The sequence below is a fragment of the Enterobacter sp. B79-1 genome (genome assembly GCF_057444735.1).
On the sequence record NZ_JBYAZJ010000001.1, the window covers coordinates 1,542,163 to 1,599,833 of the forward strand.

The window sequence follows — 57,671 nt, forward strand, 5'->3', positions numbered from 1 at the left end:
GCATCAAAAAAGAACTCTTCGCCAAAATCCGTATTCGATACAACAACTCTTCCTTTTTTTAAATTATCATTTGCTATAGTATTTTGATATACTATATCTCCACCTACCGCCTCATCAAAAGGCAGGCAGTAAATACTATAAATTTCCTCACCACAGATATCTCCGCCACCATAATTGTTTAAAAACCACTTATAGCCAGCAGGCAAAGTCACTGATAATGCTTTTTCGGCAGCATCGATCCAGTCACTTCCTGGAGAATCTTCAGACGTTCCCATGTTGATTAAATCAGAATGTTTATCAAAAAGCTCTACTAATTCTTCTCTGCTCATAGGAAATCACTCGCTCTGTTTGTCCAATATTGTTTACGCCATGTATCAAATACAGATCTATCTATACCAGATGGGATTGTGTTTGGATTTATGTGTATTATTCCATGGTTAGTTTTATGGAATGTTTGACTCATCTCCGCAATTGGGCCATCTTGAGTTTGTAACATATGATGTAAATTAACTGCATTTCCATCATATCCAACAGGTGCACGGCCTGTAGCCATTCGCTCTACGTTCGTTCCTCTGAAAACTTTTCCTTTTTCACGCCAAGTTGTCATCAATTCAGGATCAAATAAATCATCCCGCTGATAAACTTTATTTCCGTTAAATTCTATTGGTTCATTTTTCCAAAACTTTCTGTTTTGCCCGGAAGAATTACAAGCAGCAAGACCCAGCGGATCAATCCACCCCAACGGATTCGGCGCATACTGATAAAGGTTCCACCCGCCATTCAACCCAATCGGGTCCTGCACAATAAACCGCCCGACCTGCGGGTCGTAGTAGCGGAACAGGTTATAGTGCAGCCCCGTTTCACCATCCGCATACTGCCCGGCGTAGCGAAGCGGCTGGTGTGCCATCGCCGAGCGATTCACAAGCCTTGAGAACCCTTCGCTCTGGTGGCGTACCTCGCCAAAGCTGCCGTACTGGCCGCTCCAGCGCACCGCGCCGCGCTCGTCGGTCACTTCCAGCGGCGCGCCGTTCAGGTCGGTATTGAACCAGTAAATCTCACCGCTGCTCTGGTCACGAAGGTGATCCACCCGCGCCAGCGGGCTCCAGGCTTCATTGGGGTCGTATACATAGGTGCTGCACAGCCCGCTCTCCTGCTGCTCCTGCAGCAGGCGGTAGCCCTGCCACAGGAAGCGGGTGTTAGTAGTGCCGTGCGTCGTAGTGACGATTTTGCGCGTGCGGCGGCCCAGCGCGTCGTAGTGATAGCGCGCCTCAAAGCGCCCTTCCGGCCCGGTTCCCCGGGCTGATACCAGCCGGTTCTCGGCGTCATACGCGTAATGCTGTTCATACAGCCCGTTGCGGCGGCTGACCAGGTTACCCCAGTGGTCGTATTTCATAAACAGCGCCTGCCAGTGCTGCAGGCGGTTATCCGTGACCGGTGCCGGATCGTCATTTGCGGCGAGATTATCCGCGGCGTCGTAGCTGAACTGCGCGCGGCTGTGCCCCTGGCGGGCCTCGTAGTGCTTCAGCAGACGCCCTTCGGCGTCGTAGCCGTAGTCCACCTCACCGCGCAGGGTATCGCTGACGCCGGAAAGCTCGCCGCGCGCGGTGTAGCGATACAGGCGTTCCAGTAGCGCCTGCTCCGGCAGGGTCACGTCCGTGCTCACTTCGCTGCGCTGCAGGGTGCGTCTGCCGAGGCTGTCATACTGGCGGAGCTGCGCGCGCGCGCCCTGAGTGCGGCGCACCTCGCGGTGCAGGCGGTCGCGGGTGAACTCGGTCACCAGCTGCTGCCCGAAACGGATGGCGCTGACGTGGCCGGAGCCGTAGTGCAGCCAGGCCAGCTTTTGCTCGCCGGGCAGCGTCAGGCCGGTCAGGTTGCTCAGGGCATCCCATTCGTAGCCCACCTCGCCGTTAATGCCGGACTCGCTCAGCACGCGTCCGGCGGCATCGTGGCGGTAAGCGATCTCATCGCTTTCGATACCCAGGGCAACGCCTTCGGCCGTCGGCGTGCGGCGGATGCGGGTAATCTGGCCGCTCAGATCGCGGAAGTAGCGGTACTCCGCGTGGCGCTGAGTGCGCCCGATCAGCAGCCCGCTGTCGTCATAGCTGAACTGCTGGACGCGACGGGCGATACCGCCGTCGGCGGCAGGCCGGCCGTTTTCTTCGAGCGCGCAAAGGAATCCTCGCGCGTCCCATTCCATATGGCGCACGGTCTCGTCCGGGCGCATTTCGCTGAGCGGTCGACCCACGGCGTCGTAGGTGAAGCGGTATTCCGCCCCGTTGCCGTTATCGAGTCGCAGCAGGTTACCGCGCGGGTCGTAGCGCCACTGGCGCACGCGGCCAATACGGTCGGTGAGGTTAACCGGTAGGCCGAGCGCGTTATAGGCCCAGGTCACCTCGCTTTCCAGCGGGTCGCGCCAGCCCGTGAGCTGGCCGCGTTCGTTCCACACCAGCGACTCGCGGCTGCCGTCCGGATGGATGACGGCGCTCAGCAGCCCGGCACGGCTCCACTCCCGGCGCGTGATATTCCCTTCCGCACCCTCGCTGGCAATCAGCTGCCCGAAGCGGTCGTAGGTGAAGCGGGTGACGCTGCCGGAGCAGTCGGTGCGCTGCGTCAGCAGCCCCTGGTGATTCCAGACCAGACGCACCACGCCGCCGATGGCGTCGGTGATGCTCTCCGGCAGGTTTTCTTCATCGTCGGGATAGCGATACGCGGTGGTGCTACCGGCCGGATCCGTTTCCGACAGCAGGCGACCGCGAAGGTCGTACATGGCCTGCGCAGAGGTGCCGTCCGGGTAAACTGTACGGGTGATGCGGTCGGTCAGGCGATGCCAGTGATACTCGGTGCGGCGGCCCGCCGGGTCCGTCTCGCTGGTCATGCGGCCGTATTTGTCCCACGTGCTGCGGCGCATTGCGCCGCCCGGCAGGATGACGTCGCAGAGCTCGCCGTCGCGGTAAACAAACGTCGTCTGGCGGCCGTCGTAATCCGTGAAGCGCGCGACGTTGTCGTCGTCATCCACCAGCCAGTGCGCCTGCGCGCCGTCTTCGCGGGTCGCGCGGCGGGTGCCGTTATCAAAATCGTATTCGAACGTCAGCTGTTCGCCGCCGCTGTGGCGGAAACCGACCACGCGCGGCAGGCCGTCAATCTCCCGCCAGCGGTATTCGCTCAGCAGGCCGTTAGCGTCCTCGTGGGCGCTCATCAGCCCGTCCTGCCAGCTGAAGCGTCGGCGCACGCTACCGCCCCGGCCGGTCACGGAGACCAGCTGGCGCTGTTCATCATAAGCGTAACTGACCAGGCAGATCTCGTCATCCAGCCAGGCACCGACGAGCCTGTCACGGTCGTAGCGGCAGACCACGCGCTGGCCCGCGCTGTCGGTCAGGGCATGCAGGGTATTATCCGCATTCCACTCGAAGAGGATATCGTTGCCGCAGGGTTCAGAGATGCGCTGGAGCAGCGACGGGGCATCATCCTTAAGCGGCGCATAGTGCCAGCGCTCGCCGCTGACGTCATACACCGACCAGCTGTCGTCCTGGTGATGTTCAAGCCAGTTTTTTTCGCTTTCGCAGTAGGTGCGCAGCCCTTTCGGGACCTTCGGGAAGGCGACGTAATCGCCAGACGGCGCGCGCCACACCAGGCCGTCCTGATACGTCTCCAGGCGGCTTTCCCAGAACAGGCTCCAGCCGCGGCCCAGCACGCTGTCGCCGGGGTTGCCGCTGCGCCAGTAGCGCTGCCAGCGCACCGGAAGACGGGAAGGCAGGACGAAGTCCAGCTCATCATCCCCGCTGAGAAACTTCTGTCCGCTGACGATATCCACCGGGCGGGCGATGATCCCCGCTGCCGCCACGCCGGTCATCAGCGTGCCGGCGCGACAGGCGATACGGGCCAGCTTGTTGATGCCGGGGATTTTGCCCAGCAGCTTAGAGAGCGCCCCGACTTTGCCAGCGGCACCGCCCCACCCGCCGAGCAGGCCGGCGAACAGCAGGGTAAGATCGGAGACCTTGTAGAGCCACTCGGGCACTTCAGACTGAATGGGCAGGGTTTGCTGCGGGTCGCCGCCGATAATGACGTTGTCCGAACCGGTCATCACCTTCGCGTCGCAGGTGGTGCGATCCCCGATGCGGGAGGCAGGCTGGCTGTTAATGGAGACGCGCTTAGAGCCTTCGGCCATCTGCTGCGAGCCGTCGTCAGAACAGTCGACGGTGCTATCGGTGGCAAGCGCGGCGGGTTTACCGTTGATAAACACGTTGGGCGAGCCGGAGGTGATGACGCCTTTCTTCGTCATGCTGGATGCCCCGGCGTCCGCGATGCTGTCCCGGGCGGCGGTTGCCAGCTCCCCGGTGTAATACCCCACGGCCAGGCTGGCGCCGACGAGCAGGACGCCCACACCAAGACAGGATGCGCCGAGGCCCGCTATAAACATGGCCCCCGCCAGAATGCCCCCGGCGGCGGCAATCAGGCCACCGACAATCGTTCCGGCAATCATCCCGGCCAGCGCACCGGAGTGGCCGATATCATCACCAACGCGTGCTGCTTCAAACATAACAACGGTCCCTGAAGTTAATGGTGGAAGCGGAAGCTCCTGAGAAGATCGCCAAACAGCGCGCCGTCGGCATCGCCCAGCGCGCGGGTGCAGGTCATGGTGAACACCAGAATGTTATCGCCGTCGACGTTAAACACGGCCTGATGCTGCCAGATGCGTTTCCCGTCGCGCAGGTAGCTGGCATGGACGGTTTCACCCTGTGAAAGGCCGTCGCCCAGCGTCGCGGCGCTGCGCTCACCCTGCTTCCAGCCCTTGATGTGCTTTGCCATCAGGGCGAGCTGGCGATCGATATACGCGGCAAGCGCTTCGCCGGGGTTGAGGGCATCGCGGGAAATGTTGAACGCCGGCGCATCCGCCGCGGGCGGTGCGAATACGTTGACGGTACGATCCTGATAACCCTCAGGAACGTTGATCTGTCCTTCACTGAACAGGCACTGCGAATGTTGTTCTGACATTGAGCGGGTCCCACCACATATTTTCAGAAGCGGTAAGTTTCGCATATGTGTTTAAGGCTGACTATCCCCAGATTATTGCCCCACCGCCACGCTCGCCGACAGGCCCGCCACCAGCTCAATCCCCTGCGGCAGCGTGTCGATATGAATGCGCACCGGCACGCGCTGCGCCAGCCGTACCCAGCTGAAGGTAGGCTCGACATCGGGCAGCCCCAGCCCGCCCGTCTCGTCGTTGCTGTCCCCAATCCCATGCCCAATGCTCTCCACGTGACCCGTGATGACAGGCTCGTACCCCATCAGCACCACCTGCGCGGCATCCCCAACGCGAATATGGCGCAACTTAGTCTCCTCAAAGTATCCCACCACCCAGAAGCTGTGGGCATCGACGATGGCAACCTTTGTCTCCCCCGCCGTCGCGTAGTCTCCGGGGCGAAGCCGCAGGTGCGTGACGTACCCCGACACCGGCGCACGGACGGTGGCGTGCGCCAGATTAAGCTCTGCCAGATCCAGCGCGGCCAGCGCGCCGTGATAGTTGGCCGCCGCGACGTTAGCCGCGCTGCCGGTTTGCTGCAAATCCTCGCTGGAGATGGCGTTTTTAATCAGCGTGCGTCGCCGGGCCGCATCCTGGCGCATCAGCATTTCATGGCGTTTCGACTCGACGTCCGCCTGCGCGCTGACCACCGCCAGCTTAAGCCAGCGCGGATCGATGGTGTAGAGCACATCGCCCCGGTTCACCCACTGATTGTCCCGCACGGCCACGCTGATGACCGGCCCGGAGACGTCCGGCGCAATCTGTACCACGTCCGCCCGCACGCGGCCGTCGCGGGTCCACGGCGTTTGCGCATAGTGTTTCCACATTATAAACGCCAGAAGCGTGGCAGCTGCAGCCGCGCTTAACGTCAGCGCATAGCGAGCCAGTAAAGAGAGCAGTGATTTCATGACAATAACCCCAACGCGGTCAGGCCCTGCATCAGCAGGAAAAAGGTGACAATCCAGGTGGAAACGTCCAGCAGCGGGCGAAACGGCAGGTGCCGGTAGAGCCTGCTGAGAGAGAAAAGCGCCACGAGGCTCAGCGTGCAGACCAGCGCCGCAAGGGCGACCATCAGCAGCCCCGGAATAAAAACGCCGCAGATATTGAGATCGTTAACCATGGTCTGGCTCCCGTAATGCACAGTGCAGATCCACCAGCCTGAAGACAAACTGGCGCGTATGTTCATCTGCCGCAGGCAGATGGTGCGCGATAAGTGTGGCGATCCGCTCGCGTAAAGCGTGGCGGTCTGCGGCGTTTATCTGATGAAAAAGCGCGTCAACCTCCCTGCCGGACGGTGTGTCACCACGGCGTAAATGCATAACCGAAAGCCCCAGACGCAGCGCATGCAGCAGCCGATTGAGCGCCTGCTCTGGCGCATGTTCACTCCGCTGCAAACGCGGCAGCAGCAGGGCGGTGCGGTCCATCATCAGGTTGATCCAGTGCGTTTCATCAACCCGCAGCGTACCCTTCACGCTGCGGCGAATGTCGCGCTGGCACAGGCTCAGCAGACGCGCGATGGCGGCGTCCGCCTGCACGGTTTGCAGCAGGCTCATGCTGACGACGGCGAAGCCAGTGGCGGCAAAGAGCGCAATGGCGGTGTTGGCCGCTACAGCGAAGTCTCCGCTGTAGCGCGCACCCAGCTCGCACAGAATGGGCAGCGTCAGGGTGATCCCCATCGCCATAAACGTGGTAGGCGGGCGCGCCTGAAGCGACCCGGCCAGCAGATACGCCGGGGCAAGCACCGCCACCAGCACCGGGAAATCGCTCACCTGCGGCAGCAGCGCAAAGCTGTAGAGCAGGCTTATCAGCACGCCCCAGAACGAGCCAACGATGTACTTCACAATGTGCGGTGCCGGGGTGTCGAAGCTGCCAAACAGCGTACAGCAGACGCCGAGTATCGAAACCGCCGTTCCGCCGTCCGGCCATGCTGAGAAGATCCAGACCAGGCAGCCGCTCAGGATAATGACGAAAGCCCCCAGCGCCGTGCGGGCGGCGGTAAGAGGATCGCGGTGGAAAACGTAGCCTTTTGCCGCGCGGGTTTGTACCTCCCCGAAGACCGGCTTCGCGTGGCGAATGGCCCCGGAAAGGCGCTCGCACTGTTGCAGAAGGGTGACGGCCTCGGAGAGGTAGCGGATAAAACTGACCTGCAGCGCGTCGTCAAACGTCTGCGCCTGCGCGGCATAACGATCGATGAGAAGCGTACAGCGGAGCCGCAGCGACTCTGCCGTACTGCTGGCACCCGCGCCTTCAGCGGCCAGCCAGGCTTGAACGTCGCCCAGCAGCGTTTGCACGTCGGCGGGCAGGGTTCCGATCGCCAGCAGGCGGTCGTGTAACTCACAGTTGACAATAACCAGCCGCGCCAGCCGATCGTGAATCCCTTTTCTCGCCTGCCGCACCGGGGCTGAAAGGGCAAAATCGTACGGAATATGGTGGCTGATGCCCTGCAGGAACTGCAGCGCCAGGGCCAGATGCAGCGGGCCGGAAGCCGCAGCGGGTTTACCCGCTAAGGTATCCGCCACCCGCCCGCGCGCGGCCTGTAACGTCTGGGATAGCTTAGCGTTGAACTGACCTGATACCCGCGCGGGCAGCACGTAGCGGTGGATCAGCGCCGCGCAGAAAATCCCAATCGCGATCTCCTGCACACGGACAATGGCGACGTTGAAGATGCCGCCGGGATCGGACACCGCCGGAAAGCCAATCAGGCTCGCGGTGTAGCCCGCCAGCACGAAGGCGTACGCCCGGGGCGTGCGTTCCAGCAGGGAGAGCCACAGGCAAAACGCGATCCAGCCCGTCATCACCACGCTGCACAGGATCGGCGTATTCGCGAAGGTGGGCACAATCAGAACGGTCGCGCAGGCCCCGACAACCGTACCGGCCAGCCGGTAGAGGCTTCTGCTGAGCGATGCCCCCACCGACGTCTGCGATACGATGTAAACCGTAATAATCGCCCATGAAGGACGCTCGAGGCCGATAGACAGGGCGAGGTAATACGCGAGCATCGCTGCGGCAAAACTCTTCGCGGCGTAGATCAGCGCCCCCGCGTCGTTTCGCAGCGCGGAATGAGAGAAAATGTTTTTCATGCCGGGATTATTACCGGCTTGCAGACCCGCCTAAATACTCTATTCTGTCAAAAAATACCTAAAAGTTGCCAGAATCGTGAAACCTCAACTCGCTCATACGCTGTATGATCCTGACTCTAGCGCCTCTCCTGCCGTGGCGCGTCATCTGGACTTCGTGGACTACGCCGCGGAAGTGCCGGTACACACCCACCGCAAGGGGCAGCTGATTATTGCCCGCTACGGCGCGGTCAGCTGTTATGCGGAAAACGATATCTGGATCGTGCCGCCGGACTGCGCCGTCTGGATCCCGGGCGGGATCCCGCACAGCGCGAAAGCGACATGGAACGCGCACCTGAACTATCTGTTTATTGAGCCCGGCGCGGCGGCGCTGCCGGAGAAGTGTTGCACGCTGGCGATCTCGCCGTTAATTAAGGAGCTGGTCGATCGTCTGACGCATGAAGGCGTTGATTATCCCCCCGACGGCCACGTCGCCAGGCTGACCCGGGTGACGCTGGACGAGCTCGCCAGCATGCCGCAGCAGAAGCTGAGCCTGCCGGTCTCAGCCGACCCGAAAATTCGCGCCATGGCCGACGCGCTGGTCAGCCGCCCGGAGGACAGAAGCACCCTGAAGGCGTGGGCGAAGCGGCTGGCCCTCAGCGAGCGCTCGTTTGCCCGCCTGATGCAGCGCGAAACCGGACTGAGCTTCGGGCGATGGCGCCAGCAGCTGCATTTGATTATTGCCCTGCGGGAGCTGGCAAGCGGCGTGCCCGTCCAGAACGTGGCGACAACGCTCGGGTACGAATCGGTGAATGCGTTTATCACCATGTTCAGAAAAGCGATGGGCAGCACGCCCGCCCACTACTTTGCCGAACGGAAAAACAGCGGCCGTTAGCCCGGCGGGGTACGATCTGAGCCAGGATTCCTTCGCGCATATTGCGGCATTTAAACGCAGGAAAAGGATTTCTGCTCTCCCGCTTTAACCCTTTTCAAACCTGTCGCTACTTGCTGGCGGGTATTCTGACGAGCTATCAGGAGCTATTAATTAACTCATAAATCGTCAAATTCATGTAGCGCTAATAACAGATCCACTATTTATTACACTTGCAATCATTTATTCACTTAATCAAATTTTAAGTTAAACCACGATATTAATCATTAACCCTTTATCCAGATCCAAACTGTAAGATCCCATCATTTCTTAATTTTCATCAACGAAACCGCAGATCGTTTTATATCCATACCGTACAAAAATTGACGGGCCACTTTGAAAACGCTAGCGTTGCAATAGTTACATAACCAACTAAACCAAAAGGATTTTTCAGGATTTCCTTAAATGGAGTTTATACAAATGGCTATTCCCGCTTATTTATGGCTTAAAGATGATGGCGGTGCCGATATAAAAGGCTCTGTCGATATATATGGTCGTGAAGGAAGTATCGAGATAATCGGACTGAATCACGGCGTGGCGCAACCAACCGACAAGCATAACGGCAAGGCAACCAGTCTACGCGTCCATTCTCCCTATTCTTTCGATAAAGAGATAGACGCCTCCAGCCCCTATTTGTACAAGGCTGTCAGCACAGGTCAGAAGCTAAAATCCGCAGAGGTAAAGTTTTACCGTATCAACGATGCCGGTCAGGAAGTTGAGTATTTTTCCACCCTTATGGAAGGCGTGACGATCGTCAGCGTCTGTCCAATGATGCTTGACGTCAAAGATCCTGACTATGAGAAACATAACCATCTTGAGCTGGTAGAGCTGCTCTATGAAAAAATTACCTGGCGCTATGTCGACGGTAACATCATACATTCAGATAGCTGGAACGACCGCAAGACGGCATAAGGAGAACGTTATGGGATGGAAGTATGAGCAGTCGACCGGCAAGATGTATAAAGACGGTAAATTAATTGAGACCGGGTATTCCGGTGCTCTGACAAATAAAAACAACCCGGACCGTCAGCATGTGAAAGGACTGGGGCCACTGCCTCGCGGGACGTATAAAATCGCGGGTCATTCGAATTCTAAAGGACCGATAACCATCATTCTTGAGCAAACCTCGGGAGAAAGTTTTGGTCGCTCAGAATTTCGCATTCATGGTGACCACAAGTATGGTCCCGCCGGTTTTGCATCTGAGGGATGCATCATTCTCTCACCGTCAACGAGGCGTAAGATCCTCCGCGACGGCGGCGAGCTTGAGGTTGTACGATGAAATACCCGATCGTACTGCTGCTATCTGCTTTTATAGCCCCGGCATTCGCTGGCGTAACTGACTGGTCTTCTGCACTTAAGGGAATCGCCTCGGGTGATGCACACTGGATTGAGCAAGCCCCAGCGCTGGCTGCCGTGGCTGATGGGAATCAGGCGCAGCGGCTAGAGGATGCCCTGGCCGCTGCGCTCACAACAAACACGGACGCCACGCTGAAAGCGCTCCGCTCCATTGACGCCGGAAAATGGCCGCACATGGTAGGCAGCGATATTGTCTGTACTCCGCCTTTAGAGAAATCACCCGCCGAAATCGACGCGTTTTATCAGCGTACCCGCAGGGCGCTGCTGGAAACCGTAGACGGTGCTCAATGCCTCTGGATTCTGGAGGCCACCATGGAAGAGTTGAAAGCAGAGAAAGCCCGTCAGGCTAAGTAAGAGTCACCCGGCGCACAATGGCCGGGTCTTTACCGTATCTCACCCCGGTCCCTCGCTCCCCGCCGCCATCAGCGGCACCACCACGTCGCTGATGGGCACCGCAATACCGTGTTTGCGGCCGTAGCGCTGGATCACGCCGTTGCGGATATCCCACTCCATCGGGCGATCGGCCTGACGGTCGGCAAGGATCGACGTGCCCAGGTCCTCGGGCGCACGCTGGAAGTTCGCCAGGATCTCCTGCGCCACCGCATCGTCCAGCTTCGCCCCCTCGGCGCGGGCAACGGCCAGCCCCTCGCGCAGGTAGGCCAGCGCAAGCTCGCTGATATCCTCGCGCCTGAACATCCCGGCGCGGCGGTTGGCGAGCACCATCAGCCCGGCGACCGCGTTTTGCAGCAGCTTGCGCCAGGCGACAGTGGCGAAATCTGCCGAGAGCTCAACCGCGCAGCGCGTATCGTGAAGCGCCTCCACCACCCGCTGCGCCTGCAGCACGTCCGGCAGCGTCAGGCGCGGCTTCGCCCGCAGCCAAACGGAGGCGTCCGGCTCGCGCTGCGCCGGGAACCAGACCACCGACGGCAGCACCGTCGCGCCGTTGATCCACGGCTCCAGCTGGGCTTTCTGCTCCACGCCGTTTTGCAGGGCGCAGACCACCGTGTGTTCATCGCACAAAGCCCGCAGCCACCCGGCGCTGTCGGCATTTTGCGTCGTTTTTACCGCCACAAAAACGAGATCGGCGGGGCGCGTGATGACGGACGGATCGGTTAATACCGGGCCGGGCACCACGGTTTCACCCTCGTCGTAGCGCAAACGCAGTTCAGGATGCGCGGTGCGTCCGCACAGCAGCGGCGTGCGGCCCGCGTCGTGCAGCACCGCGGCAATGGTGGTCCCAATCGCACCGGGACCTATCAGCGCAATCACAGGATGGTCAGACATGGTTAACTCCCCTTTTCGCTAAGCCTGCTAACAGTTATACCACCCTGTAAAGTGAGCGCCACGCCGTTGTCTATACTCAACACACAACAGACAACGGAGTGCGCCATGCCTTTACCCGATTTTAAGTCCTCTGAACCTTTCACCCTCGGCATCGAGCTCGAACTGCAGGTGGTTAACCCGCCGGGCTACGACCTGAGCCAGGACTCTTCCGCGCTCATCGCCGCCGTCAAAGACGATATCAAAGGCGGCGAAGTCAAACACGACATCACCGAAAGCATGCTCGAAATCGCCACCGGCGTGTGCCAGAACATCGACCAGGCGGCCGCGCAGTTCTCGGTGATGCAGCAGAGCATTCTGCGCGCGGCGGCGGAGCAGCATATCCAGATTTGCGGCGGCGGGACGCATCCGTTCCAGAAGTGGCAGCGTCAGGAGGTGTGCGACGACGAGCGCTATAACGTTACGCTGGAGCGCTTCGGCTACCTGATTTTGCAGGCAACGGTGTTCGGCCAGCACGTGCACGTCGGCTGTCGGACCGGGGATGACGCCATCTACCTGCTGCACGGCCTGTCGCGCTTTGTCCCGCACTTTATCGCCCTGGCGGCGGCCTCGCCGTACATGCAGGGCACGGACACGAAGTTCTCCTCGTCGCGGCTTAACATTTTTTCAGGATTCCCGGATAACGGCCAGATGCCGTGGGTCAACAGCTGGCAGGAGTTCGAGGGGCTGTTCCGCCGCCTGAGTTCGACCAGCATGATCGACAGCATTAAAGATCTGCACTGGGACATCCGCCCCAGCCCGCACTTCGGTACCGTGGAGGTACGGGTGATGGATACGCCGCTGACGCTCGGCCACGCGATTAACATCGCCGGACTGATTCAGGCGACGTCGCATTGGCTGCTGACCACACGGCCCTATAAGCATCAGGAGAAGGATTTCCTGCTGTATCGCTTTAACCGTTTTCAGGCGTGTCGTTATGGGCTGGAGGGGATCCTGACGGACGTGCACACCGGCGAGCACAAAACCGTGGCGGAAGATATCGCCTGGCTCCTTGAGCAGGTTGCGCCGTCGGCCGAGAAGCTCGGCGCGACGAGCGCAATCAATGAAATCGCCCTGCTGTTAAAGCAGGGCAAGAGCGAGGCGCAGCGCATGCGGGAGTTTATCGCCGACGGTGGCTCGCTGATTTCTCTGGTTCAGAAGCACTGCGAGCTGTGGGCGACGAGTCCGTAAGGCCGTGACCCCACTCGCGCAGGCGCTGGAACAGCACGAATAGCGCGGGGATAAACACAATCCCCACCACGGTCGCCACCAGCATACCGCTGAACACCGTGGTGCCGATGATGCGGCGGCTCTGGGCTCCCGCCCCGGTCGCCAGCATCATGGGCAATACGCCGATAATGAACGACACGGCGGTCATCATCACCGCGCGGAAGCGGCGCGAGGCCCCTTCGCGCGCGGCATCGACAATCGCCATCCCCTCCATGCGCCGCGCGCGGGCAAACTCCACTATCAGGATCGCGTTCTTGGCGGCAAGGGCTATCAATAGCACCAGACCGATCTGCACGTACACGTCGTTGGCATAGCCCGCCAGCCACAGCCAGACCAGCGCCCCGCCGATGGCGAACAGCACCGAGAGCATCACGCTCGCCGGGAGCGTCCAGCTCTCGTACTGGGCGACGAGGAATAGCCACGCCATGACCACCGCCGCCAGCACGATCCACATCGCCTGGTTGCCGGTCTGCTGCTCCTGATACGACATGCCGCTCCAGGCATAGTCGTACCCGGCTGGCAGGTTTTCCGCCAGAATCTCGCCCATCGCCGCCATCGCGGTGCTGCTGCTCACCCCTTCCGCCGCGGAGCCGCTCACCGACACCGACGGGAACTGGTTGTACTGCTGCAGGAACGGCGCGCCGACGCTCGGCGTAATGGTGACCAGGTTGCTCAGGCGCACCCGCTCGCCGCTGTTGCTGCGCACGAACAGCTCGCTGATTTGCTCCGCGCGCTCGCGCCACTGCATCTCGTTTTGCATCACCACGTGGTAGACGCGGTTGTTGACGCTGAAATCCCCGGCGCGCGTGCCGCCAAAGGCGGTTTGCAGGCTGCTGAAGATGCGCGACACCGGCACGTCGAGACGGGCGGCGCGCTCGCGGTCAACGGTCAGCGTCAGCTGCGGCACGTTGCTGCTCCAGGTGGTGAACACGCGGTTCAGCTGCGGGTGCTGGTTGGCTTTCGCCAGCACCTCACGCGTCACGCGCTCCAGCTCCGCCGGGCTCTGCCCCGCCTGCGCCTGAATGCGCAGGTCAAAGCCGGAGGCGTTGCCCAGCCCCGGCAGCGTTGGCGGCGCGAAGGTCATGATGGTCGCTTCCGGCAGGGCCAGCAGCTGGCGCTGCAGGGTGCCCATCACCTCATCCAGCGGCGGACGCTCGCTCCAGTCCTTCAGCATGATGGAGATAAACCCGCCGTTGGAGGCGCTGGTGCCGTTGAGGATGTTAAACCCGGAGACCTGAATCACGTCCTCCACCGCCGGATTTTTGGCGATCAGCTCGCGCGCGGTGGTCATCACCGCTTCGGTACGCTCCAGCGAGGCCGCTTCCGGCAGCTGGACGCTGGCGAAGAAGTAGCCCTGATCTTCCTGCGGCAGGAAGCCCTTTGGCATCGATATAAAGCTGAACGCCACCACGGCCGCCGCGCCCGCGGTGGCCAGCAACGCCAGCCACGGGCGCAGGTTTAAAACGTTCACGATGCGGGTGTAGAAACCGCGCGTGGCGTCCAGCCCGCGGTTAAAGGCGCGATAGAGTGCCGCAGGATTCTCTGGTCGCGGGCGCAGCAGCAGCGCGCACAGGGCGGGCGTCAGGGTCAGCGCCACGAGGCTTGAGAGCGTCACGGCAGTCGAGAGCGTCACCGCGAACTGGCGGTACAGCTCGCCGACAATCCCCGGCAGGAGCGCCACCGGCACAAACACCGCCAGCAGCACCAGCGTTGTTGCGATGACCGGCCCGGCAATCTGGCGCAGCGCCAGCGCGGTCGCCGCCGTGCGGCTCTGCCCTTCCGCCATCAGCGTTTCGACGCTCTCCACCACCACGATGGCGTCATCCACCACCATGGTCAGCGCCAGAATAATGGCGAACAGGCTGAGCGTGTTGGCGGAGTAGCCGAGCGTATAGAGCACCGCAAAGGTGCCCACCAGCGACACCGGAATGGCGAGCGCGACAATCAGCGTTGCGCGCCAGCTTTGCAGAAACAGGGAAACGACAATAACCACCGCCAGCATGGTGAGCGCCAGCGAGACGCCGATCTCTTTAATGGTGGCGGCAACAAAGGAGGTGGTGTCGAATTTCACTTCATAGACCAGGTCGTCCGGGAAGCGCGTCGAGAGGCGTTCCAGCTCCGCGCGCACCGCGTCGGCCACGCGCAGGGCGTTGGCGGATGGGGTCGGATAGATGCCGAGGTAGGCGGAGTCGTGCCCGTTGAGCTGCGCGCCGGAGCTGTAGCTGCGCGAGCCAAGCTCGATGGTGGCGACGTCCTTCAGGCGCACCAGCTGGCCCATCTCCCCGGCGCGGATGATGATGTCGGCAAAGTCGTCGGCCTGGTTTAAACGTCCCAGCCCGTTGATGGTCAGGGTCTGCTGCTGGCCGTTAAACACCGGCGGCGTGCCGATCTGGCCTGCCGCGCCCTGCACGTTCTGCTCGCGCAGCGCCTGCGCCACGTCGTCGGTGGTGACGTTCAGGGCGTTCATGCGGTCCGGACGCAGCCAGATGCGCATGCTGTAGTCGCGCGCGCCGAACATCTGCACCTGCCCGACGCCCGGCAGGCGAGACAGCGCCTCGCGCACCTGGGTGCTGGCGTAGTTGCTGACGAACAGCGGCGTGTGGGTGTTATTCGGTGAGTAAAGACTTACCCCCATCATCAGGTTGGTGGCCCGCTTGCGTACCTGCACGCCGTTTTGCTGCGCCTCGGCGGGAAGCTGCGCCACGGCCTGCGCCACGCGGTTCTGCACGTCGATGGCGGCAAGATCCGGATCGGTACCCGCCGCAAAGGTGATGTTCAGGCTGTAGGTGCCTTCGTCCGAACTGGTGGACTCCATGTAAAGCATGTGATCCACGCCGTTCAGCTGGGTCTCCAGCGGCGTGGCGATGGCCTCCGCCACGTCAGCCGAGCTGGCGCCGGGCCATGACGCTGACACATTCACGACCGGCGGCGTGATCTGCGGGTACTGCTCTACCGGAATAATCCTCAGCGCGATGGCCCCGAGCAGGGTGATGACCAGCGCAATCACCATCGCAAAGCGCGGGCGTTTGATGAAAAACGTCAGCATGATGGCTCCTTAATTCAGTATCTGGACGGCAGCGCCGGGCTGCACGCGCTGCGCGCCGTCAGTGATTGCTCGCTCACCGGGCTTCACGCCGGAGGTAATCTGGAACTGCTGGCCGATCTGTCCGGCGACCTTCAGCGGACGCATTTCGGCTTTGCCGTCGGCATTAACCACCCAGGCAAAGAACCCGTCGCCGTTCTGCTGTACCGCGGCGGCGGGCAGGGTCAGAACCGGCTGCTCGCTTGCCGGGCGCAGGGTCACGTTCACGTTGCCGCCGGGCAGGAGCTGATGGCGCGGGTTGGCAAACTCGGCGCGTAACATCACGCTGGCGGTGCGCGGGTCGATGCGGTTATCCACGGACGTCAGTTCACCGCTGACGCGCTGGCCATTGCTGTCAATTAACGCCTGCCAGGCCTGCTTCATGGCGCTGATATCCGCATGCTGTCCGGCTTTGGTCGCAAACGCGCCCTCTTCCAGCGCAAAGGCGATGCGGATCGGATCGAGCTGGACCACCTCCACCAAAACGCCGCTCGCCGGATTGACCAGACTACCGACGTGGAAGCTGCTGTGCCCCACGCGTCCGTCAATCGGTGAGGCGATGCGGGTGTAGTTCAGGGTGACGCTGCGGGTGTCGAGACGGGCTTTCGCCTGCTCCAGCGCGGCGCTGGCCACGTCCCGCTGCATGCGGGCGTTATCCACGTCGTGACGGCTGATGGCGTTGCTGCTGCCCAGGCTTTCAAAGCGGGAAAGCTGCTGCTGCGCCTGACGCAGCGTGGCTTCGGCGCTTCTGACTTCGGCCTGCGCAAGACGCAGGGCGGCGCGCGGCTCGGCGTCGTCGAGCTCAAACAGCACGTCGCCTTTTTTCACGTACTGCCCGTCGCGGAAGTGGATTTTGGTAATCACGCCTTCCGTGCGGGCGCGCAGCTCAACGGTGTGGATAGCTTCGATACGACCTGGGATCTGACGCTCGGCGGCGTGGGCGGTCTGCTCCACGGCGGCGACGCGGACGGGAATGGCGGCAGCGAATGCGGGTTGCAGGGTGCAGGCGAGGAGCGCGAACAGGAGTGGGAGTTTCATGGGAGTACCTCAGTATTTTCCCCTCACCCTAACCCTCTCCCCAAAGGGGAGAGGGTACTTGAACACCCTCTCCCCTTTGGGGAGAGGGCAGGGTGAGGGGTAAGGTTTTCGTTATGCAGCCTTACGGAACCTGCGGGTCAGTCGCTTCTCGATTTCGACGACGAAGAACATCACGCCTGCCACCGCCAGCGTCACAAACCAGTAGCGCAGCGGCAGCGCTTCGGTGCCGAACAGCATCTGCATAAACGGCAGGTAGATGATCGCCGCCTGGAGCAGGAACAGCACGCCCGTTACCAGCCAGATGCCTTTGTTCGCCAGCAGGCCGCGGTTCAGGGAGAACCCTTCGGTGTTGCGGCAGTTAATCATGTACACCCACTGGGCGCAGACCAGCATCTGCAGCAGCACGGTGCGGATGAACTCCGCGCTGTGGCCGCGCGGGGCCAGCCAGGCTTCCAGCGCAAAGGCGGCGATGGCAATCATGGTGCCGACGAAGGCCACGCGCCAGACGGCGTAGGCATCCATCACGTGCTGCCCGGTCTGGCGCGGCGGACGGCGCATGATGTTGCGCTCGGCGGCTTCAAAGGCCAGGCCGAAGGAGAGCGTGGCGGATGTCGCCATGTTCATCCACAAAATCAGCACCGGCGTCAGCGGAATGATGTTCCCCGCCAGCAGCGCAATCACAATCAGCAGCCCCTGCGCGAGGTTGGTCGGCATGATGAACAGAATCGTCTTCTTCAGGTTGTCGTAAACGCGACGCCCCTCTTTCACCGCGCTGGCGATGGTGGCGAAGTTATCGTCCGTCAGGACCATGTCCGCCGCCTCTTTGGTCACTTCCGTGCCCTTGATGCCCATCGCGATGCCCACGTCAGCCTGACGCAGCGCCGGTGCATCGTTCACGCCGTCACCGGTCATGCCGACGATTTCACCTTTATCCTGCAGCGCTTTCACCAGGCGCAGCTTATGCTCCGGGCTGGTGCGGGCGAAGATGTCATACTTCACCGCCGCGTCCGCCAGCTCGGCGTCGTCCATTTTCTCCAGCTGGTAGCCGGTCACCGCCTGCTCGCTGTTGGTGATCCCCAGCATCTGGCCGATGCTCATCGCCGTCTGCGGGTGATCCCCGGTGATCATCTTCACGCGGATCCCCGCCTGCTGGCAGGCGTTAATCGCAGCAATCGCTTCTGGACGCGGCGGATCCATCATCCCGGCGATGCCGAGGAAGATCAGACCGTGGCTCAGGTCGTCGTGCGTCAATTCCTGCTCGCCGTTCGCCGGTTTAAACGCCGCGGCAACCATGCGCAGCCCCTGACGCGCATAGCGCTCCATCTCGCTTTCCCAGTACGCGCGGTTGAAGGCTTCCGCACCGTTACGGGTCTGCTGCTCGGCGCACAGGGCGAAAATCACGTCCGGCGCACCGGTGATCAGGATCTGCTCCTCACCGCCAATCTGGTAGTGGGTGCTCATGTACTTGTACTGCGAGTCGAACGGGATCTTGTTAACCAGCGTGGTCATGACCGGCTCAAGGCTGGCCTTCGCCGCCAGCACCTTCAGCGCGCCCTCGGTCGGCCCACCGGTAATGCCCCACAGGCCGCGCTCGTCCTGAATCATCTGGCTGTCGTTACACAGGTCGATGGTGCGCAGGTACTGCTCCAGCACGGTGCCCGGCTGGATGTGGACCGGCTCGTCGCTGCCTTCCAGGTAGATGTTGCCCACCGGCTCGTAGCTGTTGCCGTCCACGCGATAGCAGGCGTCGGCGGTGATGATGGCTTTGACCGTCATCTCGTTCATGGTCAGGGTGCCGGTTTTATCCGAGCAAACCACGGTCATCGCGCCGAGCGTTTCAACTGTTGGCAGCTTGCGGATAATCGCCCGCTTGCGCGCCATCGCCTGCACGCCCAGCGAGAGGATGATGGAGATAATCGCTGGCAGACCTTCCGGCACGGAGGCCACCGCCAGGCTAATCAGGGAGAGCAGCAGCTCGCCCATCGGGATCTCGCGGAACACCAGGCTGAAGATAAACAGCGCGGCCATCATCGCCAGGATAATGGCGAAGATCGCTTTACCCAGCTTGTCCATCTGCACCAGCAGCGGCGTGCGGTGCTTTTCAATGCCCGCCATCATCTGGTTGATGTGGCCGAGTTCGGTATCCTTACCGGTCGCGGTGACCAGGCCGACGCCGCCGCCCGCGCTTACGGTCGTCCCGGAGAAGACCATATTGGTGCGGTCGCCCAGCGGCAGTTCGCCGCTCAGCGGATTCGTGTGCTTATCCACCACGGTGGATTCACCGGTCAGAATCGCCTCTTCCACGCGTAAATTATGCGCTTCGATTAAACGCATATCCGCCGGAATACGATCCCCCGCGCGTAATACAATAATATCGCCCGGGACTATTTCCGTTGTAGGTATGGTTTCGTGGCTGCCGTTACGAATAACGCGTGCCTCGCTGGAGAGCATATTGCGAATACTCTTCAGGGATTTTTCCGCGTTGCTTTCCTGAATATGGCCAATTAAAGCATTGATTACCGCGACGCCCAGAATAACCAGCGTATCAACCCAGTGGCCCATTACTGCCGTTAATACGGCGGCGGCCAGCAGGACATAAATCAGCACATCATTAAAATGGGCCAAAAAACGCAGCCAGGCGGGTTTACCTTTTTTCTCCGGCAACGCGTTCGGACCTGATTTTTGCAGACGCGCCTGCGCCTCTGCACGATCCAGACCGCTGGCCTGGCTCTGCAGGTGCGTAAGCACCTGCTCTGCGGTCTGCTGGTATGCCAGCCCGCCGGAAGGCGGCATGTTTGGGGATAATTTTTTTTCGGTCATCGTATTTTTCCTTCAATATCCGGTGAACAGAAGCCTGAATTCCTTTCTGGCTAAATAAATTCATTTTTAAGTCTTGCGGGTAAAATTGATCTGCCGCAATATAATGACTTCTCGGTTATTCAAAACTGATTAAAACTATTTCGATGACCTGATTTTTACAAAATATTTCTAAACCAACGCTAAACGAGGGGGAACCATGTTTGGTATTTATCGCGGACGACGCCTGGCGTTATACATTGTCGCAGCCATTGTTATTGCCACGTTAATTGGTTATAGCACCTATACATTTGTAAAATTATTTTCCTGATACGGACATTTATTTACATAACGCGATATTAATATGAACACCGGGTCGTATAGTGTTATTTATTCGCAGTAATAATGTCTTTGTTTTATTCAAAAAGGCCAGCGGGGCTGATATTGCTTTACGTTACAGAATGCCGGACAATGACATTTTTAACTGACGATTAACATTACGATGAAACACCCGTTAGAATCGCTGCTTACGGCGGGGGGCATTTTATTGCTGGCCCTGATCTCTTGCCTGCTGTTACCCGCGCCGTCGCTGGGTCTGGTGCTGGCGCAGAAGCTGATGGCGACCTTCCATATGGTCGATCTGAACCAGCTCTACACCATTCTGTTCTGCCTGTGGTTTTTGGCCCTCGGCGCCATCGAATTCTTTATCCTGCGTTTCGTCTGGCGCCACTGGTTTTCACTGGCGTCGTAAGCCGGTGAAGTCACGCATGCCGTGGATCAGCGCTTCACACCAGGCCGCGTAGTCGTGACCGCTGGATGAGGGATGGAAGCTGACGCGATACCCTTTCTCCCTCAACGCCTGTTCGAAATCCTGCGTAGTGCGATAAATGCCCCCGCCCGGCCCCGTGGTTTCAAACTTTCCGGCCTGCAGCCAGAAGCGCACCGGATACGGCGGCGACTGCTGATATTGCCGCGTCAGCCAGCCGGGAGCCTCCCCTTTCGGTGCCCACCAGTATGAGCCTGAAAGACTCAGCACGTTACCAAACAGGCGCGGATAGCGCAGCGCTACCCATGACGACGCGATTCCCCCGTAGCTCGACCCCGCCAGCACCGTTTTCTGCCGCTGCATCGCGATACCCTGCCCGCGCAGCCACGGCAGCAGTTCATGCGCCATAAAGTCGGCGAAATCCGGGTTCGGCGGCAGTTCGTTGCCGCGTCGGGCGTGATCGAGGCTGTCGATAAACACCACGTTAATCGGCGGAAGATGATGGCGGGCGATCAGACCATCCAGCACGTTAGCCAAATGGTACTCGTCCTGATAAATCTGCCCGTCGAAGAGGATGAGCGTCCAGCGTGCAGGCTGTGCGCCGCGCGGTTTATAGATCATCACCTCGCGGGAATTACCGAGGATTTTGCTGGTGATGCTCTGGCGACTTAACGATCCGTGGACCAGCGGCTGGGCCGTGGCCTGCACGGAGCAATAGCGTGCCGGGCTGAGATCGAGCAGCGAATAGCGGTTCCAGCGATCCGTCTTTTGTTCACCAAAGGTATTCGGGTTGAGCGGATCGGCCTGGGCGCTCACCAGGATCGCGCGACGTTGATCGCGTGAGGACCCCTCGACGATCGGCACATCGGGCGCCAGCTTGTACTGCATCACCGTGTCGGCGGGCACCACATAGCTGCGGAACCAGACGCCGCTGTTGCCCAGGCGGAACAGCGGGTCGTGATCCCCCGCCGGTGAGCCGAGAATAAAGACGTTATCCCGCGCGCCGCGCCACAGGAAGGTGACGCGCTTATGTTCTGCGTCTACCGGCTCCACCATCGGCGTTCCCTGCCGAATCTGCGTCTGCCAGAACGCGTCGGTACTCCCTCCGGCAGCAATCTCTTTTGCCAGCGCCTGAAGCGTCGGGCTTTCAGGTGCAAGCATCTGTACGCGCGGTAGCGCAGATGTCTCTTTCATCCGCCACTGAAAACGCCAGGGTTTACCCGCTTCGCCGTGCAGGACCAGCGAGGTGCTCTGCTTTACCGGCAGGGCAAAAAGCAGCGTGTGTTCGCCATCGGCGGGCCCATTTTCAACCAGCGTACGAATGCGGCGGTTTTGCCCATCCAGCAGGCGGGCATCCGTTACGCCATGCAGCGTGGCGGAGACATAATTTTCAGCAAGCTCTGGCAGCATAAAACAGACTTCACCGCTGGCATCAAACTTCCCCTGAACGTCTCCCTGCCGGGAAGAGTGTTCGCAGGTTGCCGCCACCGCAGGCAGCACACCTATCCCGAGTAATAATCCGCTCCATACCCTCTTCATTACCGCTTGTTCCCTGACGAAATTTGTTATCAACGCTAATGCAAATGGTAATAATTTGCAATATCATCTAACGCGTTTTAACGGTGTTTTTATGGCGATAGCAACCAAGGATGAGTAGAAAAAAATGTTTAAGAATAATAAGATAATGCAACTGTGGCTGCTGAGTCTGGTGACGGTCAGCGTGGCGGCTCAGGCTGAAAATAGAGAAGAAACCATAACGGTGACGCAGAGCGTGAGTGAAGAACCCACCGCCCCGGTAAAAGGGATTGTGGCAACCCAAACGCTCTCCGCGACCAAGACCCGCGCGGAGATCGTGAAAACGCCGCAGTCGGTATCGGTGATCACCCGCGATCAGATGAACATGCAGGACGTGACGTCCGTCTCGCAGGCGCTGCGCTACTCGGCGGGCGTGTTTACAGAGTACCGCGGCTCGTCGAACCGTAACGACGAAGTGTTCGTGCGCGGCTTCAGCTATGTGCCGAAATTCCTCGACGGCCTGAGCTTCGGCGCGACAGCCTCGTCCCAGACGGGTACGATTGACCCGTGGTTACTGGAGCGCGTGGAGCTGGTGCGTGGCCCGGCATCGGTCCTTTTTGGTCAGGTCAACCCTGGCGGGTTAATCAGCATGACCAGCAAACGACCGACCGCGGAATCCATCCATAACGTGCAGTTCCGCACCGGCAATAACGATCTGGCAGAAGGCGCGTTTGATTTCGGCGGCAAGCTGAGCGACGACGGCCGCGTGCTGTATCGCGTCAACGGTATCGCCCGTACCCAGCATAATCAGGTGGATGATTATAAAGAGACGCGGATGGCGATCGCGCCTGCTATCACCTGGTACCCGAACGATCAGACCCGCTTTACGCTGCTGACCAGCTACCAGAAGGATCCGGATGCGGGCTACCGCAACTTCCTGCCCGCCTACGGCACGGTCAAAAGCGTCGACGGGAAATACATCCCGCGCGACTTTAACGTCAGCGATCCGACTTACAACCAGTCCTGGCGCGAGCAGACGACGATCGGCTACGAGCTGGAACATCAGTTCGCCGACGACCTCACCTTCCGCCAGAACGCGCGTTACGCCAGCATCAAACAAAAATACCGTTACCTCGTTTACGCCAGCAGCGCGGCCAACAGCACGGTATTGACGCGACGCGCGCAGCATGAAGAGCGCACCACCAACGAATTTGGCCTGGATAACCAGCTTGAGTATCTGCTGGAGACCGGCAGCGTCAGCCACACCCTGCTCGGCGGGTTCGACTACAAGACCAGCAAAGATAAACAGCTGCTGGAACGCGGGAGCGGTTCACAGTATGACCTCGACTGGACGAACCCGGTGTACGGCGTGAACGTGGATGAAAGCACCTTCAAAACCGCCAGCGACGAGCAGCAAAATCTCGACCAGATGGGGCTGTATTTGCAGGATCAAATGAGCTGGAACAGCTGGGAATGGCTGGTCTCCGGGCGCTACGACTGGAGCGAAGTGCGAACTCACGACTTCACCGACGGCAGCTTAACCCAGCAGAACGACAGCAAATTCACCTGGCGAACCGGCCTGCTGTACGCGTTCGATTCTGGCCTGTCGCCGTACGTCAGCTACAGCACCTCGTTTGAACCGAACCTGCAAACCAACCGCGCGCCGGGCGTTGCCCCCTTCAAGCCAACCACCGGGGAGCAGACCGAGATTGGCCTGAAGTATCAGCCGGTCGACAGTACGCTGATGACCCTCGCGCTGTACGATTTAACCCAGGACAACGTGGCGACCTACAACAGCGCCGAAGGCTGGTTCGAGAACGCGGGTAAAGTGCGTTCGAAAGGTGTTGAGGCGGAAATCCACTCCACGCTGATGGACAACATCAACCTGATTGGCTCATACACCTACACCGATGCGAAAACCAAAAGCACGACGGTGGCGGGAACAGAAGGCAAAACGCCTGCGCGTATTCCGGCGCATATGGCATCGGCGTTTGCCAGCTATACCGTTCCGGGCGGCGCGCTGAAGAGCCTGACCGCTGGCGTGGGGATGCGCTACATCGGTACCAGCTACGGCGATGCGAAGAATACCTTCAAGGTGCCGTCGGTGGATCTGTATGACGCGATGCTGAGCTACGATCTGGGCGAGTTGAACCACAGCCTGAAAGGGGCGAGCGTGCAATTCAACGTCAATAATGTGGCGGACACGAAATATGTTGCGTCGTGCGCAAGCGATACGGCGTGCTTCTACGGGATTGGCCGTACGGTGACGGCGACGGTGAATTATCGCTGGTAAGTGATTTGTAGGCCCGGTAAGCGCAGCGCCACCGGGCAACTTACGGGCACCGGGCCCACAAAAAAGCCGGGTGGCGGCTACGCCTTACCCGGCCTACACGCGACATGTTAATGTGTCTGGCTATGGTTCTCTTTACGGTACGCACCCGGCGGCTGGTTGAAGGTGCGGGTGAAGATGCGGGTAAACGTCTGCTGCGAGTCAAACCCGTAACGCAGGCAGATATCGTACACGCGAGCGTCGGATTCACGCAGGTCGCGCGCCGCCAGCAGCAGCTTGCGCTCGCGAATATAGCGCCCGAGGCTCTCCCCTTTGTACTGCATAAACAGCCGCTGCAGGTGCCACTTCGAATATCCCGCGTGGCGGGCGATCTCTTCGATACGTAACGGCTGGTGCAGATTGTCGTCGATCCATTCGACGATAGTGTCGATGACTTGAGCGGAAATGGTCATACCGCTGTCCCCCTCTGCTTCTCGCTTAAACATTATTCCCACCACTCGCGAAATGCCTGAGTGGTATCACTCACCCGCACGGGCTCACCCAGTTCCGGCGTCAGCAGCCGATAATTTTTGTCCTTGCTGGCGCGCGCCAGCTGGATCAGCGGATCGTTCCACGTGTGTTTCGCCAGCACGAAGCGACCGTTGTGCCCCGGCACCACCGCTTTGGCGTTGAGATCCGCCGAGGCCTGCGCCGTTTCATCCGGCAGCATGTGGATGTACTTCCAGTCCTGGTCGTACTGGCCATTTTCCATAATGGCTAAATCCACCTCGCCAAACTGTTCGCCGATGGCCTTAAAGTGCGGGCCGTAGCCGGAATCCCCGCTGTAATAAACCTTCTGTTCTGGCGTGACGAACATAAAGCTGCCCCACAAGGTCTGGTCGCGCTTGATGCCGCGCCCGGAGAAGTGACGCGCTGGAAGAACATGCACCGTCAATTCATCGCTGATGTGCACCGACTGGTTCCAGTCGCGCTCGTCAATAATCTCAGGCTTCATTCCCCAGTAGCGCAGGTGGGATCCCACGCCCAGCGGCGTCACCACGCGCTTCACCTTTGGCAGTAGCGCCCTGATGGTGGCGTAGTCCAGATGATCGTAGTGATCGTGCGAGATAATCAGCAGGTCGATCTCCGGCATGCTTTCAGCGCGCCACGGATACTCACCGGCAAAGGCCTTATTGAGGAACGAGAATGGCGCGGCGTAGTTGCTGAGCACCGGGTCAATCAGAATGCGTTTACCCGCGAGCTGCAGGTACCACGAGGAGTGACCGAGCCACACCAGGGTGTCCTGCTCCAGCGGCAGGCTCGCAAGATCGGTTTTTACCAGCGGCAGCGGCTGCGCCGGTCGTGCGTTTTCGGTTTTTTTGGTCAGAAATTCCCACGTCGCGACCAGCATGTTTTTGTCGCCGTTATAACCCGGCGTCGGCAGCGTATTGTGGAATTTCCCCTCGCGATACTGCGGGGAGGCTTCCACTTCGGAGAGCTGCTCACCCTGCGGTGGCTGGCCGAATCCGGCGTTCAGAACAAAAGGTAAACTCGCAGCTGAAGCAACAATCATGACAAACACCACGCAGATGAATAGAGGCTTTTTCATTTCCTGACCCGAATACGCGCCCCATCCGATGGTTTACGCGGGTTAAGCTTGATTATGAGTGAGTAAGCACTCATTATTAGATATGATGAATATATCGTCAAGACGTTTTCGATCTTTGACATTCCGCGTTGCAGCGGTATGAACCGCATGCTTCAATACGTTTTTTTACATTTGACAAAGGGGAGAATTGAGTGGCACGTCCGAAGAGTGAAGATAAAAAACAGGCCTTACTGGAAGCAGCAACCGCTGCGTTTGCGCAGTCGGGAATTGCCGCCTCAACGGCGCTCATTGCCCGTAATGCGGGCGTCGCCGAAGGCACCCTGTTTCGCTACTTTGCGACCAAAGACGATCTGCTGAATGCCCTTTACCTCCACCTGAAGCAGGATCTCTGCCAGGCGATGCTGTCTAATCTGGATCGCTCACTCACCAGCCCAAAAGAGCATACGCGTAACATCTGGAACAGCTATGTCGACTGGGGGATCAAAAACCCTCTCGCACACGCCGCCATTCGCCAGCTGGGCGTCAGTGAGAAGATCAACGCCGAGACGGAGCAGGCCGTGAAAGATATGTTCCCGGAGCTGCACGAGCTGTGCCGCCGTTCGGTGCGCCAGGTGTTTATGTCCGACGAATTTAAAACCTTTGGCGATGCGATTTTCTTATCGCTGGCCGAAACCACAATGGAATTTGCTACCCGCGATCCGTCCCGCGCCGTCGATTTTAAAGCGCTCGGTTTTGAGGCCATGTGGCGCGGGCTGGCTCAGGAGGATAGCGATGGACGGTAAGTCCTTGCAGGAGCACGCGAAACGCGTGGCGCTGGAGATGCCTTTCACCGAACACTGCTGGCCGTTCGGCCCCGAGTACGACGTGTTTAAAGTAGGTGGAAAGATTTTTATGCTGATGGCGGTTGTACGCGGACGCCCTCACGTCAGCCTGAAATCCGATCCGGAAAAATCGCTGTTGAATCAGCAGATTTATCGCGGCGTTGAACCTGGCTATCACCTGAATAAAAAGCACTGGATCTCACTCTACGGCACCGATGACATCACGCCTGAGGTGGTCGATAAGCTGCCGAAAAAAGATCAGAAACGGATACGCCGGGCCTGATTGTTCGGCTAAGCCGAACAGATTAAGCGCTCGAATCGCCCTTATCTTTTCCCGCTTCGCGCGTTACTCTGCTTTCCTTTCGCGCCCGCGAGCGGGCGAATTTCATCACCAGGAGTTGTTATGGATATCATTTCTGTCGCCCTGAAACGCCACTCTACCAAGGCGTTCGACCCAGCCAAAAAACTGACCGCTGAAGAAGCGGAAAAAATCAAAACCCTGCTGCAGTACAGCCCGTCCAGCACCAACTCCCAGCCCTGGCATTTTATTGTTGCCAGCACCGAGGAAGGTAAAGCGCGCGTGGCGAAATCCGCTGCGGGCACCTATGTGTTCAACGAACGCAAAATGCTGGATGCTTCTCACGTAGTGGTGTTCTGCGCGAAAACCGCGATGGACGATGCCTGGCTTGAGCGCGTTGTCGATCAGGAAGAGGCCGATGGCCGTTTCAACACGCCGGAAGCCAAAGCTGCCAACAATAAAGGCCGCCACTACTTCGCCGACATGCACCGCGTGGATCTGAAAGATGACGACCAGTGGATGGCGAAACAGGTTTACCTGAACGTTGGCAACTTCCTGCTGGGCGTGGGCGCGCTGGGTCTGGACGCGGTGCCGATTGAAGGCTTTGACGCGGCGATCCTCGACGAAGAGTTTGGTCTGAAAGAGAAAGGCTTCACCAGCCTGGTGGTGGTGCCGGTTGGGCACCACAGCGTGGAAGATTTCAACGCCACGCTGCCGAAGTCACGCCTGCCGCTGAGCACGATTGTGACTGAGTGCTAATCTCTACAGGCGCGCCCGTTACCGGCGTGCCTGTTTTCAATAGAGCGTAATCTGCGGGTGTTCAACCCCACACACCAGTGCATAACGCGTTAAGGTATCAAGACTCGCCCGGGTTATATTCGCTTCCATTCTTGATACGGTGGGTGCGCTGACGCCCATTCGCTCCGCCACCTGTGCGCGCGTCAGACCGGCCTGGTTTCGCCATTGCGCCAACATTTCGCGCAAGCGCTCTTTTCGTTCTTCAGCATCAAAAGAGGCCTGTACCTCTGAATCGCTTAACAGCTCAGATCGGAGTTCATCCCAGTCAATAATCTTCTTGCTCATCCAACATCTCCTGTTGTCGCTTCAGTGCCAGACGAAGTTCAGCGGAGGGCGTTTTTTGCGTTTTCTTGATAAACACTCGCAGCAGAAAAATTGTCTTGTCCCGCTGATAAACGTAAATCCCCCGAGTATGGATCAGCCCGACGGTTCTGATTTCGAACAAACCATGCGGTAAGGGTTTGCTGTCAGGTTCCCGCAGTGCTGTCGGGTTAGCGCGTAATTTATCAAGCTGGCGAATCAGCTTCGCCTTTACCCCAGCGGGCAGTAAGAGGATCTCTTCTCTGACTGCCTTATGAACGATGAGTCTGAACACGGTTATTCATCCCTGATGATATTAGCATATAAGGCAATTTGCATTAAAGGCTAATTTTGCCTTTCATGTTTACCTTACCTGCTTTTAGCAAACATCACCGGATCAGCATTAACTCCCTGAAAGCACCACGCAAAAATCTTATTTCCCCTGCTCCGCCAGCCACGCCATCGCCCTTTCCCCCGCCTCATCCACCGGTAAATAGACCAGCAGCCGCGAGCCGTTTCGCGGCGCGGAGTACCAGTACATCTGCTGCAGCGTAAAATCCCCCAGCTCGGGATGGGTAAACAGCTTGAGCTGGTTCTCCACGCCGCGCACGTCGTTGCGCTGGTGCCACAGGGTTTTGAACTCTTCGGACACCGCAAAGAAGCGCGCCAGCTTCGCTTCCCACAGCGGGTCGCCCCGGTGCTCGGCCATCGCCGCGCGGAAATAGGAGACAAATATCGGCAGCACGTCGTCGCGTCTGCCGAGCCGCGCGCGCCACGCCGGGTGGGTGAGGAACAGGTAAATACAGTTGCGGTCTTCCGGCGGGATTTCATTAAAATCGACACCCATCAGATGACCAAAACTGTCGTTCCACGCCACGATATCGAAGTTGGGCTTCTGGATGCTGGCAGGTTTTGGCAGCAGGGTATCAAGCAGGCGGCGCGTGCCTTCGCTGATGCCCTCGCAGCAGACCGCCTGCGGGGCTTCACCCGGCGGCAAACCGGCTAAAACAAACAGGTGTCGGGCCTCGGTTGGGGTGCATTGCAAGGCTTTCGCCACGGCCGCCATCACCGCGCTCGACGGGTTGACGTCCCTGCCCTGCTCAAGCCAGGTGTACCAGGTCACGCCCACGTCTGCCAGCATCGCCACCTCTTCACGGCGCAGACCCGGCGTGCGGCGGCGACCGCTGCGCGGCAAGCCGAGACGCTGGGGGTCGAGGCTTTCGCGTCGTGCGCGTAAAAAAGCACCCAGCTGTTTTCGGGTGTCATCCTGAAGTGAGACGACGGGTTCAGACATCAAGGCCATAAATCCCCCTGCATGGTAGTACCAGTACCAGTATAAGCAAGAACTGGTACCCGTTTATCAGATGGTTGATGCTACGACCATCTGATGAATGACGCAATGGAGATCCCATGAATACGTCAGTTGTTTCACCGGGCCGAGCAGGCCTGATATTGCTGTTAACCGGCCAGATGCTGCCGCTGATTGATACCTCAATCACCAACGTCGCTCTGGACTCCATCACCCACTCACTGCACGCCACCGCTACAGAACTGGAGCTGATCGTCGCGCTCTACGGCGTGGCCTTCGCCGTCTGCCTGGCGCTCGGCAGCAAGCTGGGGGATAACGTTGGCCGCCGTCGCCTGTTTATGTGGGGCGTGGCGAGCTTTGGCCTGGCCTCGCTGCTGTGCGGCATGGCGGGAAACATCGAACAGCTGCTGGCAGCGCGTATCGTTCAGGGCGCAGGCGCGGCGCTGATCATGCCGCAAATTCTTGCGACGCTGCACGTCACGCTAAAAGGCACCGCCCACGCGAAAGCGATTAGCCTGTTCGGCGGCATCGGCGGAATTGCGTTTATCGTCGGCCAGATGGGCGGCGGCTGGCTGGTATCGGCGGATATCGCCGGGCTGGGCTGGCGGAACGCTTTCTTCATCAACGTGCCGATTTGTCTGGTGGTGCTGGCACTGAGCCGCCGCTACGTGCCGGAAACCCGTCGCGATACCCCGTCACGCATTGACTGGACCGGCACCGTGCTGCTGGCGATGATCCTCTGCTGCCTCCTGTTCCCGATGGCGCTTGGCCCGCAGTGGCACTGGTCGTGGCCGCTGAAGGCTGCGCTGCTGGCCATTATTCCACTGGCCTGGCTGATGGTGCTGAACGCGCGTAAAAAAGAGCGTGAGGATGCGCACCCGCTGATCCCGCCGCGTCTGATGCAGCTCAGCAGCATCCGTTTTGGCGTGCTGATCGCGATGCTCTTTTTCAGCGTCTGGTCCGGGTTTATGTTTTGCATGGCACTGACCATGCAGACCGGCCTTGGCATGGCGCCGTGGCAGTCCGGGAACAGTTTTATCGCGCTGGGCGTGACCTACTTTATCTCCGCATGGTTTGCCCCACGGCTGATCGCCCGCTACAGCACCAGCACCATTCTGCTGACAGGTCTGGCGATCCAGATTACCGGTCTGCTGGCGCTGATTGTTACGTTCCGGGTGTGGGGAATGGATAACACCGCCCTGACGCTGGCACCTGCGACCGGGCTGGTCGGCTACGGGCAGGCGCTGATCGTGAACAGCTTCTATCGCATCGGGATGCGCGATATTCAGCCCGATGATGCGGGTGCCGCGAGCGCCATTCTCAGCACGCTGCAGCAGGCCGCGCTGGGGCTGGGTCCGGCCATTTTCGGGGCGATTTTGCTACACGCGCTGCAAAACCATCACGGGGATTACACTCAGGCGGTTAACGTCTTCCTGACGGTGGAAACGGTGATGATGGTGGTGCTGGCGCTGGCGACGCTGCGCATGCGTCATCACCTCTGTTTACCCGGGGTGAAGGTCTGTCAGGCCGCCAAATAAGCCTGTGAATTTGCATAATAGATCCGCAGCCGCCATTATGGGGCTGCATCAATACAGGAGACGTTATGCAGGAATTAATTGCTCAGGTTGAAGAGTTAGGGATTGAAATTAATCACACCACCTCGCTAGTGATTATCTTTGGTATTATTTTTCTTACCGCCATCGTGGTTCATTTTATTCTGCACAAGCTGGTGCTTCGCGCTTTCGAAAAACGCGCGCAGGCCAGCAGCCATTTGTGGCTGCAGATCATTACCCAGAATAAGTTATTTCACCGTCTGGCCTTTACCCTACAGGGGATAATCGTCAACGTTCAGGCGGTACTGTGGCTGCAAAAAGGCAGCGAAGCGGCGGAAATGCTCACCACCTGCGCGAAGCTGTGGGTGATGGTGTATGCCCTGCTCTCCTTCTTCTCGCTGCTGGACGTAATTTTCAATCTGTCCCAGAAAATGGCCACCGCGTCGCAGCTGCCGCTGAAAGGGATTTTCCAGGGCATCAAGCTGGTGAGCGCCATCCTGGTGGGGATTTTGATTATCTCCCTGCTGATCGGCCAGTCCCCGGCGATTCTGATCAGCGGTCTGGGTGCCATGGCCGCCGTTCTGATGCTGGTGTTTAAAGACCCGATACTCGGACTGGTGGCGGGCATTCAGCTCTCCGCCAACGACATGCTGAAGCTCGGCGACTGGCTGGAAATGCCGAAATACGGTGCCAACGGCACGGTGACGGACATCGGCCTGACCACCGTAAAAGTGCGCAATTTTGATAACACCATCACCACCATTCCGACGTGGGCGCTGGTCTCCGACGCCTTTATCAACTGGAGCGGCATGTCGGCCTCCGGCGGTCGACGCATTAAGCGCAGCCTGAATATCGATACCACCAGCATTCATTTTCTCGACGAGCAGGAGCAGCAGAAGCTGATTCAGGCGAAGCTGCTGAAGCCTTATCTGGCCGCGCGTCATGAGGAGATTAACCTGTGGAATCAGCAGAACGGTGAAGGGGAATCGATATTAAACCTGCGCAAGATGACCAATATCGGCACCTTCCGCGCCTACCTGAATGAATATCTGCGCAACCACCCGCGCATTCGCAAAGATATGACGCTAATGGTGCGCCAGCTCGCGCCGGATGCCAACGGCCTGCCGATTGAAATATACGCCTTCACCAACACGGTGATCTGGGCAGAATATGAGGAAATTCAGGCCGACATCTTCGACCATATTTTTGCGGTAGTGGATGAATTCGGTCTGCGTATTCACCAGTCGCCAACCGGGAACGATATTCGCTCCCTGGCGGGCGTTATCGCAAAATAATCAGGTACTGGCGCGGGAAATAAAGCGCCAGTCCATCATCACCCTTTCCGTGGGCGCATCCGGGTTGTCGATTTTGTTCAGCAACAGATCGACCGCCTTGCGCCCGATATCCCGCGACGGCTGCTCGATGGTGGTGAGCGAAATCATGTCCGCCAGCTCGGTGCCGTCAAACCCCACGACCGCGATATCCTCCGGCACCCGCAGCCCCGCCTGCTGAATCGCGCGCAGCGCGCCTGCGGCCAGGGTGTCCGATACCGCAAACACCGCGTCCGGCGGGTTCTCTTTCAGCAGATTTTCCATCGCCGCCATCCCGGCGCGCGAGCTGAGATCGCTGGCGTATTCCACCGCCTGATAGTCCAGATCCTTCAGGTGGATCACGCTCTTGTAGCCGCGCTCGCGCAGGCGGGCATATTTATAGCTGAGGTCGTGGTTGATCATCGCGATACGCGTACGGCCGCTCTCGGCCAGCTGGCTGACGGCATGCTGGGAGGCATCGACGTCGTTAATCCCCACGCAGGAGACCGCGCCCGCATCGGCGTATTCTGCGCACTGCACCCACGGCGCGGCACCAATCAGCGCGGCCAGTTCCGGTAGCTTCGAGAAGGCGTCCATGGTGATAATGCCGTCGACAATTTTGCCGGAGAGCAGGCTTAAACCCGAGCGGGATCGTTCGATATCCGAGCCGGAGTTGCACAGCAGAATGCGGTAGCCGTTTTTCTCCGCCTCTTCTTCAATGCCCTTCACCACCTCGGCGCAGAACGGGTTGGCGATGTTGGAGACCATCACCAGGATCATATAGCTGCGGGCGGTGCGCAGCTGGCGCGCCAGCAGGTTCGGCTGGTAGTTGCTCTCCTGGATCGCCTGCAGAACGCGCTCGCGGTTTTTCGCCTTCACGGTGTCGCTGTTGTTGAGCACGCGGGAAACCGTCGCCACGGAGACCCCGGCGAGCTGAGCGATTTTCTGAATTGACATAGCGACGACACATCCTGCGGTTAGCGTTTTGTGCAGGCTACCATAAAACGGTTGCCCGGCGAACCGGGCAACGCGTCAATACGCCACGCACACCCAGCGCTGCTGATGATGGCTTTTCACTATCGCATCAATGATATACATCACGTTTGCGCCGTCGTAGAAGGTTGCAAACGGCGGGTTTTCCGGCATCGCGCCCGCCTGCACGGCGTGGTAGAACTGCGCCATCATGTTTTTGAAGGCGTCCGGCCAGCCTTCGATATGCCCGCCGGGGAAGTGGGCGCTGTCGGCCACGTCAGGGTTCATCAGGCCCGGATCGTCGGTGAGCGTCTGGTTAGCCTGGGCGCGATGGCCGACCCACAGCCGCTGCGGGATCTCCTGATCCCACGCCACCGATCGCTCGCTGCCGTTGATCTCAAACGTCAGGCGATTTTTGCGCCCCGCGCTCACCTGCGAGACGCTAAGGCTGCCCTTGCTGCCGTCGTCGAAGCGGAACAGCACCGAACCGAAGTCTTCGGTGGTGACCGGCTTGTCTTCATACTGCGCGTGCACATCGTGGGTAAAGGTCTGATTGCCCGACACGCTGGCTTTGCGCGTCGGCCAGACGATGGCGAGATCGGCCATCACCTCGGTGATGCGTCGCCCGGTGACGAACTGCACCGTGTCGCACCAGTGGGAGCCGATGTCCGCCACCGCGCGCGATGCGCCGCCGAGCGCGGCATCCACCCGCCAGTTGTAGTCGGTTTCCAGCAGCATCCAGTCCTGCAGATAGCTGCCGTGCGAGGCGAACAGCCGTCCGATATCGCCCGCGCGCATCATGCTCGCCGCCTGGCGCACCATTGCAAACTGGCGATAGACAAAGCTCACGCCGTGCACCACGCCCGCCTGCTCCGCCAGCGCCACCAGCTCGCGCGCCTCGTCCGGGGTCATGCACAGCGGCTTTTCGGAAAACACGTGCTTGCCCGCCCGCAGGATCTGGCGGTTAATCTCCGCGTGCAGGTGGTTCGGCGTGCAGTTGTGCACCACGTGCAGATCGGGGTGCGCGAGCAGTTCCTCAACGCTGCCGTAGGCATGCGGCACATTCAAGGCTCGCGCCTTTTCCTGCGCCTGCACAGGCGTGCCGTCGCACAGGGCAACCACCTGCACAAACCCGAGGCGCCTGAGCGCCTCGATATGCGCCGGGCCGATAAACCCGCTGCCGATAATCCCGACGTTAATCATGCTTGCCTCCTGCCGCGAAGTCGTCAAACGCGCGCCCGGAGACCGGGATGATATGGCGGCGGATAAACTCGCTGCCTTCCCTCGCGCCGGTTTCGCCGTCCTTCAGGCAGCACTCCCACTCCAGCACCGCCCAGCCGTCATAGTCGTACTGGGTCAGCTTGCTGAAAATGCCCTTAAAGTCGATCTGCCCGTCACCGAGCGAGCGGAAGCGTCCGGCGCGGTTGATCCAAGGCTGGTAGCCGCCGTAGACGCCGCTGCGCCCGCTGGGGCGGAACTCGGCATCCTTCACGTGAAACGCCTTGATGCGCGAGTGGTAGATGTCGATAAAGGTCAGGTAGTCCATCTGCTGCAGCAGCATGTGGCTTGGGTCAAAAAGGATGTTACAGCGCGGATGGTTATCTACCCGCGCCAGAAAACGCTCGAAGGTCACGCCGTCGTGCAGATCTTCCCCCGGATGCAGCTCAAAGCAAACGTCCACGCCCTGCTCGTCGAACGCATCCAGAATCGGCCGCCAGCGGGCTGCCAGCTCCCCGAATGCATCCTGAAAACGCTGCTCGTTATGCGGCGGCCACGGATAGAAAAACGGCCATGCCAGCGAGCCGGAGAACGTTGCGTGCGCTTTCAGGCCTAACCTGGCCGAGGCAACCGCCGCCTGCTTCAGCTTCTCCGTCGCCCACGCCCGTCGCGCCGCATCGTTGCCGCGCACGGCGGCGGGCGCGAAGTGGTCAAACGCGTCGCTGTAGACCGGGTTTACCGCCACAAGCTGCCCCTCCAGATGAGTCGACAGCTCGCTGATGACCAGCCCGTGCGCGGCCAGCTTGCCGGTAATGTCATCGCAGTAGATCTGGCTCTCAGCCGCTTTTTCGACATCAAAAATGTGCGGATGGTTGCAGGGGATCTGCACCGCTTTATAGCCCTTCCCGGCTGCCCACCCGGCCAGCCCGTCGAGCGAGTTGAACGGCGCTTCCCCGCCAATAAACTGCGACAGAAAAATGCCGGGTCCTTTCATCGTCCTCATACCACCTCCTGAACGTTACGCCTTGTCATCGTCATACTTGAACGTGAGAAGGAAAATCAGCGCGATCGCCGCGGCTGCCACCGCCGGGATCCACCAGAATGTCACCCACGCCTGCGGCACGGTTTGCCCCGCCACCAGACGGTTATAGAGCGCGCCGGAAATCTGCGAGCCGAGCAGCATGCCGATGCCGTAGGTGAACATCACGATCATGCTCTGCGCCTGGCCTTTCACCTTCTCGCCAGCCACGCGGTCGGTATAGATAAAGCCCACCACAAAGAAGAAGTCATAGCACACGCCGTGCAGCAGGATGCCGATATAGAGCAGGAAGCGCCCCTCCTCGCTCACGCCCAGCGCGAACATGGCGTAACGCACAAACCACGCCAGCATGCCAATCAGCAGCATGACTTTCACGCCCAGGCGGCGGAACAGCAGCGGGATCACCAGCATGAAGAAGATCTCGGACATCTGCCCGAAGGACATGGCGGTGCTGACGTCGGCAATCCCGGCATCCGCCAGGTATGAGGCGGTATAGGCGTAGTAGGTGCCCAACGGGACGGAGATCAGCATCGCGCAGACGGAGAAGACGAAGAAGTGGCGGGTTTTGAGCAGCGCAAAGGCATCCGCGCAGAAGAGGTCGCGCACCTTAACCGGCAGGCCTTTCGCCGGGGCTGGCGTGTGCGGCAGCGTCAGGCTGTAAAGCGCCAGCAGCACGGAACTGGCCGCCGCCACCTGGAAGATGGTCACGCTGGACGCCACGCCGGTCACGCCGATGAAAATGCCCGCGACGATCCAGCCGATGGTGCCGAACACGCGCACCACCGGGAAGGTTTTATCCACGTTCGCCAGGCTGTGAAACGCGATGTTGTTGGTCAACGCCAGCGTCGGCATGTAGCAGAGCGTGTAGCCAAACAGCAGGCCGATCAGCAGTGCGCCGTTCTCGGCAATCAGCGCCCCCGGCACGAACCAGAGGATGGCCGCGCCCGCGAGATGCATCACTGCCATCACCTTCTGCGAGGCGAAGAAGCGGTCCACCAGCATCCCGAGCACGAACGGCGAGAGAATAGACGCAATTGGCCCGGCGGAGAAGGCATCGCCAATCAGCAGCGACATGTTGTGCTGGGTCATCACCAGGCCGAGCGTGACCGACCAGCTACCCCAGATAAAAAACTGCAGAAACATCATCAGCGACAGTCGCGGCACCAGCAGCCGGTGCTGCGCTATCGCCTTTCCACTACTTTCAGTTGTTGACACCATGATGAGCCTCACCCAGAAAAAGTAATCGATTACAAAACAGTTCAAATAAAAAGTAATCGATTACAAAATAAAGATCCTGTGGATCGAAACGGAATTGGGAGGGAGGTCACGATAAAGGTTGGGTTGGAGGTGATTTGGGATGTTGTAGGCCCGGTAAGCGAAGCGCCACCGGGCGTGAAGGCAGGTGCGGTCTGGTTTGGTGCGGTCTGGTGCCCTCACCCCGGCCCTCTCCCACAGGGAGAGGGAGAAAACCGCGCTACTTTTTGCGCGAGAGCTTAAATGCAATAAACAGGAACACCACCCACACCGGCAGCAGCATCGCTGACAGGCGCATCTCATCCATGGTGCACATCAGCACCAGAATCAGCCCCAGGAACGCGATGCAGATATAGTTCCCCGCCGGGTAGAGCAGCGCTTTAAACTGCGTCTCGCGTCCCTTGCGGCGCATCGCCGCGCGGAAGCGCAGGTGCGCCAGGCAGATCATGATCCAGTTCAGCAGCAGCGTCGCGACCACCAGCGCCATCAGCAGGCCAAAGGCCTGTTTCGGCAACAGGTAGTTGATCAGCACCACCAGAGAGGTAATCGCGCCGGAAAGGAACAGCGAGTTGACCGGCACGCCGCGACGGCTGACGCGGGTGAGGAACTTCGGCGCGTTACCCTGCACCGAGAGGCCAAACAGCATGCGGCTGTTGGAGTAAACCCCGCTGTTATAGACCGACAGCGACGCCACGAGAATGACGAAGTTCAGCGCCGAGGCTACCACGTTGCTGTTCAGATCGTGGAAAATCATCACGAACGGACTGCTGTCGGACTTCACTTCCACCCACGGATAGAGCGCCAGCAACACCACCAGCGAACCGATATAGAACAGGAGAATACGGTACACCACCTGGTTGACCGCTTTCGGAATGCTTTTTTGCGGGTCGCGCGCTTCAGCCGCGGTGATACCAATCAGCTCCAGCCCGCCGAAGGAGAACATGATCACCGCCAGCGAGAGGATCAGCCCTTTCCAGCCGGTTGCCAGGAAGCCGCCGTGCTGCCACAGGTTGTCGATTGTGGCCCGCTCGCCGCCGTGACCGGAGAACAGCAGCCACAGGCCAAAGCCGATCATGCCGATAATCGCCAGCACCTTGATCAGCGCAAACCAGAACTCGGTTTCACCATACAGGCGCACGTTGACGAGGTTAACGGCGTTGATAATGATGAAGAAGGCTGCTGCCCAGATCCACGTCGGCACGTCCGGCAGCCAGTACTGCATGTAGATGCCCGCGGCGGTCAGCTCAGCCATCCCGACCAGCACGAACATGACCCAGTAGTTCCAGCCGGACAGGAAGCCTGCAAACGGGCCCCAGTATTTATAAGCAAAGTGCGCGAAGGAGCCTGAAACCGGCTCTTCAACGACCATCTCGCCAAGCTGGCGCATGATCAGGAAGGCGATAATCCCGGCGATAGCGTAACCCAGCAGAACCGCAGGGCCAGCCATCTGAATGGCGGGGCCGATGCCGAGAAACAGCCCGGTACCGATCGCGCCGCCAAGGGCAATTAACTGAATATGTCGATTTTGCAAACCACGTTGCAGCGTCGGATTCTGATCCGACGAAGCTTCAGCGCTACCATGGCCTGAAGCGGATGACGCGTCTTTCACGCCCTACCCCTGTCTCTTTTTTAGAAGGGGCACGTTTTAACACTTCATGCTGGAGGTAGCAAGTTTAACGCCGGGCTACTGCATGCACCCGGCAGATAAAGGTCACGACCCGATGATCCCACCGTCCGCTTTGACGATCACCACCGTTGACGATCGCGGACGCCCGTTCGGGCTGGCGTCTGGCCAGTTGGAGACGGCGCGCGGATTGGCCGGATCGGTAATATCATCCCCACCCTCACCCGGATGCTGAATGTTAATGAACAGCGTTCGGTTGTCCGGCGTAAACGCAATGCCGGTGATTTCACACCCGCGCGGTCCGGTCAGGAAACGGCGGTATTCATTGGTTCCAGGAATGGTGGCGACCATCTGGTTATTGCCCATCCCCTCGTACGCTTTCTTATTGATGGTGCTGGAAGAGACGTCGGTTTGGATCCACAGGACGCCCTGATGATCGAACGACAGGCCATCCGGGCTGCCAAATTCCGCGCCCTGCATGGAGCCTTTGGCCTTCGGATCGTCGCCGTCGGTGCGCCCGGCCATGACCAGAATATCCCATTTAAAGCGTGCGGCGGCAGGATCGGCCCCGTCTTCGTGCCAGTGCATAATATGACCAAACACGTTGTTGGCGCGCGGGTTGGCGGCATCGACCGGCGCCTTGCCCTCCTTGCCGCGATCGCTGTTGTTGGTAAGCGTACAGTAGACGCTGCCGCTGGCGTGCGGATCGACGGCTATCCACTCGGGGCGATCCATTTTCGTCGCCCCCACAACATCAGCCGCCAGGCGGGTTTTAATCAGCAGATCGCCCTGGCTTTCAAATCCGTTGCTTTTATCCAGGCCGTTTTGCCCGAAGATCAGCGGCAGCCAGTCGCCGCTCCCCTCCTCGTTGAACCTGGCGACGTACAGCGTGCCGGACGTCAGCAGCTGCATATTGGCTTCACGGTTCGCAGGATCGTATTTGTTGTCCGAGACAAATTTGTAGATGTACTCAAACTTCTGATCGTCACCCATATACACCACCACGCGCTTATCGGCGGCGAGCGTGACGGCCGCCCCCTCATGCTTGAAGCGGCCAAGCGCGGTGTGTTTGCGTGGCGTGGAGGTCGGGTCGTAGGGATCAATCTCCACGACCCAGCCAAAACGGTTAGGTTCGTTAGGGGTTTTATCGACGCTGAACCGGTCATCCACTTCGTTCCAGCGGTAGGACTCGTCGCTGTCGCTGATGCCGTAGCGTTTTTCCAGCGGGTTAAGATCGGTTTTTTTGACAAAAATATCCGACCAGTTCTCCTCGCAGGTGAGATAGGTGCCCCACGGCGTATGGCCGTTAGCGCAGTTTTGCATGGTACCCAGCACACGTTCCCCCTGCGGGTCGGCGGCAGTTTTCACTAAGAGCTGATGCCGCGCCGGGCCGGTAAGCTGCATCGGCGTATTGACGGTTATACGGCGGGCGAGAGAGGACGGGCGAACCACCTGCCACTCACTGCCCGTTTTTTTCACTTCCACCACCGACACGCCCATCGCGTTCTGCCCCTTGCGGACTTTGTCGAGGTTCCAGTTCGCGGTGCCGTCCGTAAACAGCATTCCGTTGTCGATGTATTCATGGTTCAGCGCCAGCAGCCCATGCTCCGGGTTTTGCGCTCCCTGAGGCAGGCTAAACCACGCCATCCCGTCGTGGTGCATGCCCGCCTGAACCGCCTGCTCGTCCGTGGTGTTGCTGGCGTCCGGCTTAAAGGCTGGCATGTTGTTTTTAATTCCCGTCGGGTCACCCCAGCGATAAAACGGGCGAGCAATATAGCCTTCCGGCACCCTTACCGTATCTTCCGTGGAAACGGGGATGCTGCTAAACCCAAGCGACACCGCTTTCGCCAGCGTGGAAGGCTTCGATACCGCCGCAATAGCGCTTTCGGGTTTGATCAGAAAGGGGAATGAAACGGCAGCCCCCGCGACGGCGCCCATCTGCAAAAAACGGCGGCGGGAAAGGAACACCTCGGCAACCTCGGAGAAAACCGGGTTGGCGCTGCGGTTAGCGATATCGTCGCGATGTTCTTTTTTGAAAACGGATTTGAGGGGTCTGCCCATAGCGGCTTCCTGTCATTGGCCAATTGGTAAGAATGTGGCGACCAGTGTAAGAAGCTTTTGTTACAATTTTATAACACGATAACGGAAGGATGGGGCATCCATGCCCCGGATAACGAGGTGGAACGCTTAGAACTCGTAGCCAACCGAGACCTTAAAGGTCCGCGGTTCGCCCTGAGTGATGTAGGTGCCGGAATCGTCTACGCTGGCCCAGTAGTTCTCGTTGGTCACGTTGTCGATGCCCGCGCGCACGGTCATCTGGTTTGCATTGTGGTTCACCGCGAAGCGATAGCGCATGCCCAGATCCAGCGTGGTGTAGCTGTCCAGCTTTTTGGTGTTTGCCAGGTCAGCGTACTGCGTGCCGGAGTGGTTCACGCGAGCGGTCGCTGTCAAACCGTCAACGGGCTTGATGTCGTATTCCGCGCCCAGCACGGCGTAGAAATTCGGAATACCGATCGCATCGTTACCCTGATTGACGCCGTTTTTGGTTTTGGTCAGCTCGGCCTGCAGCCAGGTGGCGCTGGCGTTCAGACGCATTCCCAGCATCGGCTCGCCGAAGACGTTCAGCTCAACGCCACGGTTACGCTGCTCGGCATCCAGGCCGTAGTGGCCGCTGTCGTCGAGGATTGCCGACGGCATTTTGATTTCGAACAGCGCAAGCGATCCGCCCACACGGCCGAAGTCCGCCTTCACGCCCACTTCGTTCTGCTTAGAGTGAACGATACCGGTGCTCTGGCCGTAGTTGGTGGCGGTGTTAGGTGCAGTTTTGCCCGGCTGCAGCGCTTCGGTGTGGTTGGCGTAGAGGGAAATTTCCTCCCACGGCTTGTAGACCACGCCGTAGGTGGGCATCCAGCGGCTGCCGTCGAAACCGTCCGCCGCGTTTTCCGCCCCGGTGATTTTGTTGTAGCCGCGAATGACCACCTTCTGATGGCGCGCCCCGGCGGTGAACAGCAGCTTGTCGTCCAGTACGCCCAGCGTATCGCTCAGCAGCCAGCCCTGGGTGCGGGTGCGCCCGCTGGTCAGCGGATCGCTGTATTTTCCGCCTAAGCCGTTGAAGTTGGTGCTGTCCGGCATATCGACGCCGGTGTTGTGATAGATGTTGGTGGTCGGGTTATCCGCCGCCGCCGACATTTTCCACGCGATTTTTTCGTTTTTGGTCATCGCTGAATACCCGACGTTGACCTTGTGCGAGACAAAACCGGTGTCAAAGTTACCGCGAATGCCCGCCATCCCGCTGACGGAATCGCTGATGCGGTTGGTGTCGAGGCGGCTGACCGTAGCCTTGCCGCTCTTGTCCACCAGCTTCGGCGCGCTGTAGATGCCTTCCTCGTGCGCGTGCTGCGCGCCCAGACCGGTATAGGCGGTCCAGCCATCGGTGATGTCGTACTCGCTGCGCCACATCCCGAATTCGTTTTCGATATTGCTGTAGGCCCACTTCTGCGAGAAATTGCGGTCATTTTTCGGCGGCTCAGGGACGAAATCCACCCCTGAAATATTGACGCTGGTAGGGCTGCCGTGGAAGGTTTTCTTCTGATAGCCCAAGTCAAACGAGGTGCGGAAGCGGTCGCCTTTGTAGTCCAGGCCGGTGGAAAGCAGCGTGGTGCGGCGGCGGTCATTCGGCACGCCGGTTTCCCCTTCCCGATGAACGAGGTTCACGCGTGCGCCAAACTGGTCGTTATCACCAAAGCGACGGCCCGCGTCCAGCGTGGTGCCAATCTGGGAATCCGAGGTGTAGTCGACGCCCACTTTTGCCTGCGGCGTCTCGCCTGCATGTTTCGGCTCAAGGTTGATCATCCCGCCCACGCCGGAGCTTGCCGCACCGTTCATCAGCGAATTGGCTCCTTTGAAGATCTCAATGCGGTCGACCATCTGGGCATCCACCACCTGACGCGGCAGCACGCCTGACAGGCCGCCAAAGGTCATGTCATCGCCGTCGAACTTCAGGCCACGAATACGGAACGTTTCAGCGCTGTTGCCGTAACCCTGAACAAATTGCACGCCCGCGTCGTTGGCGACCACGTCAGCAATGGTTTTTGCCTGCTGATCTTCCACCAGCTTTGAGGTGTAGCTGATGATGTTGAACGGCACGTCCATGGCGTTCTGCTGACCGAGCATCCCCATGCGTCCGCCATTTGCCACCTGCCCGTCGAGGAAGGCGGGCACCAGCTGGTCACCGCCAGGGGTGAAATCACTCTCCGCAGCAGCCTGGACGACGAGGGTGTCCTCTTTTTTCTCATCCGCCGCCAGAGCGGAATGGGTCACTGCGCCAATGGCAAGCGCCAGCAGCGTTTTATGCATTGTGGTGTTGTTCATAATTAACTCGTTTAAATGTGCGCGCAAAAATGACCCGTGGTCGGGCCTTAGAATGGTGTAAATGCAATGCAAATGAGAACTATACGCATTATCTATGCGTTATCAAGTGTAACCGCGCAATTCTGGTCGCGAAAAGAGGTTAATCAGAATGGAGGGATGATGACGAGGAGCAGGACGAGAACAGCCACCCCGCATCAGGGATGGCTGCAATAACATTATTTTTTCTTGTAGATATCGGCGGTGCCGTGAATTTTGTTGTTGGTATTACCGGACGTCAGTACCAGCACATCAGCGCCTTGTTTGTCTGCTTTCTCAATCAGCTCTTTCTTCGCATCATCAATCGATACTTCATTTGAAGTATTAACAGTACCGATTTTTTCATACTGTGATTCTACTTTCTCAAATTCATTTTTCGTCAGCAGTTCTGCAGCAAAGGCATTAGTGGTAAACAGAAACGCGGTTCCCAACAAAATAGCAGTCGTTTTTTTCATAACCTTTTTTCCTTGAGATTAATCAGCAACTACGAAAAGCCTCACACACGATGATGAGGTGTATTGAGCATGGTAGAGAATCTCAGGAAATTCCACACGTACAGGAAAATTCTTCTATAACAACCCATTGCATGAAATAACTAACGAATATTAAGAATATTCAAAAACGCGTGCGACGCCCGCAATATCAATGCGCACCGCCGTACCGGGGTTCCACCCAGCCTGACTGACCGTTTTCAGAACAACAGGCTCCTGTCGCCCGGCTAAGGCAAGGGTGAGCGTGGACAAATGGCCCGTGAAATCGACCTCAATAATCGAGACCGGGCTTTCATGCGGGGCGCATGCCGTTACGCGCAGCTGTTCCGGGCGCATCATCACTCTGCCCTCTCCTGTCGCACGGCCATTGTCCGTGGGCACTTCACCCAGCGCGCACATCGCGTACCCGCTGGAGAGCTGGGCAGGCAGGATCACCGCATCGCCAAGAAACAGCGCGGTCTCTTCATCAACGGGCCGGGAGTAGACCTCGTAAGGCGTACCCACCTGACTGAAGCGCCCGCCGCGCATCACTGCAACCTGGGTGGCAAAGGACAAGGCTTCGTTTTGGTCGTGCGTCACCAGAATGGAGGCCACACCTGCTTCCGCCAGCAGGTCGGCGGTCGCTTTGCGCGTCATGGCGCGCAGCCCGGTATCCAGCGCAGAAAAGGGTTCGTCGAGCAGCATGACTGACGGACGCTGGGCCAGCGCGCGGGCCAGCGCAACGCGCTGCTGCTGTCCGCCGGAAATCTCATGCGGCCAGTGCGTTGCCAGCTGCCTGTCCAGAGAGACTTTCTCCATCAGCGCGTCCACCCGCTGACGTTTTTCATCCCGCGTGCCGTCCAGCCCCCAGGCGATGTTGTCAGCCACATTAAGGTGCGGGAACAGCGCCCCTTCCTGCGGGACAAAACCGATCCCACGCAGATGGGCGGGCACAAAATTGTGTTCATCAAACAGCGTGCGTCCCTGCATGACAATGCGCCCGCTGTCCGGCGTTTCGAATCCGGCAAGAATACGCAGCAGCGTGGTTTTTCCCGACCCTGACGGCCCGACAATCGCCGTTCGGCTCCCCGGTGCAACGCTCAGATTCACATTATCAAGCACCCGCGCATCGGAAAACGATTTCGAAATGGACGTTAATTCAAGCATGTCATAGCCCTGCAATTTTTTTAGACTGCATATAAAGAATGGCGGTTAGCGGCAGTGAGATAAGGATCATTAGCATGGCGTAAGGGGCCGCAGCCACATAATCGATCTCGCTGGTGAGAGCCCAGAAGCCGGTGGAGAGCGTACGCGTTCCCAATGGCGACAGCAGCAGCGTTGCGGTCAGTTCATTGCTGACGCCGAGGAAAACCAGCGCCGCGCCCGCCGCCGCGCCCGGTGCGGCGAGCCGCAGGGTGACGCGCCATAACGCTTCAGCGGGCGTGCTGCCAAGGCTGCGCGCCACGTTTTCCAGCTCAACCGGCGCCTGCGCAATGCCAGCCCGGAGGTTAACGAGCGCGCGGGGCATAAACAGCAGCAGGTAGGCGAGGAACAGCGTCACTTCCGTCTGATAAATCGGACGGGCATAGTGGATAGTCACCGTGACCAGCGCCAGCGCGGTCACAATACCCGGCAGCGAGCTGGTGATATAAATGCACCCTTCCAGCATACGGAAAATACGGTGTGGATAACGGATCCCGAGCCACGCGATGGGGATCACGCACGCCGTCGTCAGCAGCGCTCCGCCCACGCCGAGCATCAGCGTCTGGCGCAGCGAGTGCCAGAGATCGGCGCTCATCCAGTTTTCCACGCCGCCCAGCCAGATCCAGCGACACAACACGATTAAGGGTACGCCCAGCGCCAGCAGCACCAGCGTCAGAAAAAGCAGCTGTCCCAGCCACGCCATAGCAGGCTCAAGCGGCCAGCGCTTCTGCTCGCGCGCGGCGCCTGCACCAATCCGCGCATAGCGTGTTTTTCCGCGCGTGACGCCTTCAAGCATCAGGATAGCCAGACAGCATAAGGCCAGTACGCCCGCCAGCATGTTCGCGGCCGGGCCGCTGAACGTAGACTGGAACTGGTCATAAATGGCCGTGGTGAAGGTGTCGAAGCGGATCATGACGTACAGGCCATACTCCGCCAGCAGGTGCAGCGCCACCAGCAGCGCGCCGCCGCAGATCGCCAGTTTAAGCTGAGGCAGCACCACGCGGAAAAAGACCCGCCAGGGAGGCGATCCGAGCGAAGCGGCGACATCTTCAAGCGTGGGATCGAGACGGCGCAGCACCGCCGCAACCGGCATGTAGATAAACGGATAGTAGGCCAGAACGGAGAGGAACACCCCCGCAGAGAGGCCGTGCATGCCCGGTACCACGCTTACCCAGGCATAGCTTTGCACAAACGCGGGGATCGCCAGCGGGGCCACCGCCAGCGCCGACCATACGCCTCGTCCCGCAAGCATTGTGCGCTCCGTCAGCCAGGCTATCGCCACGCCCAACACAATGCACAGCGGAACCGCTAACGCCATCAGCCACAGCGTGTTGCTGAGCAGCTCAGCCACCCGCGGGCGGAACACCAGCGTCTTAATCGTTTCCCAGCCGGTCTCAATGCCGATGGCAATGATAAAGCCCAAAGGCAGAAGCGCCAGTAATGAAAACAAGACAGCTAACGCAACCATCGGCAGCGCGGGACGCCTGCGAACAGGCTTCCGCACGCGGTTTTTACCGATGTCGAGACTCAAACCAGACATAAGACATTCACTTTGCGTTCAGGATCACAGCAGGCCAGCTTGCGTCATCAGCTCGATAACTTTTTTACTGTTGAGCGTGGAAGGTTCCACTTTTGGCGCATCCAGATCCTTCAGCGGAACCAGTTTCGGGTTGGACGCGGCATTCACGCCGACGGCATATTCAAAGGCGTTGTTGGTACGCAGGCTTTCCTGACCTTCTTTGCCGGTGATGTATTTGATGAAGGCCTGCGCCTGCGCTTTATGCTTGCTGGATGCCAGCACGCCACCGCCAGAGAGGCTGACAAATGCGCCCGGATCCTGGTGTTTGAAATAGTAGAGCTGGGTATTTTTGCTGTTTTCACCCGTTTTGGACTGATCGACAAAACGGTAGTAGTGATAGATCACGCCGCCATCAATCTGGCCCGCGTTGACCGCTTTCATCACGGTACTGTTACCTTTGTAAGCAACGAAATTGGTTTTCATCGCCTTGAGCCAGTCCAGCGTGGCCTGCTCGCCCTTCAGCGCCAGCATTGCGCTAACGATCGCCTGGAAATCCGCGCCTGACGGAGACGCGGCCCAGCGCCCTTTCCACTCAGGTTTCGCCAGATCCATCAGCGATGCTGGCAGCTGTGTCTCATTTAATTTTTGCGGGTTATAGACAAACACGGTGCTACGCGCGGCGATGCCTATCCAGCGACCGTGCGCTGGACGAAATTCCGCGGGTACCTGCTTTAACGTATCGGCATCTAAAGGCGCAAATAATTTAGCGTTATCAACCAATACCATGGACGGCGAGTTTTCCGTCAGAAATACGTCCGCAGGCGATGCGCTGCCTTCCTGAACCAGCTGGTTGCCCAGCTCGCTGTCACCGCCGTTTCGCAGAGTAACTTTAATTCCCGTTTCTTTCGTAAAGCCATCAACCCATGACTGCACCAGGTTTTCATGCTGTGCGTTATACACAACGATACCCTGATTATTATCAGCAGCAACTGATTGTGTAGAAAGGAAAAGTGATGAAGACAACAAGGCAAGCGAGAAGCATGACAGCAGGCGAGAATTCATGAACATATCCTTAATAGACCGACGAGATTCACCCATGAAGGGGTTGTGCGACAGGATTAAAGCATACAAAAACGCTAATGATAATTAGTATCAATCCAGTTTAGTCGTAAAAGTGGAAAATATCTTCACGCCGGGATTTAAGGTGATAAAAATCTAATTTAGAAAGCGAGCCGGATATAAGATTAAGAAAACCTTAAGACGGGAAATAACAGGTTTTAATTAGCTTTCTATTTATTATTCCGTTAATTAAAGGAACGCATCAGGGATAAGAAACAATAGGTACAGGGCTCAGGAAAGAGCAGAGGGTTGAGCGTGAAAACAGACGAAAATGAACATGCTGGAAAGACAGTAATGCGGAATGGTACGCCCTGTAGGATTCGAACCTACGACCTACGGCTTAGAAGGCCGTTGCTCTATCCAACTGAGCTAAGGGCGCACAGAGAAGAGTGAACTTCGCGGTGGTGAAACGCGTGGAATTATACGGTCAATGGCAGGTGAGTCAATGCCTTTTCCCCGATCTGTATCGATAACGGCTAGCTGATTGTAAATACGGCTGTTTTTTCAACATTTTCACTACATCCCACGTAGAATTTACCGCTGCGAAAAGGCTTAGCTGCTTTTAAGTAACGCCTGCTGTTTTCCTGTAGGCCACCTCGTCACACTGGTGCAAGGTATCCCGGCCGCCTGGAGGCTGACAGACAACAGGACAATGGAGTGACAGCGCAAAACCTGACCTATACGCCTCCCCGGCTAAAGCACATTTCTCATGATATCACCGGCATCAAACTTGAGCCCATCGTTGCCCTCGCCTCTTCACACAGGATCGGCGTTGAGGTGCTCAGCGTTCTGTCACCCACGCTGCAAAGTGAAGATTTTTTCCGCGAACAATCGGCAGAACAGTCGCTTATGCTGCTGGAAGTGCAGCTCCGTGTGCTAAAAAACGCGCTCGCCTGTCACAATATTTTCATCAATCTGCCGATAACCGTACTCATGGTGCCAGAACTTTTTCAGCGTCTGCTGCAACTGCGAAGCCCACCGCTGAATATTGAGATTGTCGACCCTGTCGACTTTTTCACACTCTCCGATACACAGCGGCAGGTGGTGGCCCAGCGCCTGAAGCAGCTGACCATAAAGGGTCACCGCATCTGGCTGGATGACGTTGACGATAGCGTTGTCCAGCCCTTCTTATCCTGGCCGCTGCCACTCAGCGGCATAAAGATCGATAAAGAAACCTTCTGGCGTATGCGCGCCACCCCTGCGCTGGGGGAACTGGTTTCCCGCTGTTTTCGGCTTGCCGGGAAGGTGCTTATCGAAGGTATTGAGACTGAACGGGATCGTTCCTGCGCACGCCAGGCAGGGGCACAACTCGGCCAGGGGTATTACTGGCCATCCTGGACATGGCCGGAGGATTAAACAGCCATCTCCAGGAGGGAGGCCATGGGAATGACAGTGCGCCGTTACCGTCGGCGTCGTACAGGAAGTGACGCACTGGGATTTACACGCTCGCCTTTTGCTCCCCCCTTCTTTGACCGACTCGAATTTTTGAGCCAGTCCACCAACCTGACCCATAAAACTGACGCCCCGTTTATCATTCTGGTCACGGAAGATCATTACCTGCGCACCGGAATGCTGAACGGGAATTTCCCGCTAAGCTGTTGCTCTGACTATCCGGTGCTGGAAGATGCCTTAAGCGCGTTGAATCAGTGGCCATCCGCGCGTCTGGTGGTCGATATCGACAGCCGCGCCACGGCTCTGATCGACAAACTGGATCAGCTAAGACGATATAGCCTCTACCCGCCTTTTCTTACCCCCCATCTGCTTGTCAGGGCAGATGATTACGATACCCGCCTGTTCTGCAAAGCAGCGGGGCCCTTTCATGTGCTTGAACGTCAGTTGCCCGCTGCGGCACTGCAGCAGTACCTGCTGGAAACAAAGCCGCCGCAAGGCTCGGTGAAAGAGTGGTTCACGCGCAGTGAATGGCCCATTTTACAAGAGCTGTCTCGTGGCAAAACGCTGCGTCAGATTGCTCTGATACAAAACCACCCCTATAGCCGCATTATCTATCGTCTCGGCTGCATTTTGACCAAGCTGGGGTTAAACCACCGCCAGGAATTACTGCACCTTCTTAATAATCTCTCAGACTGCACGTTTTGACTTAGGCATTAACCCGTTCATTCCTAAAGACCTTTAAGAAATAACTTACCGATAATGTTAATTTTTTGTTTTAATTTAACATTTTCATCGAATTTGCAACTATTCCTAAATTATCCTCTTGAACCACGTGAAATATCACTGAAAATGCCTATCTCAGCACTTTCCACCATCCGTTAAGCGATGAGGGAGTCCGTTAAAAAGATGATAATGATGTAAAAACAAGCGACTGATCTGTACGGGTCAGGTGCGGTAAGCGCAGGTTACAGCATATCCTGCTGTTCAATTTTAGGTTTATCTTGCGGGCCACTCCTGGCTTTCAGATGAAGATGCCACGCCCGATCCCGCCTATTTTTTGCGCTTGCCGTGCACGCGCCGCACCACTTTCACCACCTCGCTTTGTTAACAAACAATTAACATAAAGTGATATATGTCATTTTTTGTTATTACATAAAGATGAAAAAATGTGGTAAATGGAATAGCAGGACATTTGCGCTAAATTTAAAATAATAGCGATTCAGATCCAGAAGATAATACAAAGCAATGGACCAGGATTAATTTACAGGGTTTTCGGAGAAAACTTACACGGTATAATAAGATGCGTTGCAAATATGAATAAGAAAAACCTTTTTGCCACACCAGCCAAATGAGATAACCGCGCTGAGGCATTAATTTACTCGCTACGTTAACAAGGATGCTTTCGCTCTTTCCAGGGAATTACTACCGTATAAGGATCACCATCTATATCCTTCCGGCATTTCGAGAGTTTGAACAAAACTCCGCATAACGCTTTTAACAATCTGAGGCATTAAAAATGAAACCGGCATCCGTTATCATTATGGACGAACACCCTATTGTCAGAATGTCGATAGAAGTCCTGCTACAGAAAAATAAAAATATCATCGTCAAACTCAAGTCTGGCGATAGCCATGAAGTGCTTGATTGTATTCGCAATCACCCCATCGATCTGGTTATCCTGGACATCGAACTGACGGGAACCGATGGGTTTTCATTACTCAAGAGAATCAGAAACCTAAACAAAGACATCAAGGTTCTGTTCCTCTCGTCAAAATCAGAGTCGTTTTACGCAGGACGCGCCATTCGCGCAGGGGCCAATGGCTTTGTCAGTAAGCGAAAAGATTTGGGTGAGATCTACAACGCGGTGGAAATGATACTGATGGGCTATTCATTTTTCCCCTCAGAAACACTGAATTTTATAAATCATCTGGGCTCCGGGAAAGGTATCACGCCGGATATGCCATTATCGAATCGCGAAGTCACGGTGTTACGCTATCTGGCGAATGGATTATCCAATAAGGAGATTGCCGAGCAGTTGCTATTAAGCAACAAAACCATTAGCGCGCACAAATCCAATATTTATTCCAAGCTCGGCGTACAGAGCATTGTGGAATTAATAGATTACGCGAAAGCACACGAACTGCTATAAACTGAATTCACTCCCCGCAACTTAAGTGAGTTGCAGGGAGTGCGGTCAGTGCTAATTATAATTGATCATAAACGTGGCATCCGCATCAGCCCGTCCCGGCTGAGGGTTATCCGCTGTGGCAATATAATTGGCATAGAACGACAGTACCGCATTACCTTCTGCATCGACCGTCACCGGCTGGCTGGCCTGCTGAAGATCCAGCCGTGTTTTATCCGCATCGCGGATCTCCACGGCAACCTGACCCGCCGTACTGCCATCATTGAGCGCCAGCAAACCGCTGTCGCTGCCGTCTGCTTTTCCCGAAAACGTAATGGAGGCTGCGCCAGGAGGACAGCCGGTCAGCTTCAGCGTAAACGGCATGGGCTGCGTGCGGCTCCCCGTGGTTCTTAGCTGTTTCGTCGGCCAGGTGCCGAGCGTGACGACCTTATCGCTGTCATTGCCTTCGGCCACGCAGGTGAAATCGACGATGTTGCCGGACATCTCAATATTGATTTCCCCCAGCGCCGTGGCCGCCTGAGCGCCAGCGTGAAGCATCATCAGTACTCCCGCAGCAATGTACCTGCTCCAGTGTCCCATTGCTCCTCCTTAATCGTAATCCACGCGAAGATAGCCGCGCGAGGTGAAACGGCCCTCGGCAGGCTTGTTGCCCGTCACGCTCACAGGCCAGACCCGAATGCCGACCTGTGCCTGAGCGCTGTCATCCAGGCGGAACGGAATTTTGCTGGTGAGCGTGTTAGGCGTCAGCGGCGTGCCGCTTTCGTTAGCGACAACAAACCCCAGATCGGGATTATTAGAAACCAGCGCATTACCGGACACTTTCTCCGCTTCGATACGCATCGTCAGATACGCATTGGCTTCAACGTTTGTGCATTTAATGGCAATGGTTTTGCTTTGAGGCGTCACCTTCTGCGGTCGATTTCCGGCACCGGCCTGGCTAAACAACGACGCACCAATATCGCCAAAATCAAACTCCACGACCTGGCCTGCGTTGATCGCACAGCTTTGCGGCACCTGAATCGTTCCGCTGTAGCTGATGGTATAGACCGGCGTATTAAGCGGATCGGCGGTTGTCGTCGTGACATAGACCCTGAACATGGTCTGCTGCGGGATCACCACCATATTGATAAAGCGCCGCGTTACCCTCAGACGGAAAACCAGCTTGGAATCGGTTACCGGAAAAGCCTTGTTATTCGGTACGTTGGGGTGCTGCCCCATCTGAATATAATTCGCGGGAGGGTAGAACGTGCCCGCAAAGTCATCGTGGATCTGCATGGCGCCGTCGAGGTACTCATTCAGCTTCACATATTTATAGCTGTCGATCACCGTGGTAATGGGCAAGTCGGTGACATAGCTGCGCATGGTGGATTTACCGGTTGTCCCGCGGGGACAAATGGCATTCACCCCCACCAGTCCAGATTTTTGCGCCAGGGTGACAATCTCCCCCGGCCTGTTGTTAGCGCTGTTAAACACGTTGGAGAGATCGTAGGAAATATCCTTCGCCACGCCGGTGGAGTTCTGGCACACCGTGGCCCATGCGGGCAGTGCGCTGCACAGCACTGCCGCGCCAACTATGCTACGGATAATGGTCATGATTGGGTTCCTGTTAGCGTTCACAGCGTGCCCCCGCCAGCGTAATGGCCTGGTTCAGGCTTTCCGGTGGTAAGTGATAGCTTGCACGGCACTGGGACTGTTTTCCGTCGCCCCACTGGATGAGCAGCTCACCTTCCAGCGGCAGCCCGCTGAGGTAAATCTGCCCGTCATCCCCCACCATGCTGGTGACGCCGCTTTGCGTTTCACGCACTACCGCGCCAAACGGCACGGGCTGGTCGCCGAGCGTGACGGTCAGCAGAGCGCGCACGCCAATACGGGTATCGAAGCTGGCGCGCACCAGCGCCCCTTTGGTCGGCACCACGCTGCTCACGTTATTTTCGATGTCGGTGTTGTTGCTCATGGTATTGGTGTCCAACGCCACGCGGTTGTAGCGGTAGACGGTGGCATACGGCATCACCGCGTAGCCTCGCCAGTCGGTTTTCACCCCGGTCTGGTTTTCAATACTGACGCCTGATGCCCCCGGCGCTTTGATCAGCACGTTGGTGTCGCCCAGCGGCTGGCTGAAGGTCACCCCGTCTGAATGCCCCACCACGCCGCCGGAAAGCTGCCAGTTGAGATCGTGCTGGTCGCGGGCGTAGTTGTAGCCCACGCCCAGCGTGCCGTAGGTCGCCTGCCAGTTGGCGCTGGCGCTGCCGCTTGCACCGTTATTGCTGGCGTGCCCCTGCGTGACGCTGTAGTTCAGGTTGCGGTCTTCGAGCAGTGTTCCGCTCACGCCGGTCTGCCAGCTGGTATCGCCGTCGCTGTTACGGCTGGCAGAGGCGGTAGCGTAGGCTCTGTCGATGGCGCTATCGCGGCGATAGCCGTGACGGGTAAACAGGCTGAACGGCACGGAGACGTTAAACGACGCAATCCGGTCCGTACCGTCGATCCCAACGGCCTTGTTCCACGACCAGGACACGGAGTAGTTGATCCCCTTCACGCCACCCGCATAGCCCAGCTGATACCAGACGTTAGATTCGCTGGTGCCCCAATAGCTCTGCTGGCTACCGGAGAGGTAAACCGAGCCGTAATCCCCCAGCGACTGGGAAATGTTGAGCTGGAAGCGCCCCTTTTTGTTCCACGTCAGGTTGTGATAACTCTGCACGTCCGGCACGCCGTCATCGTCCTGACCTTCGCCATACTGGTAACCTTCCATTGAGCGCCACGCCACATCGTCCAGTGTGTAGAACCCTTTGGTAGAGTAGCGATAGCCCAGCAGCTGGAAGTTGGTGCCGAAGCCGTTAAGGGATTTTGCGTAGAGAAAGCGCAGGGACTGCCCTTCATGGCGGCTGTCATCCGCGAGCTGGCTGCGAGCATGGGTGAGATCGAGCGAGACTGCCCCCCAGTCCCCGAGGTTTTTCCCGGCCCCGAGGGCAATCGCGGTATAGCGTGACGCCAGCTGCGTGCCACCGTACAGCGTATAGCCGTCGGCCAGGCCGGTAATGAGCGTTCCCTGAGCGAAGAACGGCGTGTCCTGCTCGCTGTTGCCGCTGCGGTAATCCCCCGCCACCAGGTCATATTTCCAGCGTCCTTCACGTTGCAGCAACGGCACGGTGGAGTAAGGCACGGTGTAACGCTGCTGGCTACCGTCCTTCTCTTCTACCGTTACCTCAAGATCGCCGCTTGATGAGGTCGGGTTGAGGTCGGTAATGGCAAACGCCCCAGGCTGGACATAGCTCTGGTAAATGACATAACCGTTCTGGCGGATCGCTACCTTGGCTGGCGTGCGGGCAATACCGCGCACGGTTGGCGCGTAGCCCTGCATGCTGTCCGGGTACATGCTGTCGGAGGAAAAGAGCCGCCCGCCGCGAAAGCCGACGCTGTCGAAAACATCATTACCGGTATTGCTGTCGCCCAGCACCAGCTCGCTTTTCAGCGGAATGACGGTGCGCTGAGCCCAGGTGCCAATATTCTGCCAGTTGCTGTGACGCTGACCGTTACTTTGGGTGTAACGCCACGCGCCGTTATTGCGTAATCGCCAGGCACCATAGTTCAGCCCGCTCTGCAGGTTCAGGTAATAGCTGTCGTCATCGCTGCCGCGGTTGCCGGTAAAGCTGTAATTCAACAGGGCGGCGGGAATGCCTTCATCCCACTGTTCAGGCGGAATGTAGCCCCGGGCGCTGTTTTGCATGGCCACCTGCGGCAGGCTAACGTTCAGGCGCAGTGACGCAAAGTTGAAGGCCGTTTCGCTGCCGGGAATAGCCGTCGTCATCGGAACGCAGGTCTCCCCCTGCATGTTTGCCAGTTCCGGGAACGCCGCGATGTTGACGCCGAAACGGTCGAGCATCGCGCGCGTAATGCACGGCGCTAACCCGCCCGCGACGGGTGGCGTGTTTTCGGCTTGTTCAAAACGCACGTCCTGCGTGCCGATAAACTCATCGTTGCGCCAGATGTCCACGCGATAGACGCCCGGTGCCTGCTGGTGTCCTTGTTCAAAACGCGACAAATCCGCCACGCTGGCGGCGTCGTCGGACAAAAAAGCCGGGTTGAAGTAGCTTTCGCTCCAGCCGGCGTGCGGCCAGAGCGTTGTCATCAATGCCAGTGCAACCGGGCAGTAACGCCATTGAGTGTTCATCGCCCTGACTCTGCTCACAGATTGACGCTACGCGCCGGAGTAATAGCGCCGTAATCATTGACGCTCTGCCAGGAGAGCGTGCCGCTGGCTGCGGTTGGCAGCACCTGCTGTGCGGAGTTTTTCGGCGCGACCATCAGGTTTTCCAGCGTCTGACCGCCAAGCTTCAGGTTGACCAGCGTGACGTAGTAGGGCGACGCATTGCTCACCTTCAGGTGGTTCCCGACGCGCTCAAAGCGCAGCTGGGAGAGCGCCTCTTCCGGTGGCATCGACAGGTTAGCCGGGCGCACAAACAGCTTGATGCGTGACAGAATGGCCAGCTGCAGCACGTTATTGTTCTCTGTTTTCGCCTTACTCACTGACGGAATTGCCTTCACGTTCATGTAAAAAAGCGATTCGCGATCGGCGGGCAGCGTCGGCCCGGCATAAATAATGCGCAGCGTGTTTTCGCTGTCCGGCTCGCTCACAAACAGCGGCGGCGTGACGGCGAAGGTTTTTTCTTTTTGCCCGCTGGCGTTTTCAATCCACGCGTTAATTAAATAACGCTCCTGCTTGTTACTGTTGGTGATCGCCAGCGATGTCTGTTTTGCATCTGCCGGATAAATCACGCGTGTCGCGCCCAGCGCAATTCCGCCGGATGCATTTGCACAGGCAGAAACCATCATCAAAATAAAAGATAAAAACAGTCCGGGTTTAATCAGGGTGTTCATCACAACCGTACCTTTAATAATGTGTTCGCAGGCGTCAGGGATAAATCAACGTAAACCAGACATCCGACTGAATATTGCCTGGCACGAGGTGTTCGGAAATCGCCCGGTAGCGAGCGCTGAAATGAAACGCCAGCTCGCGGGTATCAATGGGCAGCCAGCTGACCGCCGTGGCGTTCGGGATAATCTGACGTTGTTGTTCGTCGAAAAGCGCCAGCCCAACGCCGCTGCTGACAGGGGCTTCACCTGGCCGCGATGTCGCCAGGAAAACCTGCGGATCTTCTGCAGGGGTAGCGCCCTGAAACTGGATCCCCACGGTACGAGAAACGTCCACGCTGCAGTCGAGCAGCCGTACGGTGAAAGGCACGTTTACCGTGGAAAAACTGCCGACGCCGGAAAATGAGTTGGTGCGGTACTGCCCCATATCCACGCGCATATTCTGGCTATCAGGCGCCACGGCGCAGCCGCCGTTGACCAGTTCCCCTCTCAGGTGAACCTTGCCGCCGTCGATTACCACGGTATGTGCGTTTACCGCTGAGGCAATCGCAAGGGCAAAAAACAGTATCCCAGTCCTTGTCATCCTTCGTTCCCGGCATTAGCGATTAAAAGACCTCCTCCCTGAGGTCGACCACATCCCTGTACTCAGGCATTACTCGTATTTCATCACGAAGGTAGCGTCAGCGTTCGCCTGGCCTGGCTCGGTGGTCGCAGCAGTGGCTTTATAGCGCGCGGTGAAGTTCAGGGTGTTCGTGCCTTCAATCAGGTTCTGCGCGGCAGAGAAGGTGGCACCGTCTGGGGTCAGGACGCTGGATTTACTGTCGAGGATCTCGATACCCACGCCTTTCGCGGTGTTGTCGTTGTTGCCAGAGGTGACCGCCAGCAGGGTTTTATCCGTCGCGTCGATCTGACCGGTGAATGCCACCGCAGCGGTTTTCGCAACCAGCGGATCGCAATCGTTCAGTTCGATGGTGAACGGAATATTGGAGGTGGTGTCACCCACTTTGGTGAATTTCGCGGTACGGTACTGACCGAGATTAACCGTCTGCTCGGAAGAATCAGTATTTACTGAACACGCAGCATTCACTAATTCACCTTTGAAATGCACGGTACCGCCATTAACGGAAACAGGCGTTGTGGTATCTTCTGCATGAGCGGCACCCGCGACCAGGGCCAAAGTTGCAATAACAGTAGAAGCAATGTTGCTGAGTTTCATGTCTATTCCTTTAAAATGTAAATAACCCTTCCCGCGGATAATCGGGAATAAGAAATACGTTCAATTGATTAATTGAAAGCTTATTTCGGAGGAGACAAAGTAGCTCAGGAAACTATTTTAAAATATGTCAAAACACTGCCATTTTACCAGGTCACATCCTATTCCCGCCTAGGAAATTGACCATACCTTCCACAAGGTTTTGCGGCCCCGTGATGAAATCTCGCAAAGGGTGACTGACAGCGGCGCTCGCTTCTGACAAAATATAGGCAATCCCCCCTTTCAAACGTTACAGACGGAATCTTCTCTCTGATGGCAGCAAAGATTATTGACGGTAAAACGATTGCGCAGCAGGTGCGCTCTGAGGTCGCTGAAAAAGTGAAGGCGCGTAAAGCCGCCGGAAAACGCGCCCCCGGGCTGGCCGTTGTGCTGGTTGGCAGCAACCCGGCATCGCAGATTTATGTCGGCAGCAAACGCAAAGCGTGTGAAGAGGTGGGGTTCGTCTCCCGCTCTTACGATTTGCCTGAAACCACCAGCGAAGCGGAACTGCTGGAACTTATTGACACCCTGAATGCCGATAACGAGATCGACGGCATTCTGGTACAGCTGCCGCTGCCTGCGGGCATCGACAACGTGAAGGTGCTGGAACGTATCGCACCGGATAAAGACGTGGACGGTTTCCATCCGTACAACGTGGGTCGCCTGTGCCAGCGCGCGCCGCGTCTGCGCCCGTGTACGCCGCGCGGGATTGTGACGCTGCTGGAGCGTTATAACATCGACACCTACGGTCTGAACGCCGTGGTGATTGGTGCCTCTAACATCGTGGGCCGTCCGATGAGCATGGAGCTG

The 57,671-nt window shown here is 58.3% G+C and carries 49 protein-coding genes and 1 tRNA gene (2 of these 50 only partly in view); 16 read left to right on the top strand and 34 right to left on the bottom strand.

Annotated features, from left to right (window positions below):
• The 6 genes from AC2T6E_RS07490 to AC2T6E_RS07515 all read right to left on the bottom strand — a co-directional run.
• Positions 1-329 carry the 5' portion of an SMI1/KNR4 family protein gene (locus tag AC2T6E_RS07490; protein ID WP_126815815.1) on the bottom strand. The gene continues 103 nt to the left of window position 1, outside the view, so only the first 329 of its 432 coding nucleotides appear in the window; its start codon is at positions 327-329; its stop codon lies off the left edge, out of view.
• On the bottom strand, positions 326-4,537 hold the full coding sequence (locus AC2T6E_RS07495) for an RHS repeat-associated core domain-containing protein (RefSeq protein WP_486691098.1): 4,212 nt from the start codon (positions 4,535-4,537) through the stop codon (positions 326-328). The genes AC2T6E_RS07490 and AC2T6E_RS07495 overlap by 4 nt, the downstream gene beginning before the upstream one ends.
• Positions 4,538-4,554: 17 nt before the next feature.
• Positions 4,555-4,992, bottom strand: coding sequence for a DcrB-related protein (locus AC2T6E_RS07500; RefSeq protein ID WP_108415783.1), 438 nt, complete (start codon positions 4,990-4,992; stop codon positions 4,555-4,557).
• Between the two features lie 72 nt (positions 4,993-5,064).
• On the bottom strand, positions 5,065-5,928 hold the full coding sequence (locus AC2T6E_RS07505) for an HlyD family secretion protein (protein WP_325840652.1): 864 nt from the start codon (positions 5,926-5,928) through the stop codon (positions 5,065-5,067).
• Complete coding sequence (locus tag AC2T6E_RS07510; RefSeq protein WP_212474154.1) at positions 5,925-6,140, bottom strand: DUF1656 domain-containing protein; 216 nt, start codon at positions 6,138-6,140, stop codon at positions 5,925-5,927. Before AC2T6E_RS07510 ends, AC2T6E_RS07505 begins: the two co-directional genes overlap by 4 nt.
• Positions 6,133-8,100 (bottom strand): FUSC family protein, encoded by a 1,968-nt coding sequence (locus AC2T6E_RS07515; RefSeq protein WP_486691101.1) that lies wholly within the window; start codon positions 8,098-8,100, stop codon positions 6,133-6,135. The genes AC2T6E_RS07510 and AC2T6E_RS07515 overlap by 8 nt, the downstream gene beginning before the upstream one ends.
• 76 nt (positions 8,101-8,176) lie before the next feature.
• Between AC2T6E_RS07515 and AC2T6E_RS07520 the strand changes: the two genes are divergently transcribed.
• The 4 genes from AC2T6E_RS07520 (at position 8,177) to AC2T6E_RS07535 (ending at position 10,717) form a co-directional block, all read left to right on the top strand.
• Positions 8,177-8,971: an AraC family transcriptional regulator gene (locus tag AC2T6E_RS07520; protein ID WP_023334809.1), complete on the top strand. Its 795-nt coding sequence runs from the start codon at positions 8,177-8,179 to the stop codon at positions 8,969-8,971.
• Positions 8,972-9,427: 456 nt separating this feature from the next.
• Positions 9,428-9,919: an Hcp family type VI secretion system effector gene (locus tag AC2T6E_RS07525; RefSeq protein ID WP_108416081.1), complete on the top strand. Its 492-nt coding sequence runs from the start codon at positions 9,428-9,430 to the stop codon at positions 9,917-9,919.
• A gap of 10 nt (positions 9,920-9,929) precedes the next feature.
• The gene (locus AC2T6E_RS07530) at positions 9,930-10,286 is read left to right on the top strand and encodes a tlde1 domain-containing protein (protein WP_014830982.1); all 357 of its coding nucleotides are present in this window, start codon (positions 9,930-9,932) and stop codon (positions 10,284-10,286) included.
• The gene (locus AC2T6E_RS07535; protein ID WP_260663001.1) at positions 10,283-10,717 is read left to right on the top strand and encodes a hypothetical protein; all 435 of its coding nucleotides are present in this window, start codon (positions 10,283-10,285) and stop codon (positions 10,715-10,717) included. The genes AC2T6E_RS07530 and AC2T6E_RS07535 overlap by 4 nt, the downstream gene beginning before the upstream one ends.
• A gap of 39 nt (positions 10,718-10,756) precedes the next feature.
• On the opposite strand, the gene AC2T6E_RS07540 is transcribed toward AC2T6E_RS07535, so the two are convergent.
• On the bottom strand, positions 10,757-11,647 hold the full coding sequence (locus AC2T6E_RS07540; protein WP_447854214.1) for an oxidoreductase: 891 nt from the start codon (positions 11,645-11,647) through the stop codon (positions 10,757-10,759).
• 105 nt (positions 11,648-11,752) lie between these two features.
• On the opposite strand from AC2T6E_RS07540, the gene AC2T6E_RS07545 reads away from it, so the two are divergent.
• Positions 11,753-12,874, top strand: a complete 1,122-nt coding sequence (locus AC2T6E_RS07545) for a YbdK family carboxylate-amine ligase (protein ID WP_087822140.1) — start codon at positions 11,753-11,755, stop codon at positions 12,872-12,874.
• Here AC2T6E_RS07545 and AC2T6E_RS07550 read toward each other — a convergent pair.
• From AC2T6E_RS07550 to AC2T6E_RS07560, 3 genes are all read right to left on the bottom strand, one after another.
• Complete coding sequence (locus AC2T6E_RS07550; RefSeq protein WP_486691106.1) at positions 12,804-15,959, bottom strand: efflux RND transporter permease subunit; 3,156 nt, start codon at positions 15,957-15,959, stop codon at positions 12,804-12,806. The genes AC2T6E_RS07545 and AC2T6E_RS07550 overlap by 71 nt on opposite strands.
• A gap of 9 nt (positions 15,960-15,968) precedes the next feature.
• Complete coding sequence (locus AC2T6E_RS07555) at positions 15,969-17,033, bottom strand: efflux RND transporter periplasmic adaptor subunit (RefSeq protein ID WP_182403789.1); 1,065 nt, start codon at positions 17,031-17,033, stop codon at positions 15,969-15,971.
• Positions 17,034-17,144: 111 nt separating this feature from the next.
• Positions 17,145-19,853 (bottom strand): cation-transporting P-type ATPase, encoded by a 2,709-nt coding sequence (locus AC2T6E_RS07560; RefSeq protein WP_108415774.1) that lies wholly within the window; start codon positions 19,851-19,853, stop codon positions 17,145-17,147.
• A 478-nt stretch (positions 19,854-20,331) separates the two neighbouring features.
• Here AC2T6E_RS07560 and AC2T6E_RS07565 point away from each other — a divergent pair, with 478 nt between their 5' ends.
• On the top strand, positions 20,332-20,580 hold the full coding sequence (locus AC2T6E_RS07565; RefSeq protein WP_486691108.1) for a DUF1158 domain-containing protein: 249 nt from the start codon (positions 20,332-20,334) through the stop codon (positions 20,578-20,580).
• Here AC2T6E_RS07565 and AC2T6E_RS07570 read toward each other — a convergent pair.
• Positions 20,566-22,134: an alpha/beta hydrolase-fold protein gene (locus AC2T6E_RS07570; RefSeq protein WP_486691110.1), complete on the bottom strand. Its 1,569-nt coding sequence runs from the start codon at positions 22,132-22,134 to the stop codon at positions 20,566-20,568. The genes AC2T6E_RS07565 and AC2T6E_RS07570 overlap by 15 nt on opposite strands.
• Positions 22,135-22,258: 124 nt before the next feature.
• Here AC2T6E_RS07570 and AC2T6E_RS07575 point away from each other — a divergent pair, with 124 nt between their 5' ends.
• Entirely contained in the window at positions 22,259-24,403 is a 2,145-nt protein-coding gene (locus AC2T6E_RS07575; protein ID WP_486691112.1) for a TonB-dependent siderophore receptor, read from the top strand.
• A 107-nt stretch (positions 24,404-24,510) separates the two neighbouring features.
• On the opposite strand, the gene AC2T6E_RS07580 is transcribed toward AC2T6E_RS07575, so the two are convergent.
• Both AC2T6E_RS07580 and AC2T6E_RS07585 read right to left on the bottom strand, forming a co-directional pair.
• Complete coding sequence (locus AC2T6E_RS07580; protein ID WP_010428317.1) at positions 24,511-24,852, bottom strand: RamA family antibiotic efflux transcriptional regulator; 342 nt, start codon at positions 24,850-24,852, stop codon at positions 24,511-24,513.
• A gap of 32 nt (positions 24,853-24,884) precedes the next feature.
• Positions 24,885-25,988, bottom strand: coding sequence for a RomA family MBL fold metallo-hydrolase (locus AC2T6E_RS07585; protein WP_486691114.1), 1,104 nt, complete (start codon positions 25,986-25,988; stop codon positions 24,885-24,887).
• A gap of 191 nt (positions 25,989-26,179) precedes the next feature.
• On the opposite strand from AC2T6E_RS07585, the gene AC2T6E_RS07590 reads away from it, so the two are divergent.
• From AC2T6E_RS07590 to nfsB, 3 genes are all read left to right on the top strand, one after another.
• Positions 26,180-26,770, top strand: a complete 591-nt coding sequence (locus tag AC2T6E_RS07590) for a TetR/AcrR family transcriptional regulator (protein ID WP_010428315.1) — start codon at positions 26,180-26,182, stop codon at positions 26,768-26,770.
• Positions 26,760-27,092, top strand: coding sequence for an MmcQ/YjbR family DNA-binding protein (locus AC2T6E_RS07595; RefSeq protein WP_486691117.1), 333 nt, complete (start codon positions 26,760-26,762; stop codon positions 27,090-27,092). The genes AC2T6E_RS07590 and AC2T6E_RS07595 overlap by 11 nt, the downstream gene beginning before the upstream one ends.
• A 120-nt stretch (positions 27,093-27,212) precedes the next feature.
• Positions 27,213-27,866, top strand: coding sequence for an oxygen-insensitive NAD(P)H nitroreductase (gene nfsB, locus AC2T6E_RS07600; protein ID WP_108415769.1), 654 nt, complete (start codon positions 27,213-27,215; stop codon positions 27,864-27,866).
• A gap of 36 nt (positions 27,867-27,902) precedes the next feature.
• Here the strand turns inward: nfsB and AC2T6E_RS07605 are convergent, their stop codons facing one another.
• From AC2T6E_RS07605 to AC2T6E_RS07615, 3 genes are all read right to left on the bottom strand, one after another.
• Complete coding sequence (locus tag AC2T6E_RS07605; RefSeq protein ID WP_182403798.1) at positions 27,903-28,190, bottom strand: helix-turn-helix domain-containing protein; 288 nt, start codon at positions 28,188-28,190, stop codon at positions 27,903-27,905.
• Entirely contained in the window at positions 28,171-28,500 is a 330-nt protein-coding gene (locus tag AC2T6E_RS07610; protein ID WP_182403799.1) for a type II toxin-antitoxin system RelE/ParE family toxin, read from the bottom strand. Before AC2T6E_RS07610 ends, AC2T6E_RS07605 begins: the two co-directional genes overlap by 20 nt.
• Positions 28,501-28,638: 138 nt before the next feature.
• Positions 28,639-29,508: a helix-turn-helix transcriptional regulator gene (locus tag AC2T6E_RS07615; protein ID WP_148400345.1), complete on the bottom strand. Its 870-nt coding sequence runs from the start codon at positions 29,506-29,508 to the stop codon at positions 28,639-28,641.
• Between the two features lie 107 nt (positions 29,509-29,615).
• On the opposite strand from AC2T6E_RS07615, the gene AC2T6E_RS07620 reads away from it, so the two are divergent.
• Positions 29,616-31,052 carry an MFS transporter gene (locus AC2T6E_RS07620; protein WP_486691121.1) on the top strand — a complete coding sequence of 479 codons (1,437 nt, stop codon included), beginning with the start codon at positions 29,616-29,618 and terminating at the stop codon, positions 31,050-31,052.
• A 65-nt stretch (positions 31,053-31,117) separates the two neighbouring features.
• Complete coding sequence (locus AC2T6E_RS07625) at positions 31,118-32,362, top strand: mechanosensitive ion channel family protein (protein ID WP_010428305.1); 1,245 nt, start codon at positions 31,118-31,120, stop codon at positions 32,360-32,362.
• Here AC2T6E_RS07625 and AC2T6E_RS07630 read toward each other — a convergent pair whose 3' ends face one another.
• From AC2T6E_RS07630 to AC2T6E_RS07685, 12 genes are all read right to left on the bottom strand, one after another.
• Positions 32,363-33,334: a LacI family DNA-binding transcriptional regulator gene (locus tag AC2T6E_RS07630; RefSeq protein ID WP_108415764.1), complete on the bottom strand. Its 972-nt coding sequence runs from the start codon at positions 33,332-33,334 to the stop codon at positions 32,363-32,365. It abuts the gene before it with no gap.
• Between the two features lie 75 nt (positions 33,335-33,409).
• On the bottom strand, positions 33,410-34,552 hold the full coding sequence (locus tag AC2T6E_RS07635) for a Gfo/Idh/MocA family protein (RefSeq protein WP_486691124.1): 1,143 nt from the start codon (positions 34,550-34,552) through the stop codon (positions 33,410-33,412).
• Positions 34,545-35,570, bottom strand: a complete 1,026-nt coding sequence (locus tag AC2T6E_RS07640) for a sugar phosphate isomerase/epimerase family protein (RefSeq protein ID WP_256459989.1) — start codon at positions 35,568-35,570, stop codon at positions 34,545-34,547. Before AC2T6E_RS07640 ends, AC2T6E_RS07635 begins: the two co-directional genes overlap by 8 nt.
• A 15-nt stretch (positions 35,571-35,585) precedes the next feature.
• Positions 35,586-36,824 carry an MFS transporter gene (locus AC2T6E_RS07645; protein WP_120159066.1) on the bottom strand — a complete coding sequence of 413 codons (1,239 nt, stop codon included), beginning with the start codon at positions 36,822-36,824 and terminating at the stop codon, positions 35,586-35,588.
• Positions 36,825-37,080: 256 nt separating this feature from the next.
• Positions 37,081-38,469 (bottom strand): phenylalanine transporter, encoded by a 1,389-nt coding sequence (gene pheP, locus AC2T6E_RS07650; RefSeq protein ID WP_089599394.1) that lies wholly within the window; start codon positions 38,467-38,469, stop codon positions 37,081-37,083.
• A 102-nt stretch (positions 38,470-38,571) separates the two neighbouring features.
• Positions 38,572-40,545 carry a PhoX family protein gene (locus AC2T6E_RS07655; protein WP_486691127.1) on the bottom strand — a complete coding sequence of 658 codons (1,974 nt, stop codon included), beginning with the start codon at positions 40,543-40,545 and terminating at the stop codon, positions 38,572-38,574.
• 126 nt (positions 40,546-40,671) lie between these two features.
• Positions 40,672-42,855, bottom strand: coding sequence for a TonB-dependent receptor (locus AC2T6E_RS07660; RefSeq protein ID WP_486691129.1), 2,184 nt, complete (start codon positions 42,853-42,855; stop codon positions 40,672-40,674).
• 215 nt (positions 42,856-43,070) lie between these two features.
• Complete coding sequence (gene yahO / locus AC2T6E_RS07665; protein ID WP_010428286.1) at positions 43,071-43,346, bottom strand: DUF1471 family periplasmic protein YahO; 276 nt, start codon at positions 43,344-43,346, stop codon at positions 43,071-43,073.
• Between the two features lie 150 nt (positions 43,347-43,496).
• Positions 43,497-44,528, bottom strand: a complete 1,032-nt coding sequence (locus AC2T6E_RS07670) for an ABC transporter ATP-binding protein (RefSeq protein WP_486691132.1) — start codon at positions 44,526-44,528, stop codon at positions 43,497-43,499.
• Position 44,529: 1 nt separating this feature from the next.
• Positions 44,530-46,104 (bottom strand): ABC transporter permease, encoded by a 1,575-nt coding sequence (locus AC2T6E_RS07675; RefSeq protein WP_182403167.1) that lies wholly within the window; start codon positions 46,102-46,104, stop codon positions 44,530-44,532.
• Between the two features lie 24 nt (positions 46,105-46,128).
• Positions 46,129-47,145: an iron ABC transporter substrate-binding protein gene (locus AC2T6E_RS07680; protein WP_108415756.1), complete on the bottom strand. Its 1,017-nt coding sequence runs from the start codon at positions 47,143-47,145 to the stop codon at positions 46,129-46,131.
• Positions 47,146-47,504: 359 nt separating this feature from the next.
• A tRNA-Arg gene (locus tag AC2T6E_RS07685) sits at positions 47,505-47,581 on the bottom strand.
• A 278-nt stretch (positions 47,582-47,859) separates the two neighbouring features.
• On the opposite strand from AC2T6E_RS07685, the gene AC2T6E_RS07690 reads away from it, so the two are divergent.
• From AC2T6E_RS07690 to fimZ, 3 genes are all read left to right on the top strand, one after another.
• Entirely contained in the window at positions 47,860-48,558 is a 699-nt protein-coding gene (locus AC2T6E_RS07690; RefSeq protein WP_211446120.1) for an EAL domain-containing protein, read from the top strand.
• 24 nt (positions 48,559-48,582) lie between these two features.
• Positions 48,583-49,299 (top strand): helix-turn-helix transcriptional regulator, encoded by a 717-nt coding sequence (locus AC2T6E_RS07695; protein ID WP_109081090.1) that lies wholly within the window; start codon positions 48,583-48,585, stop codon positions 49,297-49,299.
• An 811-nt stretch (positions 49,300-50,110) separates the two neighbouring features.
• On the top strand, positions 50,111-50,743 hold the full coding sequence (gene fimZ, locus AC2T6E_RS07700) for a fimbria biosynthesis transcriptional regulator FimZ (RefSeq protein WP_010428271.1): 633 nt from the start codon (positions 50,111-50,113) through the stop codon (positions 50,741-50,743).
• 51 nt (positions 50,744-50,794) lie between these two features.
• Here fimZ and sfmF read toward each other — a convergent pair whose 3' ends face one another.
• From sfmF to fimA, 6 genes are all read right to left on the bottom strand, one after another.
• Positions 50,795-51,319, bottom strand: a complete 525-nt coding sequence (sfmF, locus tag AC2T6E_RS07705) for a fimbria assembly protein (RefSeq protein WP_010428269.1) — start codon at positions 51,317-51,319, stop codon at positions 50,795-50,797.
• 9 nt (positions 51,320-51,328) lie between these two features.
• Positions 51,329-52,333, bottom strand: a complete 1,005-nt coding sequence (gene fimH, locus AC2T6E_RS07710) for a type 1 fimbria D-mannose specific adhesin FimH (protein ID WP_108415753.1) — start codon at positions 52,331-52,333, stop codon at positions 51,329-51,331.
• Between the two features lie 13 nt (positions 52,334-52,346).
• Entirely contained in the window at positions 52,347-54,908 is a 2,562-nt protein-coding gene (locus tag AC2T6E_RS07715) for a fimbrial biogenesis usher protein (RefSeq protein WP_486691137.1), read from the bottom strand.
• Positions 54,909-54,922: 14 nt separating this feature from the next.
• Positions 54,923-55,615 carry a type 1 fimbria chaperone FimC gene (gene fimC, locus AC2T6E_RS07720; protein WP_010428263.1) on the bottom strand — a complete coding sequence of 231 codons (693 nt, stop codon included), beginning with the start codon at positions 55,613-55,615 and terminating at the stop codon, positions 54,923-54,925.
• 34 nt (positions 55,616-55,649) lie between these two features.
• The gene (fimI, locus tag AC2T6E_RS07725; RefSeq protein ID WP_010428261.1) at positions 55,650-56,192 is read right to left on the bottom strand and encodes a type 1 fimbrial protein subunit FimI; all 543 of its coding nucleotides are present in this window, start codon (positions 56,190-56,192) and stop codon (positions 55,650-55,652) included.
• A 69-nt stretch (positions 56,193-56,261) separates the two neighbouring features.
• A complete protein-coding gene (gene fimA / locus AC2T6E_RS07730) occupies positions 56,262-56,825 on the bottom strand; it encodes a type 1 fimbrial major subunit FimA (protein ID WP_089599404.1) in 564 nt (187 codons plus the stop codon).
• Positions 56,826-57,134: 309 nt separating this feature from the next.
• Between fimA and folD the strand changes: the two genes are divergently transcribed.
• On the top strand, positions 57,135-57,671 hold the 5' portion of the coding sequence (folD, locus tag AC2T6E_RS07735; RefSeq protein ID WP_126815785.1) for a bifunctional methylenetetrahydrofolate dehydrogenase/methenyltetrahydrofolate cyclohydrolase FolD. Its footprint extends 330 nt past the window's final position; the window shows 537 of its 867 coding nt (coding positions 1-537); its start codon is at positions 57,135-57,137; its stop codon lies beyond the right edge, outside the window.

Excerpts from the sequence above, each read along its gene's own strand:
- AC2T6E_RS07605 (WP_182403798.1), bottom strand. The coding sequence starts at position 28,190 with ATGAGCAAGAAGATTATTGACTGGGATGAACTCCGATCTGAGCTGTTA.
- fimI (WP_010428261.1), bottom strand. The coding sequence starts at position 56,192 with ATGACAAGGACTGGGATACTGTTTTTTGCCCTTGCGATTGCCTCAGCG.
- AC2T6E_RS07535 (WP_260663001.1), top strand. The coding sequence starts at position 10,283 with ATGAAATACCCGATCGTACTGCTGCTATCTGCTTTTATAGCCCCGGCA.
- AC2T6E_RS07495 (WP_486691098.1), bottom strand. The coding sequence starts at position 4,537 with ATGTTTGAAGCAGCACGCGTTGGTGATGATATCGGCCACTCCGGTGCG.
- AC2T6E_RS07615 (WP_148400345.1), bottom strand. The coding sequence starts at position 29,508 with ATGGCCTTGATGTCTGAACCCGTCGTCTCACTTCAGGATGACACCCGA.
- AC2T6E_RS07715 (WP_486691137.1), bottom strand. The coding sequence starts at position 54,908 with ATGAACACTCAATGGCGTTACTGCCCGGTTGCACTGGCATTGATGACA.
- AC2T6E_RS07575 (WP_486691112.1), top strand. The coding sequence starts at position 22,259 with ATGTTTAAGAATAATAAGATAATGCAACTGTGGCTGCTGAGTCTGGTG.
- AC2T6E_RS07530 (WP_014830982.1), top strand. The coding sequence starts at position 9,930 with ATGGGATGGAAGTATGAGCAGTCGACCGGCAAGATGTATAAAGACGGT.
- AC2T6E_RS07640 (WP_256459989.1), bottom strand. The coding sequence starts at position 35,570 with ATGAGGACGATGAAAGGACCCGGCATTTTTCTGTCGCAGTTTATTGGC.
- AC2T6E_RS07525 (WP_108416081.1), top strand. The coding sequence starts at position 9,428 with ATGGCTATTCCCGCTTATTTATGGCTTAAAGATGATGGCGGTGCCGAT.
- AC2T6E_RS07645 (WP_120159066.1), bottom strand. The coding sequence starts at position 36,824 with ATGGTGTCAACAACTGAAAGTAGTGGAAAGGCGATAGCGCAGCACCGG.
- fimZ (WP_010428271.1), top strand. The coding sequence starts at position 50,111 with ATGAAACCGGCATCCGTTATCATTATGGACGAACACCCTATTGTCAGA.
- AC2T6E_RS07515 (WP_486691101.1), bottom strand. The coding sequence starts at position 8,100 with ATGAAAAACATTTTCTCTCATTCCGCGCTGCGAAACGACGCGGGGGCG.
- AC2T6E_RS07580 (WP_010428317.1), bottom strand. The coding sequence starts at position 24,852 with ATGACCATTTCCGCTCAAGTCATCGACACTATCGTCGAATGGATCGAC.
- AC2T6E_RS07635 (WP_486691124.1), bottom strand. The coding sequence starts at position 34,552 with ATGATTAACGTCGGGATTATCGGCAGCGGGTTTATCGGCCCGGCGCAT.
- yahO (WP_010428286.1), bottom strand. The coding sequence starts at position 43,346 with ATGAAAAAAACGACTGCTATTTTGTTGGGAACCGCGTTTCTGTTTACC.
- AC2T6E_RS07670 (WP_486691132.1), bottom strand. The coding sequence starts at position 44,528 with ATGCTTGAATTAACGTCCATTTCGAAATCGTTTTCCGATGCGCGGGTG.
- AC2T6E_RS07560 (WP_108415774.1), bottom strand. The coding sequence starts at position 19,853 with ATGACCGAAAAAAAATTATCCCCAAACATGCCGCCTTCCGGCGGGCTG.
- AC2T6E_RS07630 (WP_108415764.1), bottom strand. The coding sequence starts at position 33,334 with ATGTCAATTCAGAAAATCGCTCAGCTCGCCGGGGTCTCCGTGGCGACG.
- AC2T6E_RS07655 (WP_486691127.1), bottom strand. The coding sequence starts at position 40,545 with ATGGGCAGACCCCTCAAATCCGTTTTCAAAAAAGAACATCGCGACGAT.
- sfmF (WP_010428269.1), bottom strand. The coding sequence starts at position 51,319 with ATGGGACACTGGAGCAGGTACATTGCTGCGGGAGTACTGATGATGCTT.
- AC2T6E_RS07555 (WP_182403789.1), bottom strand. The coding sequence starts at position 17,033 with ATGAAACTCCCACTCCTGTTCGCGCTCCTCGCCTGCACCCTGCAACCC.
- AC2T6E_RS07660 (WP_486691129.1), bottom strand. The coding sequence starts at position 42,855 with ATGAACAACACCACAATGCATAAAACGCTGCTGGCGCTTGCCATTGGC.
- AC2T6E_RS07545 (WP_087822140.1), top strand. The coding sequence starts at position 11,753 with ATGCCTTTACCCGATTTTAAGTCCTCTGAACCTTTCACCCTCGGCATC.
- fimC (WP_010428263.1), bottom strand. The coding sequence starts at position 55,615 with ATGAACACCCTGATTAAACCCGGACTGTTTTTATCTTTTATTTTGATG.
- fimH (WP_108415753.1), bottom strand. The coding sequence starts at position 52,333 with ATGACCATTATCCGTAGCATAGTTGGCGCGGCAGTGCTGTGCAGCGCA.
- AC2T6E_RS07565 (WP_486691108.1), top strand. The coding sequence starts at position 20,332 with ATGAAACACCCGTTAGAATCGCTGCTTACGGCGGGGGGCATTTTATTG.
- AC2T6E_RS07540 (WP_447854214.1), bottom strand. The coding sequence starts at position 11,647 with ATGTCTGACCATCCTGTGATTGCGCTGATAGGTCCCGGTGCGATTGGG.
- AC2T6E_RS07595 (WP_486691117.1), top strand. The coding sequence starts at position 26,760 with ATGGACGGTAAGTCCTTGCAGGAGCACGCGAAACGCGTGGCGCTGGAG.
- AC2T6E_RS07585 (WP_486691114.1), bottom strand. The coding sequence starts at position 25,988 with ATGAAAAAGCCTCTATTCATCTGCGTGGTGTTTGTCATGATTGTTGCT.
- AC2T6E_RS07620 (WP_486691121.1), top strand. The coding sequence starts at position 29,616 with ATGAATACGTCAGTTGTTTCACCGGGCCGAGCAGGCCTGATATTGCTG.
- fimA (WP_089599404.1), bottom strand. The coding sequence starts at position 56,825 with ATGAAACTCAGCAACATTGCTTCTACTGTTATTGCAACTTTGGCCCTG.
- AC2T6E_RS07510 (WP_212474154.1), bottom strand. The coding sequence starts at position 6,140 with ATGGTTAACGATCTCAATATCTGCGGCGTTTTTATTCCGGGGCTGCTG.
- AC2T6E_RS07570 (WP_486691110.1), bottom strand. The coding sequence starts at position 22,134 with ATGAAGAGGGTATGGAGCGGATTATTACTCGGGATAGGTGTGCTGCCT.
- AC2T6E_RS07680 (WP_108415756.1), bottom strand. The coding sequence starts at position 47,145 with ATGAATTCTCGCCTGCTGTCATGCTTCTCGCTTGCCTTGTTGTCTTCA.
- AC2T6E_RS07505 (WP_325840652.1), bottom strand. The coding sequence starts at position 5,928 with ATGAAATCACTGCTCTCTTTACTGGCTCGCTATGCGCTGACGTTAAGC.
- AC2T6E_RS07625 (WP_010428305.1), top strand. The coding sequence starts at position 31,118 with ATGCAGGAATTAATTGCTCAGGTTGAAGAGTTAGGGATTGAAATTAAT.
- AC2T6E_RS07675 (WP_182403167.1), bottom strand. The coding sequence starts at position 46,104 with ATGTCTGGTTTGAGTCTCGACATCGGTAAAAACCGCGTGCGGAAGCCT.
- AC2T6E_RS07550 (WP_486691106.1), bottom strand. The coding sequence starts at position 15,959 with ATGCTGACGTTTTTCATCAAACGCCCGCGCTTTGCGATGGTGATTGCG.
- AC2T6E_RS07500 (WP_108415783.1), bottom strand. The coding sequence starts at position 4,992 with ATGTCAGAACAACATTCGCAGTGCCTGTTCAGTGAAGGACAGATCAAC.
- nfsB (WP_108415769.1), top strand. The coding sequence starts at position 27,213 with ATGGATATCATTTCTGTCGCCCTGAAACGCCACTCTACCAAGGCGTTC.
- AC2T6E_RS07695 (WP_109081090.1), top strand. The coding sequence starts at position 48,583 with ATGGGAATGACAGTGCGCCGTTACCGTCGGCGTCGTACAGGAAGTGAC.